Source organism: Sphingomonas sp. MA1305 (assembly GCF_016107325.1).
Classification (GTDB): domain Bacteria; phylum Pseudomonadota; class Alphaproteobacteria; order Sphingomonadales; family Sphingomonadaceae; genus Sphingomonas.
In genome coordinates this window covers 1-57671 of sequence record NZ_RCVT01000006.1, presented here as the reverse complement: position 1 = coordinate 57671, position 57671 = coordinate 1, and the positions used below count along the sequence as shown (strand labels likewise).

Below are 57671 nucleotides of genomic sequence, written 5' to 3'. Positions count from 1 at the left end.
GGGCCCAATCAGCAACGGGGTCGCAAGGAAGGGCAGCGGCGGATAAGTCCACTCCATGGGCACTGCGACGAACGGATAAAGCGGTGCGGCGGCATTGATCGCATAGCGAACCGCAGGTCGCGCAAGGAGAGCGCGCAGCGCTGCAGTTCGCGCCGTCGCGCGCCCCATCCGCTCTTTGGCCTCGATCTGGGCAATAAGATGCGCCGTATCGTTGGGCTCGGCCTGTGTCCGGACAATTGACAGCGCGACCCCTAGATCATCGACATGCCCAAAATGCGCCTCCAAAAGGACGACACGGCCGATCCCCGCAACGGCCAACAGGACGAGCAGGATCGTGATCGGCATAGTGTGCCGCAGGGACCGAAAAGTGTCGCGCAAAACCGGAAAACTGCCGATGGGATCGAAGTGCGGGCTCTCTTTGCGGGATGATCCCATTGCGCGCAAGAGTGTGGACGCGGCGCGGCGACAGAGGATAGACGCACCTTTCGCTATCAGCAGTCCGGGAGCAATTGTGCGCGCAAATCATAGCGGCCATCGGCGATGGCGGCCTGTCGCCGCGATCTTTGCGATAACGGTCGGACTGTTCGGCATCGTCCAGGTGCTCGCGTTACCCTTTGTCGGGCTGACCGAGGGGTTCCAGACGATGATGATGTCGATGTCTTGGGACATGGCGATGCAGAACCGCGTCACCGCGGATCTCGCCTACCCATTCAATGCCGAATTTTATTATGTCAGCCGCTACGGCATGGTGACGCTGCTCGCACTTCTCCAGCCATGGCTCGCCGCATATCCGGCACTCGGCATCTCCATGGTGATGCTCACCTCGCTCGTGCTCTACGTTGTTGCGACTCTGGTGTTCGCGGGACACGTGTTTGGGACGCAACGTCGCTGGAGAACCGCGGCGGTCGTATTGGCGCCGGTCGTTGCGGCGTCGGCATATTCGCTCAATGACTCGCTGCCAAGTGGAGCGCTAGTCGCTGCAGCGCTCGCCCTCTGGACGACGCCGCGACGCCGGACGGCGATGGATCTTGCCGGCGGGGCCGTGACCGGACTGCTTCTGGGGCTAGCGATCAGCCTACGGTTCGATGCGGCCTTTATCCTGCCTGGCATGGCGGCGCTCGCCTGGTGGCGGGATGGTGTCCGTCCCGCGGTGATCCGGATCGCCTTGATGGGGCTGGTCGCGCTTCTTGCGGCGTCGGTGGTCTATGGAACCGGTGGACTGACGATCCTTGATCCGCCCCTGATCGGTCGGGTCGCGATCGGATTGTGGTCCGAACCGATATCGCTTGCCCATCCGCTCAAGGTAGCGGCCGTGTCGCTTAGCCTGCCGGCCTGGATCGCTCTTGTCATCGGACTCTGGATAATCGCCCGCCACGACCGGCGGCTCGCCGCCACCGTTGCGATTGCGATTGCGGGCTATCTCCTGCCCTATGCTACCTCGCTTTATCAGCCACGCTACCTGTTGCCGGCCCTTCCCTTCCTCATCGGCCCCATCGCGGTCGGGCTGGCGGGGGCGTTCACATCGGATACTGCCACCGGCAATATGTCGCGGATACTGTGCACGAGCACGCTGGCGTTCTTCCTGCCGGTGGTCGGTGGCCAGAGCGAGGGCCCGCGTGCGGTAATCGGCAACGTCTGGAATGCGATCGACTGGACAATATGGCTGGCCCGGCTGCGACACGACAATGCCGCCGCAGCGCAGGCTATCGCCGCGGCAGGAAACGACGGACAGCCGATCGTATCAACCGGCTGGTCGGAAGAACGGCTGGTCCACCTTGCGCTGGTCGATGCCGGGTTCCGCCCGCTGCCCCTCGACGGAACCGGACGATGCCGGCTTGCGAAGCAACGCTATCGCCGAGGGGGGCAGGTCGTCGACCATATCCGTCTCGACGTTCCGTTCACCGGTGCGTCTACCCAGCGGGTCCATGCGGTCCTCGTCGCCCCCTGTTGGCAGACCTGGGGGATTCTATCGGCCAGGACACCATCCGTGGTAACCTTCGTAACCGCCTCGCTCGATCGCCCCACCGGCGTGCTCGGCTGGCTTACGCAGGGATCGGGAGTCAATTGGCGGCCCCTCGTGGTGACGCTGCCTACTGATGAGATCGCCGCGCGAGTCGCGACAATGCCCCTCCCCCCGCCGCATCGCGACCGGCTCGACGCCGTCACCGCCCGCCCTCCGCTATTAGCTCCCCGTCCCCTGTTGCTCGGGGCACCTCGCTTCCTACCAGGGTTCTGATTATGGACCGGTAACTCTGGTCAGAACCGACCTAGCTCTCGCACTATTTTGTGCAGCACTCCGGCAAACGGCCTGCATGATCCGCCATCTCAAGATAGTCGGGCCGTTGGCTTCCTCACAGCCCGAGGCCAAACGGGACCTGCCGCAGAGATGCACGAAGCTTGAGCGCCAGATCAGTAGCCAGCCTTTCTGCGGCGCGGAGTGGCTAGTATAGCTGTAAACGTATCTGGGAAGATTAACTTCGTAGCAACAACGTCATCATTTGAAGACATGCTTATACTGCAATCAATGCAGCATTTCGGCCACTCGACCTATCATAGCGACAACTACGCCGTATAAGGGCGGCGTAATTTATCTAGAAACCGCTGGGGGTATATGGGCATGACCGACCGATTGGCATGGTCCGCGAATAGTCTCGTCCGCTGAAGCTATAAACGCAGATCGTGCTTTCGCCCTCCCGATCCTGTGAGGACAGGGTTGCGAAAGAGGGGATCGTCTCCTGCGCTTGTGGGAAAGAGGCCGCAGTTGCGGGGCATTTCTTCCATGAATCGATCCGCACCGCGATCGGCCGAGCACCTGTCCCCGCCGCAGCCGCCCGCTCGGTAGAGGCGGATGTCGTAGCGGGAGGCAAATGGTCCTGCTTGTAGACGCAGATGCGACGGTTACCCTCCACCCGTTCCGACAGGAGCTGCGCCGATCCGGCAGCCGGGGCGACCAGTGCGATCACAACGAAGGCTGTTTGGAAAATGGTCAAACCAGATCGTATCATATTTTTCTCTGACGGCCGATCATTGGCCCGATCCGATGGGAAACTGGCGACGAAACACCCACAGCCGCATGCCGAGGAAATTATAGACCGTCGACACCCCAACGGCAAAAACGAAGGCGATGGCAGTGGCATGGTGAACGAGCGCGGCGGGTGAAACGGATTTAAGGACCGTCATTGCTGCGCCGTTCGCCGCAACATTCAGGATCAATGCAGTCGCATAGAGGAGGCAGCAGCGTAGCACCACGTTGCGCCCGTCGGGCCCCGCATAACCAAAAGTCCAGCGATAGTTGCACGCTATTGAACAGGCGGTACCGACCAAATAGCCCGCCGCCTTCGCAACAGGTGTCACCACCGTCAGCAGCGCCAAATGATAGACGATACCGTCGAGCAGGGTAGAAAGGAGTCCTACCCCGACGAACCGGCCAAACTGATGGTGAACGGCGTCGCGGATCCGATCAGGCGCGGGGGCTAGCTCGGGAGTGGAACGCACTGTCATCCAAGCCATGCTCGCGCCGCGCGGAAGAGGTTGCCTGCAACGCTGCGCGGCGCGCCGCCATCTTCCTCTGCGACGGGGCGTGCCGTCACCCCGGTAGGCCGCGGCGGGGCCTGCCACGCATAGTCGGCCGCGAGCGCCGGAAGCGTCGCAGACGGGATCCTCCAATCCTTTTCTAACCGATAGGGGTGTCCGGTCCATTTGTGAAAGCACGACTGCCAATAGCGGAAGGTGTCGAGGTCGGTCGGGGTCCCCCAACCAAGATAATGGTCGACCTCGAAGATGCGCGCCGTAAGACCGGCGGCCAGCACGTCCTCAATCAGGCTGTCGATGTAAAACTCGCCATTGACCCTACCGTCACGGGCGATCAGCGCTTCAACCGCGGCGCGGAACTGGTCGGTACGCCGGAAGGTGAACGTGCCGATGATCATCGGGGCAGTTGCCGGATCATTGGGAGCCTGCTTCACGCGCACTCCGGTGACCCGCCCCTCGGCGTCCGCCTCAATCCAGCCGAACATCTGGGGTCGGCGCCGCCCATCGGGGTGGCCGCGCACCGCCCAGACGAGCACATCGGTATCATCGGCGGCCAGAGCCCGTGACAGTCCTGCACTGTCGTAGAGGATGCCGTTGTCACACGCCCCGATCGTCAGTGCGCCCGCTGGATCGAGCCCCTCAGTTCCGATCAGCGCGGTGATCGCCTGTCCCTCTGTCACCTTCTCCAGTACCTCGAACTGGGCACAGATGAACGTCTGACGCAGCTTGCGCTCGATAGCCTCGGCGCCGGGCAAATCGCGGCGCAGCACAAATTTCTGGATCGGAGCGACTGGCAGATCCCGCATCGCTTGGACGATCATCGGCCGGCCAGATACCGGGATCAGCGGTTTGGGCAGGTCGTAGCCGGCATCCGAGAACCGCTTGCCCAGTCCTGCCATCGGCAAAAGAATGGCCCCATCGTGCCGCGCCGCACGCTCCTCAGCCTGCGTGAAGCGGCGGAATGCGGCTGACCAGCCGCGGTATTCCTCAAGATCATCAGGGGTGCCCCATTGCATGAAATGCTGGAGCTCGTAGATCGCAATCCGCCCGCCCCGCGCGGCAAGTACCTTGTAGGCAAGGCTGACATAGAATTCTCCGTTAACGTCAAGCCCTTGCGCCATCTGGTCACGCAGGAGATCGAGGCATAGCGCCCCCGAGCGGAAGTAATAGGTGCCACTAGAGGCGTATTCATCAAACGGATTAGTGGTAAAGGGCTGTTTTTCCTGTATATCCAGCATCCAGCCGCCCTTTTCACGCATGTAGGCGTAGAAGGTCGATCCCAGACTGTGCGGATGGAAACCGCGATAGGCGGGAACGCATCCATCGCAATCGGTCTCCGCAACGAAGCGTTCAAAGTCGTCGAACTGCCAGTAGCAACTGAAATCACAATAATTAACGATCGTCGGCTTCTCAGGATCGATTGCGCTCGCCGCTTGGAGCACTGCGTTGACCGGGCCCAGCTTGTGAGCCGGGATCGGCACGATCGTGCCGTTCGGCGCAAGCCGACGCAACGTCTCGGCCATCCGGTATTGCGGCTCGGCGAGATGGTCCTCATTGCAAATGAAGATGAAGTCGTGGTCGCCGGGGAATAGCGCGACGACATGGGCTATGATCGGTTTTCCGTCGACCTCGATCAGCGGCTTAGGCAGCTGATAGCCGGCACGTCGGAAACGCTCGCCAAAGCCCGACATCGGTATGACGATCTGCACGGCGGTTCCTTACACTTGCTGCGAGAGTTGCTGTCGGTATTTCTCGGCGTCCCAATCAACCAGTTCGCGTTCCTCGTCGGCGGTGAGGACGTTGAGAGGGGCCCCGACAGGGACTCGCGCCAGCGTCTCGGCGATGCAGGCGGCCATGTCATGGGCGTCAGACGGCAGGCCCGGGGGTAGAAGGCATCCAAGTCCGGGGATGATGGAAAGCTTCCCGGGCGGCCGTCCGGGAGGCGTCGCGGCAGTGCCGAGCCGCGCGGCATGGCCCAGAAAGACAACATGGTCGGGGTAGAAGGACCCCGATGCAGCGAGGTGCGCCAGCCGATCGTCGAAGGCAAGTCGATGCGCCGCGGGATCGTTGACCGGGACTCCGCCCAACGCTGAGGCACAGGTGGCGAGACGCGAGTCAGGCGCGGGCGGAGGGGGGATCGATTCCTCGACCCGCTCCATCACCGCGGTAACGAGCGTTTCGGCTTCGAGGATTGTGTCAGCCGCTACAACCAATCCGTGGTTGGCAAGAACCAGCACTGAAAGCGGACCGCGCGCGTCGAGCAGCGCCTGAACCGCCTGGGCGAGGTCGACGCCAGGCTTATGGTAGCCGACCATCCCCCAGCGCAGTCCGGCGAGCCTGTCGGCGAGCACCGCCTCGGCATCCATGCGGATCGCAATCGCAATAAGGGGAATCATGTGAAGGTGAACGACGACTCGCTGCGGCAGGATCGCGTGAAGGCTCGTCTCGATCGAGGCGCGCCGCCCGTCGCTACCGCCCGTCGGGGTTGCTCCCCCCATCGCCATCCTCAGTCCGTCGGCGCGTGCCACCTCTACAAATATATCTCGGCGTGCGGCGTCCTTCAGTCGATACCCTGATGCCTTGACCAGTAACCGATCGTCATATTTGATTGAAGTGTTGCCACCTGCCCCCTGGGCTAGGAGGAAGTTTTCACCCCAGCGCAGCGTCGCGCGGCGCAGTTCTTCGCAAAGCGTCGGGGGATCGACACCAGTCATCATTGCGTTCGCGTCAGCACGACGTCATCAATCCACGGTCGTCCGGTATCCCCGCCATCACCGGCGCTGTCCTCAGCGGAGACAGCGCGGATCGCGATCATCTGTCCACCGCAGTGCGAGGGCGGGACAATAAAATCGAGGGCGACCCGGCCGCCATGTGCTGGCAGCGGCGCTGTCGAGAGTACTTGGCCGCCAGCTCCGTGGCAACGCGCAATAACCGCCGATCCATCTGGGAACGCCCCCGCTGTGCGTAGCGCCAGCGCATAGCGGCCAGCGGGCAAGACTACGAGCTGGCTGGCGACTTCGCCGCTACGGCCATTAGAAGCGGACGGAAATAGCGCGTAGCCTGATGCCGTGGTCCCACCGGGCTGTATGACCCCGGACAGGTCGATCTCGTCGAGGAGCTGCCACCCGAACGGTGGGGCGGCGGGAGGGGCTTCGAACTGGCCGTTGCGTAACAGGTCGCCACCCCCTCCTGACAGCGCCCATGCCTGGCGATAGGCACCAAGCGCGACCAGCCGCACCAGACCTTGGCTGGCAAGCGCGCGCGTATTGGGATCGGACGCCTGCGGATCGATGCGCAGCGCCCGCCACGTTGCAACAATCGTTGTCGGATCGCCCCCGGCTGTGAAAGTCCGCCGCGCAAACTCCGGCCACCACAGCGGCCGGGTGGTAAGCATCTTCATCAGCGGAGTGCGAATTTGCGGGTCAGACGCTGCGTCGACTAGAACGGGTAGGAGCAGAGGCTCGGCCCGGTCCGAGGTCAGCAGCGCCGCATCATAACCGCGCAGAGCGGCCGCGATGTCGCCCCGCGCGACCGCGTCCTCGATCGCCCATAAGGTAGTCGGCAGGTCACGACGCGAGATATACAGGGCATAACGCTGCAACCGAGCGGCGGTCGCCGTATCATTCCGTAGCGCCGCAAGCAGCCCGAGGCTGCGCACCGCGATGATGTTGGTGGGGTCCAGTGCGAGAGCATGGATGGCGTACGCCCGCGCATTCTCGATTTCAGGCGCGTCCATCCCAGGCCTGATCGCAACTGCCGCCTTCGCCGCCATCGCCGTTGCGCTGAAGGGATATGCACGGAGCGCCACGTCAGGCGCGCTGGTGTCGAAGACGCTCGACAGCGTTACACCAACGGTCAGCCAGATCGCGGTAAGTGCGAGACCGGCTGTGGCAACCACCCGTCTCCACCCAGGGCGCTGTCCCGCCATCGCTACCATTAGGCGGTCTTGCTCGGGGCACTCCTGCCCGAAGCTGCTTCGTCCGCTCCATAGCCATAGCCATAGCTATAACCATAATCGAACCGGGCGCGCCGTGCATCGAACTTGGTCAGCACCGCGCCAAGGATCGGGACGTTAGCGGTTCTTAGCCGTTCGAGCGCAACACGCGCGAGCCCCTTCTGGGTTGCCTCAGATTCGATAACAAACACCAACCCGTCAACCTGACTGCCAATAAGGGGAGCATCGGCGAGCCCCATCACGGGCGGCGCGTCGAGCACAACATGGTCGAACCGGGTCAGCAATTCGCGTAGGAACGCGCCGAAACGATCGCTGCCCAGGAGTTCAGGCGCGCTAGGCGGATGATGACCCGCCGGGATCGCGACGAGATTATTCTGGCCCACCGCCACAATGATCTCATCCATCGCTGCCGAACCAGTGAGATATGAGCTGAGGCCGACGTCATTAGCGATATTTAGGCGATGGTGGATCGAAGGCGAACGCATATCGGCATCGACCAGCACGGTACGGCGACCCGACCGTGCGAAGGAATAGGCGAGTGCGGTCGACGTCGTCGTCTTACCCTCGGCGGGGCGGCTACTGGTGATCGCGATCGTACGTGGCAGCCCGGCCGCCGTTGAGAAAGCCAGTGCTGTCTGAAGCGAGATGTACGCCTCAGCCAGCGCTGATTTGGGATCAAGGAGTGAGTTGATGCGGTCCTCGTCCGACACCCGGGGCACTGTCCCGAGCAACGGTACCTTGAGGTCGGCCTCAACGTCACTGGGATCGGTGATGCCCTGATCGATCTGCTCGAGTGCGAAAGCAAGACCAATGCCCACAACTAGACCGGCGAGCAATGCAATCGCTAGGTTGATCGAAAGGCGAGGGCTTGACGGCTTGAGCGGCAGATCCGCGGCATCGACTTGCGAGATGTTGTTGACCCCAACCCCGCCGGCGATACCAATTTCTTTGAACCGTTGGAGCAGTCCGTCGTAGAGTTGTCGGTTCGTATCAACGTCACGCTGGTAGATATTGTACTGAATGCTACGACGCCGCTCGTCGAGCACTCCGCTTTTCAGCTGGGTGACGCGTGCGCGCAGTCGCTGCTCGCGATCCACCGCCGCATCGTAACTATCCTTCACCGAGCCAGAGATGCGCGCCTTCTCCGCAGCAATTGCGCGGTCGAGCGATTGGACTTGCCGTTGGATAGCAGCCGCGGGAGGATAGCTGGGTTCGAACTGCACCATCAGCCGCGCATATTCAGCAGCCAATTCCTCGCGACGCTGCCGTAGGTTGCCAACCGTTTGACTGGCGAGGTCCGCGGCGCTGCTGGCATTTCGCAGCTGCGCCTCAACCCGAAGCCGGTCGGCGACGGCGCGCGACAGTTCGGCATTGGCGCTAGCGAGGTCATCAATTACCAGAGCACGCTCGGTTGTCGCACCGTTTTCGCCAGCGCCACTCGGCAGGTTGATGATCTGTTCTGCGCCGGCATAGCTAACCAGCCGCCGTTCGGACTCGTCGATCCGATCGCGCAATTGTGCAAGCCGCTGCTCAAGGAAACGTCGGGCATAGGCGGTTGCACCGTAACGCCGATTGAGCGTCATCTCGATAAAGGAAGAGACCCAGGTGTTAGCGATCCGCTGCGACAGCAGTGGGTCGGGGGTGGTCACGACGATGTCGATTAATCGTGAGAGACGCTGCGGCTGGACCGAGACATTTTCGAGGAGAATTGCACCAACCATGCGTAACCGCGCCTCGCGCGAGGGAGCTCCCGGCTTTAACCGCCTACCCTCGAACCAGTCTGCCGCATCTCTGACTCCAAACGTCTTGAAGAAGGCAGGGTCGTCCTGTAGTCCCAAGTTTCGCCCGACCAATTCAGCAAGTGTTTGGGCACGCAACAGACCATATTGGGTCTGGTAGAACTCTTGATCGACTGTCGACGTCTTGTTTTCCTCAGCGCCGCGGACCGCGGTGAAATTGCCAGTTTCACGCTGAATTTCGACTACCGACTTAGCTGAATATTCACGTGTCATCAGCAGCGTCACAACGAGTCCAGCCGCCAGAGCGACCGCGACCGCTGACAGGATGATCCATTTGCGGTGGCGAAGGACGTTGATGACGTTGATGATAACGCTGCTGGCAGAGCGCTCCCCCCGCCCCGCTAAGTCGAGATCCCTATCATTTGCCGTCAGGATCCCGGCGTCGCGATCATTCAAGATAATCTGGTTCACAAATCAAACTTTCGCGCGTCTATCGCAGGATCGCAATCAGCGGTGCGCTGAGCAGGGCTGACGAAGCAATAATGTCAGAGAACAGTCTGCGGCCACGCGATTCGCCAACATAGACCACATCGTTCGGGTAGATTTGCGGATCGGGATAAATGCCGTCGCGGATTGCGCGCAGATCATAAAGGGCAGCATACTGCGTCCCGTTTACCTGTCGATAGACTACTATGTAATTAAGGTCTGCATATTGCGTTGCCCCTTCCGCAGTGGCGACAACGCGCATCAGCGTCATCTGTCCACTAATCGGATAAAGACCCGGTTTAGCGACTTGACCATCAATCGTGACCATCTGATTCACGGTGTCAACGTTAACCGTAACCTGGGGGTCACGAACGTAGCGCTGCCGGAGGCTTGCCGCGATCAGCCCGGCAAGCTGTGCAGGAGTATTGCCAGCCGCCTCGATGTCACCGGCGAGCGGTAAGGATATCCGTCCATTGGTGTCGACCTGGACGGTGCGGCTGAGCTCGGGAACGCCGTAGACATCGATCGCGACGCGATCAGCGGGGCCAATCACATAGGGTCGCTGGAGTTGGACAAGGTCTGCACGGGTCGGCGCGGGCAACGTGCTGTTCTCCACCATCTGGAGGCCGGGCCGACCCTCGAACTTTTCTCTTGCGCATCCACCGATGACTAAGAGGGTGAGCATCGCAAAGTAAGGAAGAACCCTCATACGATTGAAGCGTGCCCTTGTGCGATGATGCGTACGATTGTGCGCAGGAATGGCGTCCCCATAGCTAACCACTATCGCCGCGTAAAGCACGCCGATCGGCAACTGCCGCGCTGCGGGGGGCAAAAGCCAGCCATCCGGTGCACAGCGCCGCGATCCCGGCGATCAGCGGTGTACGGACCGGATAATCGACGAGGCTAGCCGCGCAGAGCAGCACGAGCATTGCCGCCCCGGCACGTGCGATGATCGCGTCAGGATCTTGAGTAGCCCAAGGGCGCCATGCTGCGGCAGCTCGCGCGATCCCCCAAGTCGCCCAACCCAAGAGGATCAGCGCGCCGATCAGCCCACCGGTGATGACCACTTCCAAAAGGTCGTTGTGGGCGTGGTTATAATATGTGCGTTGGAGTGCGGCAAACGGTTCGTAGATTCGGAACACCCGGTCAAACGCGCCAAAACCAGTGCCAAATGGAAAGAAGTCCCGGGCGATCTGCCAGGTGGTGGCGGCATTGCTAAAACGCAGATCGCCTCCTCCCTCCTGCAGGATTCTCAGCCTGTCGAGGGTGAGCGCCCGCCCGAGCCATACAGTCAGCACCGCCAGGACAATCGGTAATGCGGCGAGCGCAGCGCCTACCGCCAAGGTCCGCCGCGCAGGGCGACGGCCAGCCTGCCACCACGGAGCGAGGAGCCCCGCAGCAAGGAAACCGAGCAGGGTTGCCGCAAGTCCCGCCCGTGACCCAGTCATCAAAATAAGCGGGATGAAGACCAGCGCCAAGATGCCGGCCACCGCGTGACGAAAACGTCGCACGCTGGCCGATGCCGCGGGTAGCAACGTCCAGGCGCGCAACAGCGGCAGTTGCATTGCCAGAAAGACACCTTGGTGGTTGCGGTTGGCGAAAAATCCGTCGGCCGACCCTAGTGCGCGACGGCGATAAAGATAAACCGGGCTGTCGAAGGGACCGCTAATCTGGATGATCGCCAGCGCAGCGCTTACCGCGCCAATTACAATGACGACAACGACCAGCCGTTGGCGTTGCACGTTGTCGAGCCGGGTAAGCCCGAGTAGCACTGCAGCGGGCACGAACACGTCAAAAAGACTTGTTAGTGCCAGTTCGGGGACAAGAGCGAGCGGTTTCCACCCCAGCGGCAAGCCGGCTTCAGCGGAAGCGGCCGCAACGGCGCGCTGGCCAGGCAGCATGCTCCACCAAGATGGGGGAAGTGGAACAAGTTGAACTAGCATTAGCGCGGCGGCCGCTGTCAGCAGCAGGATGGGAACTCGCAACGTTGCCGCGGCACCCGGCACAGCTGGCGGAATTAGTGTCAGGGCCGCGATCGCCACGATCGCAAGGGGACGGACGTACAGCAACGACAGGACATCAACCTGCGAGGCCCCCCCACCCAGCGTACACACCGCGAATAGCGCCACCACCACAAGGAAGCCGGCAGGGGGAAAACGCACGCCAGTGCGTCTTGCACGACGTCGTGATTTGGTGTTCGATCGATGCATTGCCCAGTGTGTCGCTTGTATCCGTTGCAAAGCCGGCTGTTAGCGGATTCACTGAATAAAACCTAGCAGACCCACCGTCATTCCGCCAACACCTACCAAATGAGTCTTAGGCTCTATGTTGCATCTGCAACAAGTTTAGCCAAATCACTACGCCTCCATGGCAAGTATACCTCATGAGGTCTTAAATTATTTTTGAATTTAAAAAAATAAACAAGAATGATATAAAATACATACCCTGACTTACATAGAAATTCACAATCAGAAAATCTAATAGATGCATTCTGTTTCAAAATTGCAATTTATCAAATAAATTGCGCGCATTCGTCAGAGATCAAGCCGTGCAGCCGGTCGACATGATAATCGACACAGTCGGTGACATGACCGGTGCTAGCTAACCCTGCGGGTAGTGGATCGGTTTGTGGCCACTGTTCTGTTGACTGGGTGGCGGATGAAAGCGGATTGGCAGGCCCTCCCACAACCGCAGGCAACCAGCGCAGGAGCTGCGTGCACTCTAGTCCTTTGCCGAATACTTCCAGCAGGTATCCTAACTCGTCGCGTTGTAGCCAGCCACGAACCCATGAGTTGTCCACGGCTCTGCATCTTGGGCAATATCTCCTTAACCAAACCGGGCTATGATAGTGCTATGCGCATTCTCGTTACCGGCGGGGCCGGGTTCATTGGATCGGCGCTCGTCCGCCACTTGATGCTCAACACGGGACATGACGTGCTCGTCTATGACGCGCTAACCTATGCGGGCACTCAAAGCGCGCTCGCACCAATCGCCAATAGATCATACTTCCGTCTCCATCGAGCCAACATCTGCGATAGTATGGCTGTCCGCGCCGCTCTGACGGATTACCGGCCCGATCTTATCACCCATTTGGCCGCGGAAAGTCACGTCGATCGGTCGATCGATGGCCCCGGCACTTTCGTCCAAACCAACATAGTTGGCACGTACACGTTGCTCGATGCCGCCCTGGCCTATTGGCGAGACCTCGATGCAGGGGCGAAGACGCGGTTCCGCTTCCATCACATCTCGACTGACGAGGTATTCGGCTCGCTCGGCGACACCGGTCTATTCACTGAGGATACGCCTTATGATCCGCGCTCGCCTTATTCGGCGTCCAAGGCCGGGGCCGATCACTTGGTCAGCGCCTGGGGTCACACCTATGGACTGCCTGTATTGATCACCAACTGCTCGAACAACTACGGGCCCTATCATTTTCCCGAGAAGATGATCCCGCTGATGATCGTCAAGGCCTTAGCCGGCGAGACGCTGCCGGTCTACGGCCGCGGCGAGAACATCCGCGACTGGCTGTACGTCGAAGACCATGTCCGCGCTCTCCAGGCGGTGTTCGAACGCGGAACGCCGGGTCGCCGCTACAACATCGGCGGGAATGCCGAGCGGCGTAACATCGATGTGGTCGAAACGCTCTGCGCAACGCTGGACCGGCTACGACCACGCTCCGACGGCCGCTCCTATGCCGAGCAGATCGGCTTTGTCGCCGACCGGCCCGGCCACGACCATCGTTATGCGATCGACGCGACGCGTATCCGCGAGGAACTGGGCTGGCGGCCGCTCGAAAGCTTCGAGACCGGCCTGGAGAAGACGGTGCGCTGGTATCTCGACAACGAGGATTGGTGGCGGCCCATCATCGCCGAACGGTCCGCCGACGTGCGCCGGGGACTGACGGCATGAAGGGCATCATCCTCGCTGGCGGATCGGGGACGCGGCTCCATCCCGCAACGCTGGTCGTCAACAAGCAATTGCTGCCCGTCTATGACAAGCCGATGATCTACTATCCGCTGTCGGTGCTGATGCTCGCCGGCATCCGCGAGGTGCTAATCATCTCGAGCCCCGACCATCTGCCCCATTACCGCCGGCTGTTCGGCGACGGATCGGCCTTTGGCCTCACCATCGCCTATGCCGAACAGCCGCGCCCCGAGGGGCTGCCGCAGGCATTCACCATCGGTCGCGACTGGATCGCCGGCGAGCCGGTCGCGCTGGTGCTCGGCGACAACATCTTCTTCGGCAACGGCCTGTCGGGGGTGTTGCGCCGCGCGGCCGCGATCACCCAGGGCGCGACGATCTTCTCCTACCGGGTCGAGGATCCGGAACGCTACGGCGTGATCGCCTTCGACGCGGCGGGTCATGCCGTGTCGATTGAGGAGAAGCCGGCCCAGCCCCGCTCGAACCACGCGATCACCGGGCTGTACTTCTTCGACGGGCGGGTGAGCGATCTGGCCGCCACGCTGCGGCCGTCGGCACGTGGCGAGCTGGAGATCACGGATCTTGCCCGGCTTTACATGGATGAGGGAGCCCTGACCGTCGAACCGATGGGCCGCGGTTATGCCTGGCTCGACACGGGCACCCACGACAGCCTGCTCGAAGCGTCGGAATTCGTTCGGACCATCCAGCATCGCCAGGGCATTCAGATCGCCTGCCTGGAAGAAATCGCCTTCCTCAACGGCTGGATCGACCGCGAAACGGCTCTAGAACGTGGACGGACATTCGCCAAAACCGCTTATGGCCGTGCGATCCTGACCGCCGTCGAGGAGGCGCCCCTCCCCCTCGCCTTCCCAGATCGTCGCAAGATGGACAGGCGGCGGGGCTGATCCCCCCCCCTCAATCTCCGATCGGGCTTTCGCCGTGCTTGCGCAGCACGTCGTTGAACGCTTCCGCCATCAGCGCCTGCAGGCTGCGGCCCTGGCGGCGGGCGAGCATGTGCATGGCGAAGGACATTTCGGGGCTGAAGAAGCCGGCGATCTGTTTGCGGCCCTGACGGCTCGCCGGGCCGGTCGAGGCGGGCGCCCCCTCCCCTGCATCGGCGGCCTTGACCGGCGCCGGTGTCGGAGCGGGCGCGACGGTGCGCAGATTGGCGAAACTCGGCTTGCGGCTCATGCGGCGGTCCTCTTGCGGGTCGTCTTTCTTGGCACGGGCAGTCCGACCTGTCGACATGTCCACTCGTAGATGGCGCGGATATCGTCGGCCGCGCGGCCGTCGGGTTCATATTCCATCACTGTCCGCCCCTCGCCGCTGGCGTGGCGATAGGCGGCGCGGTCGGGAATCTGCACCGGACAGGGCGGCGTGCCGAAGCCCTCGACCAGCTCGCCCGCCTCCTGATAGACGCGCGGCGCATTGGGATTGCCGGCGGTGAACACGACGAACGCCGGCTTCTTGAGCAATTGCACCAGCTTCGCCGTGGTCTGGATCGCCGACAGGTCGAAGGCGCTCGGCCGGCACGGGATCAGCACCAGGTCGGCGACCTCGACCGCGGCGCGCGCCGCGCTGTCGGCATGGGGCGGCGTATCGATGACGATCACGTCGGCACCCTGGGCCTGCGCCGCCTCGACCTTGGCGGCGAGCCGCGGAGGCGGGCTGTCGATCACCTCGGGCGGCGCGTCGGCACGCCAGGCGGCCCATTGGCTGGCGGTCGCCTGCGGATCGGTATCGATGACCAGGGCGACGCGCCCGGCATCCTGCGCGGCCGCGGCGAGATGGATGGCGAGCGTGGTCTTTCCCGCGCCCCCCTTCTGGCTGATGATGGCTATCGTCGGCATGTCGGTGACGATACATGTCGACACCCCAACGTGGCAAGAGCTCGACAGCCAGGATCGTCGACATCAGCGCTGCGGCTATGACGAAAGGCGACCGACGCCGATCGAAGCGGCGGGCCCGTCCGACCCAATCGCGGTGATCGTCCCGGCGCCCGCCTCCCGTCGGTCGAAATAGCGCGCTCCCTCCCCACCCGACGGACAAGTCATGCGCTCCGGTGCCGGTTTTCCGACGGAAAAGAGGCTGTCCCGCCGGTTCCGCTTGATCCCGCTAGGGAGCATGGCGCCGGCGAAGCCGGTGCCGTCTGGGAGGGTTGGTTCCCGATATCGGTGATCTTGTCGGTTACGGTTAGGCGTGTCGCCGTCAGGCGTGGTTTCTTGGCCGTCTAGGTCAAGGCTGTTTGCCTTGAACAATAGACTTGGAAAGCGGTTGAGGATCATCGTGAGACTCGCACCCGGCGCCGTCGAGGGCCGCGCCGAGCCGCGCCAGCATCGCCCCCAGCGCACCGCCCACCGTCAGCTGCGCCAGTTCGCGACAGCTCAGGCCGGCCTGCATCGCCGCCTGCTCTTCGTCGCGATCAGCCTCGCGCTGGATCTGGTCGTCGGGCAGCGGCGCCGGTCGCCAGCTGCGCGGCAGCAGGGCGAGCAGGCGCGCGGGCAGCATGGCGCGATAGACGTTGGAGGTCTGCGCATAGCGTGTCGCCCCCTCCCCCGGGACGCGCTTGAAGCGGCGCTGCGTCACCAGCAGCCCCGCCGCCTCGAGCGCCCGCAGCCCGCGCGCGACGGTGGCGCGGCCGAGCCCCGTCGCCTCGGCGAGATGGTCGTAGCTCGGGAAGACGCGGCCGCGGTTGAGCCGCGCGAGCGTCAGCAATTCCTCGAAGACGCGCACCGCACCGGCGGTCAGCGTCGCGATCGCCGTCTCGGCCGCATCCAGCGTCCGCGTCCCGGCCCGCGCCTCGCGGCGCAGGCGGCGGCCGATGTCGAGCGCACGGCGCGCGGCGCGCAGCAGCCGGTCGGTCTCGCCCTGCGCGGGAATCGCGAAGAACTGTTCTTCGAACGTCCCCGCCTCGATACTGTCACGGCGCACGGGGGCACCGGTAATGTGCAGCCCTCCCGATCGCGCCGGTCGCCACGGCGTCAGGCCGCCGCGTCCCACGCGGTTCCGCCCATGCGCCCCCATCGCCAGCGCACTCGCCTGGCCCAAGCTGCAAACCGTCATCGTCCGTCCCCTCAAGGAGCCGGGAATCGGGACAAAGAAAGGGTGTGGCGCGAAACGCGCATCCTTGAACCGTTACGGTTTCCGGGGTAAGGAGAATGCGTTCGAAGCATGGACGACGTTTGGCGACGTCGCTCCCAACCCTGGGATGCCCGGCCTTCGTGCCGGGCTTTCCTTTATCCGGTCATGGTGATTCCCTTTGGCAACGACCGCGCGGCGACATGCCGGCGGCCACGCGATCCGTTCGACCATCGCCGGCGCCACGCGCACGGCGACGCCCCCTGACGGATCGCGCGCCGCCACCATCGCGAGGAAGTCGGCCAGAACCAAGCGTCCTGATTCGTGGTTTCGCCCGGAAAACTGCGGAAAATACTCGTGCTATCACCCGGAAAACCGCCGTCGCGGACGCGCTATTCCGACCTGATCGGCGCGCCGCGCGCTCCATTCGGTTGATCTGGCGCAAGAACCGGCACGGATATCGCGGCTCCCGCCGCTATCGTGGTTTCGTGGGGAAAACCGGCAACGCGGCCCCGGTCCTAAGAAGAGCGGCCTGCTAACAAAGGTTTAGCCGGTCGTCGGGGTATCGGAGGGCGGCGTCCCCTCCCCTTCGCCGGCCTCGACCATCAGCGGGCGCAGGTGGAAACCGACCATCGTGCGCAGCCGCGGCCGCCCACCGCCCGGCGAGGGCAGCTTCTCCTCGCGCAGCGTGACCTCATATTCGGGCAGCGATTGCTGGTCGGCGACGTCGCGCAGCTGCTTCTTGAAATATTCGAGGCCGCGACGGTCGGTCGCGCAGCCGACGCGCGCCGCCAGTGCCTCCATGTCGACATCGAAGCCGACCTCGTCGACGCAGTTGAACTTGGCGAGCTCGTACAGGCGCCGCTCGATCGGCCCGAGCTTGAAGAAATCGAGGTGATAGGCGGCGATCCGCCGGTCGGTCAGGATCGCGCGGTACAGCCAGTCGCAGACCATCACCTCGACCCGCTTCACCCGGCGCTCGCCATTGGGAAGCTTGGTATATTTGATGTCGGCCTTGAGCAGCCAGGAAAAGGCGCTGTCCGACCCCTCGCCGCCCGTTTCGATGTTGGTGATGATCTGCGTGCCCTGCAGCCGGTTGAGCGACGCCTTCAGCGACGTGTAGGAGCGCGCCGAGACGTTCGTGCTGGTCACCCGGAACAGGTCGTTGGCGGTGAAGCTCATCACCCGGTCGACGGTCTCGCCCCGCTCGATCCGGCCGGCCATCAGGCTGGCGATATAGAGCAGGATTTCCTTGTCGTAGATGGTGGCGACGCCGGTCTTGCTGGGGTTGATCTCAATCCGCGCATCGCCGCTCTCAAAGATCATCGGCGTCATCTGCGCGCGCTTCGTCAGCGCGAAGAAGGGGAATTCCGCGACCGTCCGCTCGCCCTGGACATCGCCGTAGAGCGGGCTGTCCAGCGGAAACAGATCGCCTTGATTGAGTGACTTGTTCATGCCCGATGTCCTTCGGGGGGGAACCATGGATGCGATCCCCGCCGCTTGTCCATCGGCTGCGATGCGCCGGAGGGGGTTTTCCGTGTGATAGCACGAACATTTGTCGCCCGACCTGGTCGCCCAAGGTGGAGGATTGCACCGTTGCCGCCCTGCATTCGTGCTTTCACTCGGAAAACCTGTGGCTGGGTTGCGAGCATGATGTTGAGCGACAGGGCATCTAAGCGCAAGCCGACCACACCAGCGCTAAGGCCTGCAGGCGGTGCGCTAATCGGGAGGCGACGTTCTGCTGGGGGCTTCAATCCAGCCTTATCCCACCTCATGGGCCTGACCCCAATCAGTTCCGTCAGGCGAGAGCGGCATCATCGGCGAAGTCATCACGGCTACGGGCGACTGACGGAAAGATGAATTTATCTGTCGGGCCGCCCAAAGTTGCCTAACTTCGCAGCTGATCGATCAGCATCGATAGCGTGAAAAGAAGCAATACGGCCGATGCGAGCCCGGCGGCACAGACCCCTGCCGCAAGCACTGCGTATCTTATCACCGCCATCGTCCATGCTCCTCGGCAGGAAGCCGGCGACGCGCCGCTGGCGCGTCGTCGCTTCGGAACCGGGTGCTAGAAAACCTGAGGTCAGTCAGGCGCGAACGCCTTTGGCCGAGTGGCTTGGACATACGCGTCCGCCACCCGGTCGTATCGAACCGGCTCTGACCTCATGGAGTTTTCTAGGCTCCCGCCCCGTCTCCGGGGCGGGCTCTGCTTACCAACGCGGGCCACCGATCGACAAGCCGGATCGATCGCACCGCGACCGGATCATTCCGGCTGGACCCCTACCTCGATCGTGCAGCGCATCGTCTTTTTCACCTTGGCCGCCTGTTTCCGGCACGCCTCCAGCGTCTCGCGGTTGGCGGTTGCCAGCCGATTATCCGCCCGCACGCCGGCAAACGCCAGGGGATCGCCGGCTTTCATCAGCCGCTGCCCGCCCTCCCACATCGGCATCCTGAGCGTTCGCGCCGCCATTCGTTCGGGCAGCAGCCAGTTCGTCGGCAGGGAGCGCGCGATCGGACCGGCGAGGGCCGCCCACAGCACCGCGCCCGCTACAATCCCGCTGAGCCCGACCCGCCACAACCGGCGCCGCTGCTCATCCGCCATGACATGGGATTCCAGTCGGCGGCCGAGCTTCGTTGCGACCTCCTCTATCGTCTGCCGTGCGGCGGAGATGACGCGGCGATCCTCGGCCCGCCCCGCCGAACCGGCCGCGGCGATCTGCCGGTTCATCTCCTCGGGCGTCAGCGACAGCGCCGGGCTCTTCACCAGTGCATTGGCGGCTCTCGCGGTCGCGGTGATATTGTTGGCGATGACGCCCAGCGTCTCGGAATAGTCAGGTGCGTGGCTGTCATCGGCGCGCTCGGCCGCCAACCGCTCGATGGCCCGGCGAAGCAACGCCAGTTCACCGCGCACGCCCTCGAACGCTCGTGCCGCTTCATCCTCGCCGTCGCCGTCCGCCATGGTCCCCTATCGATCCATCCCGCGATCTCGCTGCCGCTCGATCGTGTGCTGCATCTCGATCTGGCGTTCCATTATCTTCTCGGGCGTCTCCTGGCCGCGATCCAGCCCGAGTTCGGGAGCGCGCCGGTTCAGCTCGGCCCGCAACGCCGGGTCATGGCGCAGGTCGTCAATCATGCCGGCCCGGACGGCACGGTCGTTGCTGCCCCCGCCCTCGGCCTCAAGCGCCCGCCAGCGCTCCAAGAACCGCTCGGCGCGGAGCGACGGGTCGGCGCGCACCCCCGCCTCCTCGGCCATGCCGCGAACCGCGCCGCGCACGTCACCGCTCGCCGCATAGCGCGCGAGCTGCGGATTACGCTCGATCGCCGCGGTAAGGTCGCGCGCGCCGTGCGGGCGCACCCGGTCCAGCGCCTCCCCGGCGCGGGCCAGCGCCGTCCGCTGGTGTGGCAGCACCGGCAGCCCCTTCTTCTCCATGCCGGCGATGTCAACCGTAGCACGCGCATAGCGCCGGATCGCAACGTCCTGGTCGGGACGGCTCGTGCTTTCACGCGGAAACGCCGGCTTGGCCTCCGGCGCCTTCGGCCGGAACCCCGCGAACATGCCCCGCGCCTTCGTCTCGACCGTCCGCACGATCTCGCACACGCGCTCGGGCAGCCTGATCTCCCTTCTGTCCGCGAAAGTACGAGCCTCGGCGTCCGGCCCGGCCGGCTCGGCCGCATAGTCGGCCGCCATGTCCTTCGCACGGTCGCGCGACAATGTGCGGGCGAGCTTGCCCTCGTCGGCGAAGTCGTCCCGGCCGTAGTGGAGCCGTACCCCGTCGCGGTGCCGTGATAGCGCGACATAGGCCGCATGCCGGTCCATGCCCGGCGTCGCCAGCACCTCCACCCGATCGACCGTCACGCCTTGGCTCTTGTGGATGGTAGCGGCGTAGCCGTGATCGACCGCGGCATAGTCCGTCACGTCGAAGGAGACCCGGCGCCCGCCGTCGAGCCGCACGCCCATCCGATTGGCCGACACCTGCTCGACAATGCCCAGCGTGCCGTTCTTCACCCCCATCGAGCGCTCGTTGCGCAGGAACATGATCCGATCGCCCGATGCGAACTGCCGCTCGCCCCGCTCCGCCTGCACGGCCACGTCCGCACCCAGATCCCCGTTTGCCCGCAGCCGCTCGCGCGCTTCCTCGTTGAGCGAGCGCACCTCGGCGTTGGTATAGGTGAGGATGATCCGCGTCTTGTCGGGCTCGGCCAGGCGCTGGCGATCCCAACCCGCCACCAGCTCCCCACGTGCCTGCTCGCGCGTGTCGGCCGGCTGCACCATGTCATGATCGCGATAGGCGCGGATCGCCTCGTCCGTGCGCCCCGTCGCCAGCCAGCGCGTCGCGTCGCGCTGCCAATCCGTGCGCTGCCGGCGTATCTCGGTGATCTCGGCCGCACCGTGCCGCTCGGAAAGCGCACGAAAGGCCGCCCCCGCCTCAATCGCCTGCAACTGCTCGGGGTCGCCGACCAGCACCACCTTGGCGCCGGCCTGGTCAGCGGCCGACAGCAGCCGCTCCATCTGCCGCGTGCCGATCATCCCCGCCTCGTCGACGACCAGCACGTCCTTCGGCCCGAGCTGCTCGCGGTCCTTGCCCCATGCATGTTCGAGGCTAGCGATCGTCCGCGACCGGATGCCGGAGCCCCCCTCAAGGTTCTCGGCCGCGATCCCCGACAGCGCCGCACCACGCACATTGTAGCCGGCGCTTTCCCACGCCTCTCGCGCCACCCCCAGCATCGCCGACTTGCCGGTGCCGGCATAGCCGATGACGGAGGCGAGGCCGTCACGCTCCGTGATCCGCCCCAGCGCGTCCCGCTGCTCCTCCGACAGGCTCAGCCCCCGTCCCTCCGCGGCTTCCAGTGCCTGCACGACGTGGGACGCACCGACGAAGTGGTGACGGCCCTCCGCGAGCCGATCGCCGGCCTGCTCCAGCCGCGCCTCGGTCGCGATCATCTCCCGGCTCGTGAACCGCTCGTCGCCGCGCCCGTCCCGGCCCAGCGCGACCAGATCGGGGGACGCTCTGGTCGCCGCCATCACCCGGTCATATTGATCCTTGCCGTCCGAATGCCGGAACGCGAACACGGCGAGGTCGCGGGTGGTGAAGGTCGCCTGGGTGCGCGTGATCGCGTCCAGCGCGACACGCGGATCGGCGATGATCTTCTTGCCGTTCTCACGCGCGATACGCGCGTGATCCTCGATCCGTTCGGCTTCCAGCCCCTGCCCCGGCCGCCTCGATGCCGCCGGCCCGATCTTATGCTGCGGCTCCAGCGCGATGCCCTGGTCGGCATAGGAGCGATGATCAATCCGTGCATCGATCCCCAACTCCGTCAACCGCTCGTTGACGTGAGCGCCCCATGTCTCGCGCCAATGCTGCAACAGGTCGGTGCCATTCCAATCGCGCTGCTTTCTGCCGAACCCGTCTGGGCCGACGTCGCGCATCGCCAGCATTACGTGCGCGTGCGGCTTCGGGCTGCCGTCCTCCGCCCGGTCCCAATGCACGTTGAGGTCCGCAACCATGCCGCGATTTACGAACTCACGTTGCACGAAGTCGCGCGCCAGCCGCACCCCCTCTCCGCGACTCATCTCGCGCGGGATCGAGAACTCGATCTCGCGAGCGAGCTGCGCGTCCTTGCGCTTCTCGCCTGCCTCCACCTCGTTCCACAGCGTCGTGCGATCCGTCAGCCGCTCCGGTGCACCCTCCGGCAACAGCACCTCGGAATGGATGACATTGGCTTTGTTGGAGAAATCGTGATGCCGCCCCAGCCGCTCGTCGAACAGCTCGCTCGCAGAGCGATAGGCAGCAGACGCAACGGCACTGGAGCCGTTGGCGCGGCTGATAACCTTGGCACTGAAATGGTAGATCGCCATTGCGCTTCTGTTTCTGCCTTACTTAGCGCACGTCGGCAACGACGTATAAGCGCGCACTCACGATCCGCTTTGCTCCTCCTGATTGACTTCAATGCCTAAGCGGTATGCCCTTGCGCCCCGCATTTACCGCGCTAGCCTGACACAGGTTGCACACCGGAAGGAAGCACTATGCGCAAGGTGCGGGACTACGACGCGGAACTGAAAGCGTTGGAGGACAAGGCGCGTGGCCTGAAGGCGCGGCGCGTCGAACAGCTCGGGACACTCGTCACGTCTACCGGTGCCGATGCGCTCGATATCGAAACGCTTGCCGGCGTGCTGCTTGATGCCGTCGCTTCTACAGACGCGAATGCAAGGGAGGCATGGCGTGCGAAGGGCGCCGCATTCTTTCAGCGACGCGGGCGCAAAGGTGGCCGAAAGGCTGGCGGCAACGATGACGGCGGAGCGCCGCAACCGGGCGCTGATCCTGCGTCTGGAAGCGGCGCGGCGTCGCACTGATACGCGGGGCTGGGTCGTGGATCGTCGGACACGAACCCGTCACCTGATCGAACTGGGAGGTCTCGTCCAGAAAGCCGGCCTCGTCGACCTCGCTGACGACGATCGCGCGACAATATACGGCGCACTGCTGGAACTGGTCGGGAAGGCGCGGAGCGACGAAGCAGGCGACATGCTCACGCTCTGGAAGCGGCGCGGCAAACGGGCTTTCGAGGCAGAAGCAGAAACCGGAAAGGCGAACGCGTGACCCTGACCACCTACCGTGTCGCCCGACGCACCGAACCGGAGTTCTCCGGATCATAGGGGTTGTGGTCCGATGAACGTCAGCGCTGGCTGGATGTCAGCTACCCGACCGAACGCGAAGCTGCCGACATGCTCACATATCTGGTCGCCGGCGAACGACGGCACGGGCCAGCGCAACCCGGGAGACGCTGGTGAGCAGCAAGGCTTATGCCGCCTGGATGACCGCAGGCTTCGACCTCTGGATGCTGGGCGCCGAAGCCGGCTCGGTGATGATGCTGCGCACCGCACGCATCGCAGCCGGCGGATCGGCGGGCGCTGCGGAAGCCGAACTGATGGTGACGGAAAAGATCCGCGCCGCCATCGAGCTACAGACGCGGCTGATGAGCGGGACGCTCGGCGTCACCGCGCTCGGTGCGACGCAAGGCACCCTGAAACACTATCGGCGCAAGGTAGCCGCTAATAACAGGCGATTGAGCCGGCCTGTAGACGATCGACGCACCTGAGAAACGCAAGTACATCCGGTGATACTATCCATCACGCCCCGTCCGGAGACAATATGAACGACGACATCGACACGGTGACCCTTACGACCGAACTGACCATCGCCTGGCTCGGCAACCCCAATACCCGTACCACCGCCGATGACGTGCCGGCGTTCCTCGCCTCGATGCACGCCGCGGTGTCCAATCTTGCCGGCACCGGTGAAATGTCTGCACAGGAAGCAACGGCGCAAGAGTACACACCCGCCGTCTCCGTCCGTAAGTCGTTAGCATCGAAGGACCACATCATCTCGATGATTGACGGCAAGGCGTACAGGACGCTGCGCCGCCACCTGTCGGGGCATGGACTGACGCCGGACGACTATCGCGCGCGCTACAACCTCAAGGCCGATTATCCGATGGTCGCGGAAGGCTATTCGGAAGCACGCCGTGCCATGGCGAAGAAGATCGGCCTCGGCCGCAAACCCGGCGAAAAGGTCGCAAAAGCGGTCGAAGGGGCCGTGAAGACCGTGCGCAAGCGCGGCAAGGCCGCGCTGGCCTCCGCCCGTGAAGCGCTCACACCGGAGAGCTGACCCGGACCGCATACGATCGATACGAGGGGGCGACGGCATGGCGATCGATGTCGAGGCTGTACGGATAGAGGTCCGCGCACTCGATTACGTGCGCGGCACCCCGGCCGAAGCGGCGATGTGGCGCGAAGACGACGCGGACGCCCGCGCCAATCTCGCGATCGAGGGAATGGCGCTCAGCGTCGATGACGATGCCCTGTTGGATATGCTGCGTGACGAGGCGGTGCCCCTCCCCTCGCCACGGCGATCGTCCTCAAGCTGTTCGGCCATCCCGACGCCGATCCGGCGCTGGCGATTACGCTCATATTCGCCAAACCGGATCACGCCCGGTGACATCGCCGGCCGGATATGCCCGTATCATCGCATTCTGGCCTGCCTGGACGCAAAACCTCGACGCCATGGCCCGGAAACTTGCTTGGGCACGATCGCGCTGTAGGCAGTGCCATATCCTGCTACACGTCGACCCGGCTGTAATGCGCACGATCGACCCCGTAGGCCTGCCGTTCCGGTCGCGGTGGCACGGCATGGTGCCGATAGACCCGCTGCCCGCCCCGATCGGCATGGACGAAAGGATCCCGGAATGATCGAGTGGTTCCGCCAGCTCGGGCAGGCATCTCGCAACCTCGGCCGGATCGCCCGGCAAAACCCCGTCTGGGCGGTCCAGTCGCTGATTTTCGCCCCCTTCCGCTTTGCCAGGCACCTGTTCGGCGTCCTGATGCTGACGATCGCCGTCGCGGTCGTTCTCATCCTCGGCTCGGACGCGCTGGTCTGGTATTTCGGCCTCTACCGCTATCCGATGCTCCACGGGGTCATATCGGCGCTGGTCCTGCTCGCGATCCTGCTCGTGCCGCTGCGCGCGCTCTTCCAGCCCCTGATCCTGCATTACGGAGGCCAAGGCGCCAGCGACACCCACGGCTCGGCCCGCTTCGCCACCGATGCCGAAGCGCGCGACCTGACGGGCAGCGCCGGCCTGCTGATCGGCCGCGACCGCAAATCCGGCAAGCTGCTGCGCTATCCCGGTCCCGCGCACCTGCTGACGATCGCCCCCACCCGCAGCGGCAAGGGCGTCGGCACCATCATCCCCAACCTGCTCGATTATCCCTTCGCCAGCGTTTGCATCGATCCCAAGGGCGAGAACGCCCGCATCGCGGCGCGCCAGCGAGGACGCTTCGGCCCGGTCCACGTCCTCGATCCGTTCGGGATCACCGGCCTCGCGCCCGCGGCATACAATCCGCTCGACCGCATCGACCCGACCGGCCTCGACGTCGCCGACGACTGCATGACGCTCGCCGACGCGCTGGTCCACGACGCCGACGGCCAGCAGAGCGAGGCGCACTGGAACGAGGAGGCCAAGGCGCTGATCGCCGGGCTGCTCATGCACATCGTCGCGCACGAACCCGCCGCCACCCGCACGCTCGCCACACTGCGCGATCACCTGACGCTGGCGCCGGCCGCGTTCTCGTCGCTCCTCGAGCGGATGCAGGCCGCCGGCGGCCTGGTCGCGCGCGCCGCCAACCGCCAGCTCGGCAAATCCGACCGCGAGGCCGCCGGCGTGCTGTCCTCGGCACAGCGCCACACCCACTTCCTCGACAGCCCGCGTATGACCGCGACGCTGGGAGCTTCCGATTTCCGCTTCGCCAATCTGAAGGAACGCCCCGCCAGCATCTTCCTCGTGCTGCCGCCCGACCGGCTCGACACCTATGCCCGCTGGCTGCGGCTGATGGTGGCGCAAGCGCTGACCGAGCTGGCGCGCGCGCCGGGCCGGCCGCCCTGGCCGGTGCTGTTCCTGCTCGACGAGTTCGCAGCGCTCGGTCACCTCGAACCCGTCGAGCGCGCGATGGGGCTGATGGCCGGCTACGGCATCCAGCTCTGGCCGATCGTGCAGGACATCCATCAGCTCCACGCGCTCTACGGCCAGCGCGCCGGCACCTTCCTGTCCAACGCCGGCGTGCTGCAGGTGTTCGGCGTAAACGACCGGGAGAGCGCGCAGCTCGTCTCCGACCTGCTCGGCCAGGAGACGGTGGTATTCGAGACGATGAGCCGCGCGCTCGATGCGCAAGGCAGCGGGATCACGTTCGGGCAGCAGCATGTCGGCCGTCCGCTGCTCACCCCTGACGAGGTCCGCACGCTCCCGCCCGATCGCCAGCTCCTGTTCCTCGCCGGGCAGCGGCCGGTGATCGCGACCAAGTTGCGCTACTATGTCGATCGGGAGTTCGCCGGACGCTTCGACACCGCGTGAGAGGAATGCCGCAGCTTCAAATGAGAGTTCGGGCATTCATCCCGCCCACCTTCCAGCGCCTGCCAGGGAGCCTTTTGAACTTGCCTTTGCTCTACTCAGATCATCGGAACGTTTTCATGTCGACATGTCTGCACTGCGACGTAGTGGGCTGTCTTGACCTGACCACCATCAAGGCAGATACCGCCCACGTCGACATGGGAGAGACCGGGCTAGCCCCGGCGCCGAAGGAGCAACCGCCCCGGAAACTCTCAGGCACCAGGAACCGGTCGACGCACGGACATCTGGAGAGTGGCGACGTAGGGCCCTGTGCCCTTCCCGCCCGCCGACGGGATAGCGATCTCAGGCGCAAGGGACAGATGGGGCATCGACTTGCCTGCCGGTATTGCCGGCGAGGGACTTTGACGCCGGTCCTGCCGGCAAAGGACGCCCGCATGACCGTCACTGCCTCTGCCCCCGCCGCCACGCCGCTCGATCGCGGCCTGCATCGGCCGATCAGCGTCGCCGAGCTGTTCACGATCGGCATCGGCCCGTCGAGCTCGCACACCGTCGGCCCGATGCGCGCCGCGCTCGACTTCGCACAACGCGTCGCGGGATCGGAGGGGCCGCAGCGCGTCACCTGCGATCTCTACGGCAGCCTGGCGCTGACCGGGCGCGGCCATGCCACCGATATGGCGACGATCCTCGGCCTCGCCGGCTGGGCGCCGGAGACGCTCGATCCCGATGCGGCGCCGGCGATCCTCGTCGATATCGCCGCGCACGGCCGGCTGTCGCTCGCGGGCACGCAGCCGATCACCTTTGCGACCGACGACGTCCGCTTCCACCCGCGCGCCTTCCTGCCCGAACATCCCAACGGCATGACCTTCACGGCCAGCTGGGCGGACGGGCGGACGCAGGCGGAAACCTATTTCTCGATCGGGGGCGGTGCGATCATGCGCCAGGGCGCGCCGGTGATCGCCGGCAACGTCCAGGTCCCGCATCCCTTTTCCTCAGGCGCCGAGCTGCTGCTGATTGGCACGGCGACAGGGCTCGGCATCGCCGACATCGTTCGCGCCAACGAGGCGGCCTGGCGCGATCCGGCGGAGACCGATGCCTTTCTCGACGCGGTGCGCGCGGCGATGCACGCCTGTATCGACCACGGCATCGCCCAGGAGGGGGTGCTGCCCGGCGGGCTCAAGGTGCGCCGGCGCGCGCATGCCATCGCGCAGGGGCTGACCGGCTGCGTGCCGGGCAGCAATCCCGCTGAGGTGTTCGAATGGGTCAGCCTGTGGGCGCTGGCGGTCAATGAGGAGAATGCCGCCGGCGGTCGCGTCGTCACCGCGCCGACCAACGGCGCGGCGGGGGTGCTGCCGGCGGTGCTGCGCTTCTACGAGACGCTGGTGGCGCGCGACTTCGATCCGGCGGAGCGCGGGGAGGGGGCCCGCACCTTCCTGCTCACCGCCGCGGCGATCGGCATGCTCTACAAGAAGCGCGCGTCGATCTCGGCCGCCGAGATGGGCTGCCAGGGCGAGGTCGGCGTCGCCTGCTCGATGGCGGCGGGGGCGCTGGCGGCGGTGCTCGGCGGCAGCAACGCGCAGATCGAGAATGCGGCGGAGATCGGCATGGAGCATAACCTTGGCCTGACCTGCGATCCGATCGGCGGACTGGTCCAGATCCCGTGCATCGAGCGCAATACGATGGGCGCGGTCAAGGCGATCAATGCAGCCTACCTAGCCCTACGCGGCGACGGCAGCCATGTCGTCAGCCTCGATGCGGTGATCGAGACGATGCGCCAGACCGGCGAGGACATGCGCTCCCAGTATAAGGAGACCAGCCTGGGCGGTCTTGCCGTCAACGTGGTGGAATGTTGACGTTACGACGCGTCTTCATGTCGACATGAATGCAACCGGACAGGGCCACAGCACTGAGCGCTGTATGGTCCCGCCGCCCGCTGACGCGGACTGAGTCTAAGCCACAGCGCCAGCGGTGATCCGCTTGATTCTCTCGTCGAACTTGGCGTCCGAGACGCGCTTGGCGCGCCGCAGGGCAAGGCCGACAGCGCCCATGCCGACGATCATCATCGCCCAGGTGGCGAGTTCCGGAACGCCGCTGATTTGCGCGGTGATCGCATTGCCGATCAGCTGATGCGCGGTGGCGGTGGGGTGGATGGAATCGAAATACAGATAGCCGGCACAGGTCGGATTGGCGAGCTGGCCCGTCGTCTGGTTGAGGCAAGGACTGGTGGTGTTGGTGAAGCCGTTGCCGGCGGCATCGGCGAGCAGATCGTGCTCGAAGCCAAGGAGATCGAAGAACTGGATGTTGAGCTGCGTCGAGGCCGCCGCAGCCTGTGTCCCTGTGCGGAAACTCTCGTTGAGCGTCTGCGAGAGCGAGGTGCCCAAGGCGTTGAGCCTTGGATCGCCCAACTGGGTGATGCGCGGGATCTGGCCCACATCCGCCTCGCCGGTGACGATGACGTTGCGGGCACCAGCCGCGACCAGCGCCTGGAGGCCGTTCTGCAGCGCCAGATTGGTCGCGCTGAAATCCGGGACATAGGATGGGTTGGCGACCTTCTTCAGCAACTCCTGCTGGATATCGTTGCCGCCGAAGGTGACCAGCACATAATCGTCGGCACCGATCGTCTTGCCCGATGCGGCGAACAGCGCGAGCTGGTCCTGGAAACTGGGGCTATGGCCCGATGTGCCATGGCCGTCGTCACGGGTCTGCGCACCGCCATAGCTGAAATTCGAGCCGCCGTAGAAATAGGTGTAGGGGGCAAAGGGATAGCCATAGGCCTTGGACGGCCCTTGCCCCAGGTTCATCGACACGACGTCGGCGAAATTATAGCCGTTGGAGAAACGGTTCTGGAAATAGCCGGATGATGCCGGCGTAGCCGTCGACTGCCCCTGCGCGCGCAATGCCGCATCGGCATTGCCGGTATCGACCAGGCTGTCGCCGAACACGAAGAGGGTCGCTGCCGCCGCAGGCGTCGCCATGACGCTCATCGCCCCCGCGAGAACCAAGCCCAGCATCCGCATCCGACTTCTCCCTGTTCTGTTCTGACAATATCGTTAACACGATATTCATCCAAACGTCGAGCAGCGGTTTTGTTCATTGCAAGATCGGAACCCTGCAACATGTCGTGACGTCGACACGCAGACACGTCGGAAGTGCCCGTCGCCGACATGCGACCGATCGATCCACCAACGTCATGCCGACACACCGTCATGTCGACACGACGACATGATGACGGCTCGACCGCGTATGATTCAGCCAGTGAATCACGAGGCTGCGATAGATTCAGGAAATCCGTCGGACAGCGAGCGCGCGTCGATCTAGCGTCCATCCATGGACGACCTTCCGTTCACCCCCATCGAACTCGTCGCGGTCGATGAGATCCGCAACATCCGCCGACGCTGGCGCATTGCCGCTCACCGTGACCTGTTCGGTGCCGTGATCATCGAGACGAATTGGGGCAGGATCGGCAGCCGTGGTCGACAGCTCGCCCGCAGCTTCGCCGACACCGAAGCGGCAAGCCGCTATGTCCGCGGCCTCCTGACACGCCGGCGGAGCGCACCACGGCGCTTCGGCGTCGCCTATGCAACGCCGACACGCCAACATGTCGACAGGCATGCCTGCCGACACATAGAGGCGCCGATCAGCTGATCCCGAACTCCGCCGCGGTGAAGCGCGGCGCCTGCATGCTCATCTCGCGCGTCGCGATCAGTCCGTCGCCCAGCGCCAGGAACGCCCAGCTGGAATGCGGCGCGGGGGGTGGGATCAGCGCAGCCGGATCGAGCACCGCGACCGTGATCCCGCCGGCATGACGCGCAGACGGCGCGCGCAGCGCCGCGATGCCGGCACGCCGCGCCGCGGCGGCCAGGGCCTGGGTCGGCGCATAATCGGTCGGGTGGGTCCAAAGGTCGGGCGGCGCGTCGAACGGTGGTTGCGTCAGGTCGAGCGCGCGCGCCGTCGTGACGCGCACCGCAAAGGCCGACATCGGCGTCGGCGTGCGCGGTCGCTGAAAGCCCGGCGACCGCGCAAAGGCGACGAGCCGCCAATAAGCGGTTTCCGCGACCGCCGTATCGATCGCCTCCGCCGCGTAGAGGATGCCGGGCAGCACGTCCGCCGCGCGGAATCGCGACGGCCGCCCCAATCCGTAGCGGAACGGCGCGGCGAGCAGCCAGGGCAGGGCACGCGCCGCCTCCGGCAAGGCCGGCTTGACCGCATCGGCGAGCGCTTCGAGCAAGGCCTGGTCGCCGGCATCGTCGGCAAGGCGATTGGTGGCGATGCGGTGCTGCGCCTCGACCATGCGGATCACACGGCCGTGATAGGCGCGGGCGTGGCGATCGAGCGCGTCAGACCCGGGCGCGGAGCGTGTCGACATAATCTCCGGTGGTCAGCAGGCCGCGGACGGTCGCGATCAGCTCGATCGGCGCGGCGCCGAGATCGAGGTTGGGCGTCTGCAGCCAGGAGCGCGCCGCGGCATCGTCCTGGCCGAGCCAGCTGTCGAGCGACCGGAACAGGCGCAGCAGATGCTGGGCGAGTTCGAACGGCTTGCTGCCCGGTTCCAGCCGATAGCGGCCGCTGCGCAGCCGCGACACCGTCGGCGCTGACAGGCCGAGGATCGTGCCGAGCCGCTGGTTGGGCAGCTGCCAGAAGCCGGCGATCCGCGCGATCGCTTCGCTCAGCACGCGGGGTGCGTCCTGATCCTGTACGACGGGGCTGAAGGCTGGGGGCATGCCGATCTCCTACAGAACGATATAGCAGCCAATCGTTCCCAGGAAAAGAACGCCTCGGTCGTCTTTACGGTGTCGACAGCGTCGACGGTTCTGATAGCCGACGTGTCGACATGCCGACGTGATGCGGTGTCTACCGCCAGGACGGGATCAGCAGTCCCAGCAATGTGGCTCCGCCGATCGGCGCCGCGACCAGCATCGCGATGTTGAACCAGACGATCGCATAGACGATGCGGCGCTGCCGCCGGGTGAGCGGCGGCCGGCGCGGCGGATGGCGCGGTTGCCAGGGCGGGGGTGGCGGCTGGTCGCGAAAGTCGACGAACATGACGGGCGTCCCTCAAGGCTCGCGGTGCGAACGCGACGGGCCGTCGCAGGTTCAACCGCCGCAACCGATCCGCCCGGACCGGACGGCGACGGCGCGAGCGTTCAGCGCTTGCCCGTATCGTCGCCCGGGCGTCGGTAATATTCCGCCCAGGCGCGTCGGCGTCGTCGCTTTTCAGCGCCGGCTTTCCGGATCGCGACTCCGAGCAAGACGATGAGCACCACGAGCACGATGATGAGTGGGTCCATCGGACGCGCTATAGCTCCTGGAGGTGAACCTGATGTTAGCATGGCCCGATCATGCGTGCCGTGCGGCCGATCCCGATAGGCGGCATGACATGGTCCGGTAAACGATCCTTAATGCGCCGAAATGGCACATCCCAAAATGGTTCCGTAAGGCCGGTATGTTTTTGCTGAACCACGAATTAATTCGGGCCAGCCCCGCCTTCCTGCGAGGCGCAAAGGGGAATGACCATGCGTTCGACCAAGCTTTTCGCGACCACCGTCTTTGCCGCCGCTGCCGTTGCAGCCAGCCCGGCGACCGCCGCGGTCAATGTCGGCGATACCGTGAGCTGCGCCGTCACGGGCGGCGGATCATTCACCTGCTCGCAGGCGTCGGCCACCATCGCCTCCGGTAACGAATTCACCGTTGGCAGTTCCGCGCAATATCTGGGCGTGAATTTCGACCAGAATTCACTTCAGATCACCGCTCTGCTCGGCGCCAGTCTCGGCGCCACGATCCTGAACTTCCGCGATCTGACCAATGCTTTCACCTCGGTCGCACTGACCACGAACAACGGCTTCAGCGGCTATTCGGCGGGCAATGCGACCGTGACCAACGGCAACCTGCAGATCGATCTCCGCGGCACGAGCTTCGCTTCGGGCGCGACGCTGCGCTACTCGGTTGCGGCGGTGCCCGAGCCCGCCACCTGGGCGCTGATGATCCTCGGCATGGGTGCGGTCGGTTTCGCAATGCGTCGCCGCAGCAAGGTGAACACCACGGTTCGTTTCGCCTGATCGCTCGTCTGGTCCAGAAAAGCCGTCGTCACCGCAAGTGACGGCGGCTTTTTCGTGCGAAATCGCGACAGGCGGCGATTCCGCATGCAGTTACGCCCCACCGAATTGGGGGTGTCAGCCGCTCGTCGCTTTTCCGAACCGGCTCTGGTCGCGGCACTTTGTCGATGTCCCATTCCAACACGATTGTTAACCGATTATTAGACTCTCCTCTCTTCCCCGACTCCATTAACAACACGTTCATCAAAAAGGGGAAAGTCGATGAAGAAGATGATGAAGGCGGCACTGGCTTCCGCGGCGTTGCTCGCCGCACCGAATGCTTTTGCCGCGACGACGGTCAGCGGCAGCCTGAATTCCTCGGGCGTGAAGGATTACTTCTTCTCGTTCACCGGCGGCACGTATTCGATCGCGGTCGACACCACGTTCATCAACGGCATTGGCGACCCCGAAGTTTACCTGTTCAAGGACAACGGTTCGCCGGCGACCGGTCTGACGGGTGACCTCGTCGCCCACAATGACGATCGCAGCTTCTTCAATTTCAACTCGCTGCTGAGCGGCAGTCTGGCCGCCGGCAATTACGTGCTGTCGATCGGTCAGTACAATTTCTCCCAGACGGAAGCACGCGCCGGCACGGCCAACTTCATCCGCGGCGCCACCAACTTCCAGACCACCTTCAGCAACGGCATCACGCTCAATGCCGGCCCGACCGGTGCCGTGCCCGAGCCCGCCACCTGGGCGATGATGATCCTCGGCATGGGCGCCGTCGGCTATGCGATGCGCCGCGCCAAGCGCAGCTCGGACGCCAAGTTCGACGCGAAGATCCAGCGGATCACCGCCGGCGCGCTCGCCTGAGCCTTGTGCAAATAGACGAAGCCGTCGTCCGGATGCCGGGCGGCGGCTTTGTCGTGCCCGGTCGCCGCGACAGGGTGTCCGGTCAGGCCGCGACGACGGACCAGCGCAGGCCCTCGCCCCTGATCCGCTCGATCGGGCAGGAATAGGGGGTGGCGGCGAAGATCCTGCGGATCTCGTAGAGCGCGACGTCGATCAGCCGCGACGGCACCGCGGTCATCGACCCCAGCCGCTCCGCCAGGACGTCGAAGGCGAGCGTCCGCCCGCGCGCCTGCATCACGCTGCCCAGCACTTCGCGCACCTGCGGGCGGCAGGCGATGCGTTGCCCGTTGATTAGGAAGGCGGGAACCGTCGGATCATAGGCGAAGGGTCCATCCTCGATGCGAGGTTCGGGTCGTATATTCAGGCCACAACCAGGGCATATGCAATCCATATGGCGCCCCAAGACGATCTGACCGCGTTGCGAAAGAGGACCTTCTCGCACGGAAAGCCGGTCCGCCCTGTTGCTGCGGCAAGGTGCACGCCACCCGCCCCGAGCCCGGCGGTTTTATACCAAGCCACTGACACACCATGCTTTCGCGCACTCTGGGCCGCTAGCCGAAAGCGCAGGATATGGTTAACAGGACCGACTCGGCGCGTTTGGCCGATGTGCCGGAGGTTCGATGCTGAGTGAAATGGCCGGAGGCCTGGTAGGATGGCGGCGCAACCCGGTGCCGGGCGGGACGGTCCTGACGCTGCAGGTCGCAACCTCTACCCAGGCATTCCACGACGACGATTATACGAGAGTGTATCTGGCGCTCAATGATCGCCAGCTGCGCTCGCTGGCACGCGACCTGTATCGCGCGACGGAAGCCAAGGGGATTCCCCTGTTCGCACCCCGTCGCTGGTGGCGATTTTGGTCACGACGGCTCACCGACTGATCTGACGGCGGCTCGCTGATCAGCGGGGGAGGGGCAATGCCGTGCGAAGCCAAGGTTCGGCGCAGCGCGTGTCCTTGGTGGGGACGAGGAACGTCCAGCGGCAGCGCAAGGCGGTTCCATTCCCGCCGACTTCCCCGTAGGCGCCATCGCCATGCCTGAGGAATGACAGACATTGCGGTATGGCAACGATACGGCATGCCGCTAGCGTATGCGGACATGTAGGAGCGCTGCCGGAATGACGCTGTCGCGACGCGGAGTTGACGAATGAAGATTGCGGTGTTCGGCCTGGGCTATGTCGGCCTGTCCAATGCGGTGCTGCTGGCGCAGCACAATGAGGTCGCGGCGGTCGATATCACGCCCGCGCGTGTCGACATGCTCAATGCGCGTCGTTCGCCGATCGTCGATGCCGAGCTGGAGGAGTTCCTCGCCAGCCGGCCGCTCAATCTCACCGCGACGCTCGACCCGGCGGAGGCGCTGGCCGGCGCCGATTACGTCATCGTCGCCACGCCGACCAATTACGACGTCGACAGCAACAAGTTCGACACCTCGTCGGTCGAGGCGGTGATCCGCACCGCGACCGCCACCAACCCGCAGGCGACGATCGTCATCAAATCGACCATCCCGGTCGGCTTCGTCGAGGACGTCCGCCAGCGGCTCGGCACCGATCAGGTGATCTTCAGTCCCGAATTCCTGCGCGAGGGGCAGGCGCTGCGCGACAATCTCTATCCGTCGCGGATCATCGTCGGCGAACAGTCGGAACGCGCGCGGGTCTTCGCCCAGCTGCTGCTCGAGGGCGCGGTCAAGAAGGACGTCGAGATCCTGTTCACCGACCCCAGCGAGGCCGAGGCGATCAAGCTGTTCGCCAACACCTATCTCGCGATGCGCGTCGCCTTCTTCAACGAACTCGACAGCTATGCGATCAGCCACGGCATGGACTCGCGCCAGATCATCAGCGGCGTCGGCCTCGATCCGCGCATCGGCTCGCACTACAACAATCCGAGCTTCGGCTATGGCGGCTATTGCCTGCCCAAGGACACCAAGCAGCTGCTCGCCAATTATTCGACGGTGCCGCAGAATCTGATCCGCGCGATCGTCGACGCCAATCGCACCCGCAAGGATTTCCTCGCCGACCAGATCCTGGCGCGCCGCCCGCGCAAGGTCGGCGTGTTCCGGCTGGTGATGAAGGCGGGCTCGGACAATTTCCGCCAATCGTCGATCCAGGGGATCATGAAGCGGATCAAGGCCAAGGGCATCGAGGTCGTGATCTACGAGCCGGCGATGATCGAGGAGACGTTCTTCGGCTCGCGCCTGATCCGCGACCTCGCCGCGTTCAAGGCGGAGTCCGACGTCATCATCGCCAACCGCATGACCGACGATCTCGCCGACGTGACCGACAAGGTGTTCACCCGCGATCTGTTCGGTTCGGATTGAGGTCATCACCCTTCGAAAACGCGTTCCGTCTTGAGCCCATATGGCGGAGCCAAGCATCGCGATAGGGAAGCCACCAAGCTTGTTCTTGCCATTGCTATTGAACGATCAAGAGATTTGTCGACAGCTTCATCGGCGCAGCTAATGTCCGTTATATTACGAATGGGGATGTGTATGCACGACGAGATGCTTCGCGTATGACGAACCGAATTCCCCCTCTCCAGCGATGGCAATATATTCTTCCGCTTTTGGCTATAGCGTTGCTTTGGCCAGCAATAGTGAACGGCGGAGCATTCTACTTTCCTGATACGTCCGCTTATATTCGTGGCGTTGATGCTGCTTTCAATCGTGCATTTGGTTGGCACACAGTGTGGACGCAAACCATGGCTCCGAATTCCGGTGGCACGGGTTCGGCGCCTTCGCTCCCCATCGCAGTGAAACCCGTTCTATTGGGCCGATCGCCCTTCTACGGAATCATTCCGTATATCAGTGTGCTACTTACGGCTTCGGATTGGCCGACCCTGATCGTGCAAGCCTTGCTTGCCGGTGTCGCCGTGATCGGCCTGACACGCCACTTCGTCGACCCGCGACAGCGGGGCTTTGGCTGGACGTATGCGGCATGCATCCTGATGCTTGCCGCGACATCCCTGCCGTTCTTTGTATCGATGCTGATGCCTGACTTCATGGCCGGTATAGCTATTATCGCGGCCGCTGCACTGATCATTGGATGGCGTAGAGAACATTGGGCCTGGAATATCGTCTGGTTTGCCCTGACCGTGGCGGCGGCCTTGATGCACAGCGCCAATATTCTCATAATATTTTCCATCTCTTTTCCCGTACTGATCATAGCAGCGGCAAGACGTGCCGGCGGATTAGCATGCGGCGCAGCCTTCACCATATCTGCGGCTCTGCTGGGGCTCGTGGGCGAGGCCGCCTTTGCGCACACTGTGACGAAGTTGACCGGTACCGCCCCGATCAGACCGCCGTTCATTTCGGCGCGTCTGATCGAAGATGGTCCTGGGCTTAATTATCTCGACAGCACTTGCCCGAAGTCGAATTTCACCCTCTGCCGGTTTAGAGGCCGGATGCCATATGGCAGCGACACCTTTCTTTGGAGCGCAAATCCGAAAAATGGCGTATTCTCTGCGGCGTCGCCCGCCGATCAACGCGCGCTTTCCGACGAGCAGGCACGCTTCGTCCGATCGGTTCTGATCGCTTACCCACGACAAACTACCATCGCGATGCTGCGCGCCGCTGGCCGTCAGTTGAGCCTGCTCAGCCTGGTCGAATTCAATTATCCGCAATTATCCGATCTGGACCGCATCCCGCAGCACCTCATGAAGGATATCGTAACAACACGGGCGTACAAGCACAGCATGCCCGTTGTTCCCGAATGGATGCTGTGGTCACTGGTGTTGGTGTCGCTGACCGTCATCATCCTGGCATTTCGCCGTCCAATCACGCGGCCAGCCACCGGATACGGCATGATCATATTACTTGGCTGGTGCGCCAATGATGCAATATGTGGCGCACTCTCAACACCCCACGATCGCTATCAAGCGCGCGTAATCTGGGTTCTTCCGCTCGTTGCTCTGTTGACCATGATACTGTCGCGCTCGGTCACCTCGACGGCAGAAAGCAACGATACGTCCAATCCACTGATCTTGGCAGGACAATGACGACCATGACAAAACCTACCATCGCCGTTCTGCTACCCTGCTACAATGAAGCAGCCGCGATCGCACAAACCGTAGCAGGTTTCCGTGCGGCACTGCCCGATGCCATGATCTATGTTTATGACAACAACTCCACCGACGCCACTGTTGCTGTCGCGCGCGAAGCAGGCGCGATCGTCCGCACGGAGCGCATACAAGGCAAGGGCAACGTCGTACGGCGGATGTTCGCCGATATCGATGCCGATGTCTATGTGATGGCCGATGGTGACGCGACTTATGATGCGGCGTCCGCGCCGATACTTGTTGCACGTCTCCTAAGCGAGCAATGCGACATGATCGTCGGCAGCCGGATCAGCCAAGTAGAGGAAAGTTATCGTCGCGGCCATCGCTTCGGCAATGCTCTTCTAACGGGTATGCTGGCGCGGTTGTTCGGTCGCAGCTTTACCGATATCCTTTCTGGCTACCGTGTGTTTTCGCGTCGTTTTGTTAAAAGTTTTCCGTCCTTATCTTCTGGTTTTGAAATTGAAACCGAGATCAGCGTCCACGCGCTCGAACTGAAAATGCCATGCGCCGAGGTGGAAACGCCTTATTACGCGCGACCCGAAGGGTCGACTTCTAAGCTCAGTACCTATAGCGATGGATTTCGTATTCTGAACACGATTATGACGCTATACAGAATTGAAAGACCCCTGCTTTTCTTTGGCGTGATAGGCGCTTTGTTTGCCGCTTTGGGCTTAGCGCTCAGCATACCTTTGGCGTTGACCTACATGCAAACGTCCTTGGTTCCACGATTCCCAACCGCAATTCTCATCATTGGTCTGATGATCATCGCCGCCCTTTGTTTCTTTGCTGGCCTGATCCTCGACACGGTAGTGCGCGGGCGACGGGAGGTACGGCGGCTGGCTTATTTGGGATTGCCTACACCGCAGATGCTGTAACCATCCGTCTCGCGGAACGATCGACAGTCTCCGATCCCTTAAGCGCCATGAAGCGTTCGTCCGGGCACGCAGCGGATGTCAGTAAAAGCGGGATCGCCCGGGGCATTAACCTGGGCGACGCCCGTATCTGGCCGCGGCGCTGATCGGCGTGTCGATCTTCTCCGCACCCGCTTGGCTCAGAAGCCTGCTCTGTCCGGCGGCCGCCCGCTATGTCGCGTCCATCTCCTTCGCGGTCTACGTCATCCACGGCATGCTGGCCGATACGTGGCTGGGTACCGGCGGAACGCTGCAGAAATATGCGAAGCGGCCGCTGCTGATCGCCGTGACCTGGCTATTGGCGCATCTTTCCACCTTCCGATTTGAAAATCCGATGATCCGCCTCGGCAAGCGCCTGTCCCACCGGTTCGAGCGGCCTGCCGCCATTCAGCAGGTCGCCGAACGGACGGGCAGCTAGCGCCATAACGGTGCCGGTACGCTCATTTCGGTAGCCGCCGCAGCGTCTCGGCCATGTCGGAGTCGATCACCGCTTTGGGGTTGCCGTCGCCGTAGCGCGTCCGGCTGCGATAGCGCAGCGCCGGATGATAGCGGCCGTCCGGGCCGAGCCGGTCGACGGTGATCCAATAGGCGAAGGGGGCGTCGGACGTCGGCTCCGCCGCGACGATCGCGCCGCGCAGGGGGCCGGTGGCGATATAGCGGACCTCCTGGTTGTTGTTGTGGCCGGTGCGCTTCGCATAGACCGGGACGAAGGCGTCGCGGGCGCGGTCGTAGCCGAGCGCGATCGTGGCGACGCGCTGGTCGCCATCGCCGCTGTGCAGGCTGGCGGCGCGGATCAGCAGCAGCGGCCGGTCGGGGCGGGGGCGGACGATCCGGGCGTCTTCGAGAAAATGCGGCTGGTCGAACAGGTCCGGCTCGCCGGGCAGCGCGAGCAAGGTGTCGAGGCGCGGCGCACAGGTCCGGCCGCCGTCGCGGCTGATGCAGAGGCGGACGATGCCGGATGCCCGATCACCGGCCTCGCCGAGCGGATAGGCCACCGCCGGCCCCTGCGTCGCGACGAAGCGCCAGCCGGGTTTCGCGGCGAAGGGCTGCGACAGGTCGAGCGATGCCAGCCTCGTGGCCGTGACGCCGGCCGGGAGCGGCGCCGCGGCCGTAGCGACGAGGAGGATGGGAGCGATCGCCAGCCCGCGTCCAAAGCCCTTGTCCCGCATCATCCGTCCATTCCCTGCTGCGAATGCCCGGTCGTCATGCTGATCCGGACGGGCTGAACCGCGGCTGTCCGCGATCGGCTGGCCCGCGACCTCCCGTTAACGCGGCTTAAGCATGTTCGGCATAGGAATGCAGGGCCTTGCCCTCCGGGGTATGTCCGTTCCGATCGATCGCTGCGGATCGTCGGTCCGTCTAGCCACTGCGATGAGGCTGTCCTGTCGATGTCCGACCTCCTGATCCACAGCATGTCCGAATTCTCGACCCTCATCCTGCAGGCCCTGCAGGTCGCGGGGGCGCGAAACATCGTCGAGATCGGCGCGGAATATGGCGGCATGTCGGTCGAGATCGCCGCCTATGTCGGCGCGCGCGATGGCACGCTGGTCAGCATCGATCCCGCGCCGAAACCCGAATTCCGGCACTGGGCGGCCGCCAATCCCCAGGTCCGGCATATCGCCGACACCAGCCTGTCGGCGCTGCCGGACCTGGCGGACGTCGACGCCTGGCTGATCGACGGCGATCACAATTGGTACACGGTGCATGCGGAACTGAACGCCATTGAGACGATCTGCCGGCGGGACGGACGGCCCTTGCTCGCCTTCTTGCACGATGTCGCCTGGCCGTCGGGACGACGCGACATGTATTATGCGCCGGAGACGATACCCGCCGAATTCCGCCATCCGTACAGTTTCGAAGGCGGTGCGCTGCCCGGCCATTCGCCCCTGGTGCACGGTGGCGGCTTCCGCGGCATGGGACAGTTCGCCTGGGCGACGCATGAGGGCGGCCCGCGCAACGGCGTGCTCACCGCGATCGACGATTTTCGCGCGCGGGCCCACGCCGACGGGCATGGCTATGCCTTTGCGGTCGTGCCCGCCGTATTCGGGCTGGGCGTCCTGTTCACGGCGGATGCGCCGTGGAGCGATGCGCTCGCCGACCTGCTCGCCCCCTATCACCAGAACCCCTTGCTGCGCCGGATGGAGGACAATCGCCTGGCCAATTACCTGAAGGTCTTGGAATGGCAGGATGCCGCCGGTCCCGCGTGAACGGGCGGAGGATGCCGACCGCGTCGGATGGTTAACGGATCAGTAGTGATATTCGCCCATAGCGGGGGCCGAAGGAGCATTCGCCGATGATCACGACCGTCCGCCCGTTCGAACTGGCCACGTTGCTGGACAGGGCGCCGGCAGGCATCCGGATCGTCTCGCTCGACTGTTTCGACACGTTGATCTGGCGTGCGACCCACCGGCCGCAGGATGTGTTCGCCGAACTCGCCATCGCCGGCGGTGGCATCGAACCGCGCACCGAGGCCGAAAAGATCGCGCGCGACCTGCAATGGGCCGATCAGGGCACGCGCGAGGTGTCGATCGAGCAGATCTACGCCCAATGGCCGGTCTTTCCGGGTGATGGCGTCGCGGCGGAGCTGGCCCTGGAAGCGCGTCACTGCTTCGCCTTCGCGCCGACGGTGGCGCTGATCCGCCGTGCCAAGGCGGCCGGATTGCAGGTCATCATCGTCAGCGACACCTATCTGTCCGAGCCGCAATTGCGCGGGTTGATCCGAGCCGCGGCGGGGGAGGATGTCGCCGCGATGATCGACCGGATCTTCTGCTCGTCCGAAATCGGCGCCAGCAAGGCCGACGGCATGTTCGGGCCGGTTCTTCGCGCGCTAAACGTCCCGCCGGCCGCGATCCTGCACGTCGGCGACAATCTGCGCGCGGACGGCATCGCCGCGGACCAGGCCGACCTCCATGCCGTCCACATCAAGCAGTTCGACGCCGAGACCGAGCATCGCCTTCGCCTGGAAGCGGCGGTCGCCGCCCTCTTCGATCCGGCCACGACCGTGTCGCGACCGACGCTGCAGCTGCATCGTCCGGCGATCGCGTCCCGCGCGCTGGAGGAGCCCAAGTCGGCGCTGGGCCATGACGTCTTCGGCCCCGTCCTGCACAGCTTCTCGCAATGGCTGCAGGCCGAGATCGCCGAACTGGCGGCCGCGTCCGGGCGGCCGGTGAAGCCGCTGTTCCTGCTGCGCGACGGCTTTCTGCCGCTCGCGATGTTCGAGGCCGCGGGTGGCCAGGGCGCGGCGATCTCGATCAGCCGGTTCACCGCCCGGCGCGGCTCGTTCGTGGACGGTGCGGCGATCCGCGCCTATCTGCAGGACGAGCCGACGGAGCGTACCGACGTCCTTGCGACGCAATTGGGCCTGACCAGCGAGGAAGCGGCGCGGATCGGCACCGACAACGACACGTTCCGGGCAGGGGTGCTCGCGCCCGATGTCGTGCGCCGGATCTGCAGCCGCAGCGCCGCCTTTGCCCGCCGCATGGTGCAGCATGTCCGCCGCGAGGGCCGGATCGCCGCAGGCGACATCATCATGCTCGTCGACCTGGGCTATAAGGGGACGGTGCAGGACCGGGTGACGCCGCTGCTCGAGGAGCAGCTCGACGTGCGGGTGACCGGCCGATATCTGCTGCTGACCGACCATCGCTGCGACCCGGCCAGCAAGCGCGGGCTGTTCGATGCGCGCCATTACGACCATCGCACGCTGAAGGCGCTCAGCATGCAGATCGCGGTCGTCGAGCAGGTCGCGACATCGGACAAGGGGTCGGCGATCGACTATGCCGACAACGGCCGCCCCAAGCACAAGTCCTGCCTGATCAGCGCCAGCCAGCGCGCCACCCGCCAGGCCATCCAGTCGGGGGCGATCGCCTTCGCACGTGACGCCTCGGCCGCCGTTCACCGACCGCCGGCATCCGCGGACGCCGATGGCGATCGCCAGACCGCCATGGCGATCCTGGCGCGCCTGCTCTTCCTGCCGCAGGCCGCCGAGATCGGCATCTTCGCCGAATTCCAGCATGACGTGAATCTGGGCACCGACGATCTGATCGCGATCGTCGATCCGTTGCGGGCCCAGCAGGAATTGCGCCGCTGGGGCCTGTCGTATCTGCGCAACGCCAACCGCATGTTCCTGGCCGGCGAATTGCAGCCGCAGGGCCTGCCCATGTCGCTGGCGCATCTGTCCGCCGCGCGTCTGGGGCTCGATCTGCGGATCAGCGACGTCACCCCCGTCACCCGCCCGGTCGAGGTGATCCTGACCCAGCAGGATCGGCAATTGGCGCAGCAATTCACCGCCTCCCTGACGCACGACGGCTATTTCAGCCTGATCGTCCCGGTCGGCGCGGCGCAATTCGGCGTCGCCATCCCGATGGGGGCGATCGGCCGCATCGTGCAGATCGACGATATCTCGTTCCACTATGTCGCCGATTTCGACGCGCGGCGGGGTGCGGCACGGCCGCCGATCGACGCCGAACCGATCCACGATGCCATGGAGGAACTGGCCGCGGGGCTATGGCGCTGCAATGCGAACAGCCTGATGTTCATCACGCCGCCTGCCGGCCGCTATGCCGAGCCGCTCGCCCTGTCCATCGTGTTCCGGCCGGTCGTCGCGGCGGACACGATGGCCGGCCCTGCCGTTACCGCCGAGTCCGTCGCCGAGGCCGCCTGACGCCGGCTGCAACATCTGCCGAGAGGTCGACCTGTCGACACGCCGACAGGGGAAAAATTTACCGCAACTGGCAGATGTCGCAGACCGCCATATCCTCGTAATCCTGGTTCTCGCCCGCCATCGCCCAGACGAAGGCGTAGTTGCGGGTGCCCGCGCCCATGTGCACCGACCAGGGCGGGCTGATCACCACCTCCTCGTTGCGCATCACGATCGTCCGCAGATCGTCGGGCCGGCCCATGAAGTGGAAGACGCGATCGTCCTCGCCCAGGTCGAAATAGAGGTAGATCTCGCTGCGCCGCTCGTGGACGTGGGGCGGCATCGTGTTCCACACCGACCCGGGCTTCAGCCGGGTGAGGCCGAGGCACAGCGAGGCGCTGGCGCAGCGGTGCGGCAGGATCAGCTGGTGGATCTCGCGATCGTTCGACGTCGCCAGGCTGCCGCGCCTCATCGGTTCGGCGTCGGTCAGCGTCACCTTGCGCAAGGGCAAAGCGGCATGGGCGGGGACGCTGAGCAGATAGAAGCGCGCGCCGTCGCCGGCGAAGCGCACGTCGGCCGATCCCATCGGCACGTAGAGCGCCTCGTAGCGGTCGAGCGCGATCGCCTCTCCGTCGACGGTGACGCGGCCGGGGGCACCGATATTGACCACGCCGAGCTCGCGCCGTTCGAGCAGGGGATGGCCGGCCGCGCTCGCCGGCGCGTCCTGCACCGGCAGCGCCAGCTCGTTGGCTTCCGCCGGCACCGCCGCGCCGATCACGAAGCGTTCGCCGTGCGAATAGGTCAGCACGATCTCGCCGGCGCGGAACAGATCGTCGACCAGATAGCGGTCGCGCAGATCGGCGTTGGACGCCCCCGCCATCATATCGGGATGGGTGGCGTAATAGGTCCGTTCGTACATGCGTGCGGGCCCGGTCAGCGCGCCGCGCGGTCGAGCGCCGCCATCTGCGTCGCCGCGAGCAGGAAGGCGCCGACCCCGTAATATTGGGTGTCGCCGGGCGCAACCGTCTCCGGCCGGTCGCTGACCTGCTGCACCCAGCCGAGCCGGCCGTCGGGCTGGATCGCGCGGGTGAGCGCCGCCCAGCCGCGCTGCGCGACGGGCGCATAGGTGGCGCGCGGCAACAGCCCGCTGTTGACGCCCCAGGCCATGCCATAGGTGTAGAAGGCGGTGCCGCTCGCTTCCGGCGGGCTGTCCTCGGGCGCGAGCAGCGACGGCGCCCAATAGCCGTCGGGCTTCTGCACCGCGGCGAGCTTGGTCGCCATCGTGCGGAACAGCCCTTCCATGCGGATGCGGTCGGCGCTGCCCCTGGGCAGCAGCGGGATGATCCGCGCCATGCCGGCGAACACCCAGCCGTTGCCGCGCGACCAGAATTGCTTGCGCTGCCTGGCGTCGCGGCGCTCGAAGAAGCGGCTGTCGCGGTAATAGAGATGCTCGACCGGATCGAACAGGAAGTCGGTGGTCGCCCAGAATTCCTTCAGCGCGAAATTGCGGTAGCGCGGGTCGCCGGTCTGCCGGCTGAGCTCGACCAGCGCCGGCGGGGCCATGAACAAAGCGTCGCACCAGCACCAGCGCGTCAGGCATTCGGTGTCGCCATAGCCGCTCGGCGGCACGTAGAAGGCGAGGGTGGTCACCGCCGGCCGGCCGACGACGCGATCGAAGGCGGCGCGGGTCGGCGCCAGTGCGGCCGGGCCGGCGCCGTGCGCCGCGGCCCAGAGATAGCTTTGCGTGATCGCATGATCGTCGGCGAAATAGGGCTTGGCGCCCGGCTGCCACTGGTTGGCGCGGCCCATCGCCAGGATCGCGTCGCGGATGCGCGGCGGGGCGCCGGCGTCGGCGAGCGCGGTCATGCCGACCCAGAACACCGCCTGTTCCCAGGCGCGCGGGTTGCGCGTCTCGCCCGTCGCGCGGCTGACGTGCGCGCTGTCGGCCATGCGCGCCAATTGCCAGTCGGCGAGCCGCACCGCCGCGGCGAGCGGCGCCTGCGTGGTGGCTTCGGCAGGAACGGGTTGCGGCGCAACGAGGAGCGGCGTCGCGGCCGCCAGAGCGAGAGCGGGGAGGATCATGCGACGGTCTCCGAACGGGGCAGGGTCGCGGGCGCGAGCCGCGGGCTGATGAGGTGGAGCGCGGCGAGCGCGAGCAGATAAGCGGAGGCGGCGACGGCGAAGATCGGCGTGTAGCTGCCCGACACGTCGAGCACGTAACCGACGAACTTGGCGATCAGCATGCCGCCGATCGCGCCCGCGGTGCCGCCGATGCCGACCACCGAGGCGACGCCGGCGCGCGGAAACAGGTCGGACGGCAGGGTCAGCAGATTGGCGGAAAAAGCCTGGTGCGCAGCGGTGGCGAGGCCGATCAGCAGCACCGCCAGCCACAATTGGTCGACATGCTGGACGGTGACGATCGGCAGCACCGCGATCGCACAGCCCAGCATCGTCGCCTTGCGCGCGGCATTGGCGCTCCAGCCGCGCTGGATCAGCCGCGACGACAGCCAGCCGCCGAGCACGCTGCCGCCGTCGGACAGCAGATAGATGACGACCAATGGCGGGCCGAAGCTCTTGAGGTCGAGGCCGTAGCGCTTGCCGAGGAAGTCCGGCAGCCAGAACAGGAACATCCACCAGATCGGATCGGTCAGAAACTTCGGGATCGCATAGGCCCAGGTCTCGCGCACCGCGAACAGCCGCAGCCAGGGCAGGCGGCCGGCGGGTGTGACGGGATCGCTGCGGATCAGCGCCAGTTCGGCGGTGGAGAGGCGCGGCTGTTCCTCGGGCCGGCGATACAGGCTGATCCAGGCGATCAGCCAGACGATGCTGAGCGCGCCGGTCGCGATGAACGCCATCCGCCAGCCATAAGCGAGGGTGATCGCCGGCACGATCAGCGGCGTCGCGATCGCGCCGACATTGGCGCCGGCGTTGAACAATCCGACCGCGAGCGCGCGCTCGCGCTGCGGAAACCAGTCCGTCACCGCCTTGAGGCCGGAGGGGAAATTGCCGGACTCGCCGAGGCCGAGCGCGAAGCGCGCCGCGGCGAATTGCGTCACCGATCCGACCAGGCCGTGCGCGACATGCGCCAGCGTCCACAGGGTGAAGGCGACCGCATAGCCGATCCGTGCACCGACCGCGTCGACCAGCCGTCCTGCGGCGAGGAAGCCGATCGCATAGGCCGCCTGGAACCAGAAGACGACGTCGGCATATTGCCCCTCGCTCCAGCCGAGGTCCTTCTGCAGCACCGGCTTCAGCACGCCGATCATCTGGCGGTCGATATAGTTGATCGCCGTCGCGGCGAAGAGCAGCGCGCAGATCGTCCAGCGATAGCGGCCGATCTCTGGGGTCGGACCGGCCATGCGGGCGCCGGTCACCTGATCCGCTGACATCGCGCTCGTCCCCTCCCGTGCCGCCATTCGGCACCCCTGGCAAAAGTTATCATATGACCATGCCGAGGTGTCAAACCCCACCGCTCGGCGAGAAAGCGGGGCGTCCCGGCGGCCATCGCCCGGACGCCCCAGGTGGGGGACCTGTCAGAACTTGCCGCGGATCCCGATCGAGAGGGTGCGGCCGTTGAAATAGGAATTGTCCCGCCGCGACTGGCCGTTGCCTGCCGGCTGGCTCGGGTCTTCGTAGAAGAAATAGACGTTCTGGTTGGTGATGTTCAGCGCATCGATGCGGAACTCGATCAGGTCGCTGAACCGGTAGCTGATCGTCCCGTCGAGGAAGCCCTGCGCGTTGAGATAGGGCACCTGGTTGTTGCCGGTATTCTGCGGGCTCTGGCCGGTCTTGCCGCGGTAATTGTACGAGCCGCGGATCGACAGCGGACCCTTCTCGTAGAAGCCGGTGATGCTGTAGGCGTATTTCGGCACCCCCTGCAGCGAGATGCGGTCGCCGTTGGTCAGCACGAAGTCGCTGCCCTGCTGGTCGATCAGGGTCAGGCTGCTGGTCACGCCGAGACCGTCGAACGGCTTGGGCAGGAAGGTGAAATTCTGCTGATAGGCGAATTCCAGCCCCTTCAGCTTGAGCTCCGACTGGTTGATCGTGATCGTCCGGTCGAACAGGAAATTGGGGTCGATCGTGCTGCCGCCGAGCGAGGCCGGGCAGGCACCGGCACCGAGCGACGGGCAGCTGAACAGATTGGACGGCAGGCCCAAGGTGCCGAACGGCACGCGGTCGGTGACCGACAGCGGCCGGTCGTAGAGCGTCTTCAGGAAGCCGCCGACGCTGAGCAGCCCGCCGCGGGTGAAATACCATTCGAGCGCGGCGTCATAGCCGGTCGCGCGCTGCGGCTTGAGGTCGGGATTGCCGACCGTGACCGCCGGGTTGAAGATATTGGGCACGCGCGTGCCGGCCGCGATCGTCGCCAGCGAGTTGCGCGTGATCGTCTCGCCGGTCGCACCGCGCAGCACCAGCATGGGGGTGATGTCGAAGGTGAGGCTCGCCGAGGGCAGGAAGTTCTGATAGCCGCCCTGCCGCTCGGCCGGGACGAAGGTACCGCCGGTGCCAGCCTGGAAATTGTCGATCAGCGTCCGCGTGTCGGAGAAGCGCACGCCCCAGTTGATCCGCAACGGATGGCTGCCGATCGGGATCTTGAACGAGGTTTCGAAGAAGGCCGACTTGACCACTTCCTCCGCGGTGAAGGCCTGGTTGAGCGCCGGCGTTGCCCGGCGGTTGGCGGCATTGGCGTTGAGCGTGTTGAGCACGAAATCGCGCGAGAAGGTCGCGAATTGCGACGGATAGCCGCTGTTGCCGCCGTTGCTCAGCGCGCCGATCTGGACGAACGGATCCATGTTGGCGAACACGCCCGTCGGATTGCTGGCAAAGGTGCCACCCTGCGGCAGCACGGTCTGCGCGGCGATGCTGCTGCCGTCCTGGCGCTGCACGCGCTTGGTGCTGGAGGTGTAATTGGCGCCGAGCTTCAGCGCGAGCAGTTGCTCGCCATTGTCGATCGGCGTCCAGTCGACCACCGCGCGTGCGGTCTTCACCCGGTCGAGCTCGTCGTTGATCGCAAAGCCCAGCGACGGCGCGCGATAATTGGCCGGATTGGTGAAGCTGGTCGGCGAGCTGATCGTCGGATAGGTGACGTTGCCCGTCGGATCGAAGGTCGTGGTGATCCCGTAGATGTTCGAGACGATGCGGTTTTCCGAATAGACCGCCTTGCTCTGGCTGTAATTGGCCTGCGCCGACAGCTTGAGGTTGTCGGCGATCGACCACACGCCACGGCCGATGATGTAGCGGAATTTGGTGGTCGTATCGCGATAGAAGCTTTCGGTCAGGATGCTCGAATTGCCGAAGGTGCCGTAGAGGTTGTTGTACTGGTCGAGCTTGACGTCGAGCGGGATCAGGCCCGAATTGGTGCCGGTGCCCGGCGCGCTGGTGGTGCCGGCGACCGTGCGCGAATTGCGCACCGGCACGCCGAACGTATATTCGTCGGTCTGGTCCTTGAGCTCCGACGCGATGCCGTCGATGCTCGCCTCGAACCGGTCGCTCTTGTACTGGAGCGAGCCGACGAAGGCGAGGCGCTGGCGGTCGGTGTTCGACGCATAGATGCGGTAGAAGCGCGGCAGATTGCCGTTCGCCACCTGGGCGCGGGTCAGGCCGCCGAAATTGGCGAGCGGATTGTTGAGATCGAGCTCGAAGTTGAACGGCCCCGCCGTATTGGCTGGCACCGTGCCGTAATAGGGCAGGCGGGCGAGCGCCGAGGAATTGTAGCCGCTGGTGCCGCCACCGGTCGACTGGAAGCCCGAGCGTTCGTTGACGTTCTCCGAATAGGCGACGCCGAACAAGGCGCCGAAATTGCCTGCGGTGTCGCTGAGCAGCAGCGAGCCGCGCGGGCGCCATTCCTTCGACTGGGTGTTGTAATTGGCCTGCGCCGAATAACGGATGACGCGGCCGTTGGCGTCGAACGGGCGCGGGGTCTGCAGGTCGACGACGCCGGCGATGCCGCCCTCCTCGAGATTGGCGGCGGGCGACTTGTAGACGTCGACGCGGCCGAACAGTTCGGATGGGAAGACGTCGTAGTTGAAGTCGCGGGTCGAGCTGCCGACGTTGGTCGACGAGGTGGTGCGCACCGGCTCGCCGTCGATCGTCGTTACGGTGAATTCGGAGCCGAGGCCGCGGATGCTGATCCGCTGGCCCTCGTTGGAAAAGCCGTCGCGGGTCAGGATCACGCCGGGGATGCGCTGCAGCGAATCCGCCACGTTCGCCTCGGGGAACTTGCCGATATCCTCCGCGACGATCGAATCGCGAAAGCCGATCGCGTCGCGCTTGAGGTCGATCGCTTTGGTCAGGCTGTTGCGGAAGCCGGTGACGACGATGTCGTCGGGCGGCACCGCGGCGTCGGTCTGCGGCGCATCGGCGCCGTCGGTCGGCGGTGCGGAGGCGTCAGCGCCGGCCGACGGTACCGGCGTGGCGGGTGCAGTCTGCGCCGCGGCGGATGCAGCCGCCAGCATCGCGGCAACGACGATCGGCGACGCACCGACCAGGCCCCATGACTTCATCGATCCTCTCCCCTTGGCCGCTCTCCCACGGCCTTGGGCGAGTTATCATATGAATTTTACGAGGTGTCAATTGTCTGACAACGGTTCCGCCTGGCCGATCGTCTCGCTGAGCTCGGTATGGCGGCTGAGGCTCTCCTGCATATGGTGGCGCGCCGCGTCGCGCGCGCCGGCGGGGTTCATCCGCACGATCGCCTCGACGATCGCCTCATGCTCGGCACGGACCTTCTCGACATAGGCCTGCTGCGCCTCGACCGGCATGTCGCGCAGATAGAGGCTGCGCGGCGGCACCAGCCGGACGCCGAGGAAGTCGACCAGCCGCACGTACATGTCGTTCTGCGAGGCGCGCGCGATCGCCATGTGGAAGCGCACGTCCGCCGCGGCCGATGCCTCGGGATCGTCGGCGACCTCCGCCATCTCGCGCAGCGCGGCGCGCAAGGCGGCGATGTCGGGCAAGGTCCGCCGCGCCGCGGCGAAGGCCGCCATCTCCGCCTCCACCGCCAGACGCACCTCGAGCAGGCGGATGACGTCGGCGAGCTCGCGCATCTCCTGCCGGGTGATCTGGAACGCCTGGTAGCGTGCGTCGTCGGAGACGAACACGCCCGATCCCTGGCGCGCGACCGTGATCCCCTGCGCCTCCAGCCGTGCCATCGCCTCGCGTACCACGGTGCGGCTGACCTTCTCGTCCTCGGCGATCACCTTCTGGGTCGGCAGCCGCGTGCCGGGCGGCAGCTCGCCCGAACGGATGCGCGCCTCCAGCTTGGCGTGGAGCGTATCGGCCATCGACATGGTCTTCGTCATCGTGACTTCCTTCCCGCTGCCCGCAGCGTCCGGTCGTCGACGCGCAAAGCTTGGCAGACCCGGCAGATCCGGATAGGTTGTCCTATAAATAGGGGAGATCAAGCGTGCCACCATCTTCTACGCGGTCGGTCAGCCTCGGCCTGCTGCTCGCCTTGCTCGCCGCGCCCGTGCTGGCACAGAGCGACGCGCCGCGGATGCCGCCGCTCGGCACGCCCTTACCCGCGCCGACCGATCGCACCCAGCGCGCCGTCGCGCTGCGCGCCGACTATCGCTACGGCGATCTGCTCTGGGAAAACGACCGCACCGCGCACCGCATCTACGGCCAGCCGCTGGAGGCGGCGGAACCACCGTCGGGATCGGGGATCGACAGCTGGGGCAAGAACGTCGTCTGGCCGTTCGCCGACCGCCAGCTGCGCACCGGCGACCAGCATGCCTATCATGGCGAAGGCCTCGACTTCTACAATGTCGGCACCGCGCGCGGGGCAGGGGGCCTCGGCATCTGGCAGGACAATAAATTGTGGACGTCGCGCAACTACGTGCGCTGGCGCATCCTGAAGAGCGGCGGGGACAGCGCCGACTTCACCGTCGACTACGATCCCTGGCCGGTCGGCGTGACGCGCAAGGTGTGGGAGACGCGGCGCTTCACGCTGCCGCTCGGCACGCAGTTCACGCGGCTCGTCTCGACCCTGTCCTCCGACCGGCCCGATCCGCTGATCGTCGGCATCGGCATCGGCATCGGCCGCCAGACGATGGGCAGCGGCGGCAAGGGCGAACTGACCGTCGACCGCGCACGCGGGCTGATCAGCTGGTGGGGGCCGGAGGACGGCGAACACGGCCGGATGGGAATCGCGGTGCGCGTCGAGCCGGCGATGATCGCCGACATCCGCGACGATGCCGAGAACCACCTCGTCCTGCTGCGCGTCACGCCGGGCAAGCCGTTCGTCTATTATTCGGGCTCCGCCTGGGACAAGGGCGAGGGGGGCTTCCGCACCCGCGCGCAATGGGACGCCTATGCGCGCGACGCCAGGCTCGACTTCACCGTGCCGGGGGCGGGGCGATGAGCGGCGGCCTAGACCGCCGCGACCTGCTCGCCGGCCTCGCGGGCGGAGCCGGATTGCTCGCCGCGGCCGCGCCCGCCGCGGCTGCGGCGCAGGGGCAGGGGCAGGGCGCCTTGCCCGACGGCGCGGCCGACCGCGCCTATGCGCTCGAGCTGCTGCGCCGCATGGCCGAGCCGGTGCTCGGCCGCATGGCGCGCGGCCGGCTGCAGGCGGAATGGCAGCCGGAGCTCAGCCCGACCTGGGACGGCCGCGACCGCCGCGTCGCCTATCTCGAGGCGTTCGGCCGGCTGGTCGACGGCCTCGCCCCCTGGCTGGCGCTGCCCGACGATACCAGCGCGGAGGGGCGGCTGCGCGCCCGGCTGCGCGAGCAGGCGGTGCAGAGCTACGTCCATGCCGTCGATCCGAAGAGCCCGGACTATCTGCTGTGGCGCGGCCCGGGCCAGGCGCTGGTCGATTCCGCCTATTTCACCAGCGCGCTGCTGCGCGCGCCCGATGCCCTGTGGACACCGCTCGACGCCGCGACCAAGGCGCGCATCGTCACCGAGATCAAGGGCCTGCGCCACGTCTCGCCGCCCTATCAGAACTGGATCCTGTTCGCCGCGATGAACGAGGCGTTCCTGTTTTCGATCGGCGAGCAATGGGACCCGATGCGCGTCGACCTCGCCATCCGCAAGTTCCTGGAATGGTATGTCGGCGACGGCTGGTACGGCGACGGCGCCGACTTCCACTATGATTATTACAACAGCTACGTCATCCATCCGATGCTGGTGCAGATCCTCGCCGTGCTGGCGGCGGGCAAGCCCGACTTCAACAGCCTCAAACCCGCCGAGGAACATGCCCGCGCGCTCAAGCGGATGCAGCGCTATGCCGAGCATCTGGAGCGGATGGTCGGCCCCGACGGCGCCTATGCCGCGATCGGCCGCTCGCTGACCTATCGCACCGCGGTGCACCAGCCGCTCGGCTTCCTGGCGTGGCACCGGCAATTGCCCGACACGCTGCCGGCCGGTCAGGTGCGCGCGGTGACCAGCGCGACGCAGCGGCGGATCTTCGCCGATCCGAGCAATTTCAACGCCGACGGCTTCCTGACCATCGGCTTCGCGCGCGCCCAGCCGACGCTGGGCGACATCTATTCCAACGCCGGCAGCATGTATATCGCCTCGGAAGGGCTGCTCGCGCTCGGCCTGCCCGCCGACGATCCCTATTGGACCGCCGCGCCGCAGCCCTGGACGATGCGCCGCGCCTATGCCGGCGAGGATTTCCGCAAGGATTATTACGTCACTTACTGAGCCGGCCCCAGCTGGTTCGTCATACTTCTCGACCTTCACGCAGAGATGCGGTACCGCGAAGTGACGGCATATCCTCTCTGAATATGGAGACAGTTTCCATCTATCGAGACTCCCGTTGCCTTCCGTAGAATTTGTGATACAAATTTTTCGGAAGGACCGGCGCGGTGCGATCGGTCGCATGGACAAGGGGAGGGGACGATGAAGGCCAAGGCCTGTGCCGTGATGCTGGCAGGGGTAGCGATGGGGGCGGTGCTGTCACCCGCCGCTTATGCACAGACGCAGACCGCCATCGCGGCCGCGACCGGCGCGGCGCCCGTCGAGGCTCAGACGGACGCGGCGCAAGCCGACGCGACGCAGGCCGACGGCAGCGACATCGTCATCACCGGCTTCCGCAAATCCTACATCGACGCGCTGCGCATGAAGCGCGACGACCAGGGCATTTCCGACAGCATCTCCGCCGACGGCCTCGGCCGCTTTCCCGACCTCAACGTCGGCGAGGCGCTGCAGCGCGTGCCCGGCGTGCAGATCAACCGCGAGGCGGGATCGCGCGATGCGACGATCAACCTGCGCGGCCTGCCCGGCACCTATGCGCGCTACACGATCAACGGCCAGACCTTCGCCGATCCGATCCTCGACAGCTCGACGCCGTTGGGCGCGTTCAACGCCGACGTCTTCTCGGCGATCGCGGTCAAGAAGACGATCGGCGCCGGCGACCAGGCGGGCGGCCTGTCGGGCATTATCGACCTGCAGATCGCGCCGGCGCTCGGCCGCAAGCAGGGCGGCTTCATCAAGATCGCCGACGAGTACGACACGCTCGGCAAATATACGAGCCCGGCACTGACCGCGGGCTATAACGCGCACGTCACCGACACTCTCGCGGTGTTCGGCGTCGTCGCCTACAAGAAGGAACGCTTCCGCCGCGATTCCATCTTCTTCAACGCCTACAGCCCGCTGTCCGCCGCCAATGCGCCGGGCTTCGCGCAATATCTCGATTATTATTCGCCGCTCAACGCCAACGGCAGCTGCCCGTCGGGCAAGGTCTGCGCGGCGGGCGGCACGGGGACCAAGGGCACGACCGGCGTGCTCTTCGCCTCCGACCAGCGCCAGGCGGTCAAGTTCAACGAGGGCGACCTGTTCACCGCCGCGGCTGGCGCGGAATGGAAGCCGACCGACACGTTGCGGGTCGGCGTCACCGGCTTCTTCACCCGCCGCAACCTCAAGAACAACCTGACCAATCTGATCGAAGTCGACATGCGGTCGAACATCGCGCAGATCACGCCGACGACGTCGCCGGTCGTCCAGGCGGACAGCAACGCCTATGTCCAGGGCGTCACTTACGCCAATGCGCAGCTCAACGATTCCATCCGCTCCGAACCGTTGCTCGAGCAGATGTGGGACGGCATCGCCAATGTCGAATGGAAGAACGACGGCTGGCGGGCGATGGCGGCACTGACCAGTTCGGAAGGCAAGAACAACGCCGTCCAGACGCAGATCGACATCCGCAACCTGCCGCGCGCCGGCGGCAACGGCGTCAACGGCAGCTTCAATTCGGGCGGCGCGTCGATCGACGACTATCAGCTGACGCTGAACCGCAATCCGGCGCTGATCGTGCCCGCGGGTCCCTACACCTGGAGCGCGAGCAACCAGCCGACGCAGATCGCCGCCAACGGCGACCAGCTGATCGTCGCGGGCAGTTCGGGCTATGGCCTCAACCGCGTCCGCGCCGCGCAGGGCGAGGTCGAGCGCGACATCGGATCGGTGCTGAAGTCGATCCTGGTCGGCGGCCGCTACGAGCGCGCGACCTATACGTCGCAGGGCTATCGGACCAGCGCCAAGGGCGTGCAGGCGCAGAACCTCAATAGCGGCGTGCTGAGCGACAATCCTTACGCCAATTCCTTCTTCGGCGGCAGCGTGCCGGGCTATCTCGCCAACTGGCCGCAGCTCAGCTTCGACCAGCTCGTTGCGCGCCTACAGCCGGTAACGGTGCAGCCCGGCGACGTCGTGACCCCGACGGGGTGGATCAACGATCCGACCAACGCCTCCTATGCGCTCTACAATTTCTCGGTCCGCAACACTATCGCGGCGGGCTACGGCCAGGCGAACCTCGCCTTCACGGTCGCTGGCATCGCGTTCAGCGGCTATGCCGGCGTGCGCTACGAACATACCGACCAATTGATCAACGCGCTGTCGCGCCAGGTCGGCACCAATGGCGGCATCGTCTACGTGCCGCAGCAGTTCCGCCAGAAGTACGGCAACTGGCTGCCGTCCGCCTATCTGTCGGCCGACCTCACCGACAGGCTCGTCCTGCGCGGCGCTTACTACAAGGCGTTCGTCCGGCCGCAGCCGCGCAACCTGACCCCGGCGACGACGGTCAGCACCAATTCGACCGGCTATGCGATCCAATACGGCGGCTACGACCTGAAGCCCTATTCGGCGGACAGCGAGGATCTGTCGCTCGAATGGTACAATCGCCCCGGCGGCCTGTTCGCGATCGCCGGCTATCGCAAGGTGATCCGCAATCTGATCTCGCCGGAGACGCGCCTGTCGCGGCTGTGCCCGGCGGATGCGACGCAATTCGGCCTGGGCCAGCTGACCACGATCGGCACCACCTGCTACAGCAACCAGTTGGTCAACGGCCAGCCGGCGATCGTCACCGCCAGCGGCAATTTCAACCAGCCCAATCCGATCACCGTCACCGGCCTGGAGGTGACCGCGCAGCAGAATTTCGACTTCCTGCCCGGCATCCTCCGCAACCTCGGCGGCCAGGTGAACTATTCCTACACCAACGTCTCGGGCACCAACGCCGACGGCAGCAAGGCGGCGCTGCCCGGCGTGTCGAAGAACAACGTCAACGTGATCGGCTATTACGAAAGCCCGGTGTTCGGCCTGCGCGTCATCTACACCTGGCGCGACCAATATACGCTGACCGGCGGCAACACCTTCACCGGCGGGGCGAGCTTCGTCGCGCCGCGCGGCCAGCTCGATTCCTCGGTGTCGCTGAAATTCTCCGAACGCTATTCGCTGTCGCTCGACGCGTTCAACCTGCTCGACGCCAAACGCATCCAGTATCAGGTGACCCCCGCCATCCCGCGCCAGGCGGATTACGACGGCCGCACCTTCACGCTGGCGTTCCACGGCACGTTCTAACCGGCCCGCGGGCCACGAAAGGATCGATCGTCATGCGCAAGGGGATGGGACTGGCGGCCGCATTGCTGCTGGCGGGTGCGGCGCCCGCGCAGCAGGCCGCCGTGCCGGCCCCGGCAAGCGCGCCGACGGTGCAGCTGTCGGCGATCGACCGCGTCTGGGCGGGACATAGCGCGCGCTTCGCGCTGGCGGTGACCGAGGCAAAGATCTTCGTCGCTTATTACGACGCCAATCGCCAGCTCACCGTCGCCTCGCGCGACCGCCACGGCAGCTATTGGATCTATCACAAGCTCGACTGCTGGGTCGGCTGGGACAGCCACAATTACATCGCCATGGCGGTCGACGCGGCCGGCCAGCTGCATGTCGCCGCCAACATGCACCGCGATCCGTTGGTCTATTACCGCACCCGCATCGCCGGTGACGTGCGCAGCTTCGTGCACGAACCGGTGATGGTCGACGCCAGACTGGAACGCAGCATGACCTATCCGATCTTCCTGCACGATGCGGCGGGGCGGCTGGTCTACAAATATCGCGACGGCGGCAGCGGCAACGGCAACGAGATCTACAACGTCTACGACCCCGCGACGCGACAATGGTCGCATCTGCTGTCGACGCCGCTGACCGACGGGCAGGGCCAGCGCAACGCCTATTTCGTCGGACCGGTGCTCGGCCCCGACGGCTATTTCCACATCGCCTGGGTGTGGCGCGAGACGCCGATGGCGGAGACCAACCACGATCTGTCCTACGCCAAAAGCCGCGACCTGGTGCATTGGCAGAAGGCGGACGGTACGCCGCTGACGCTGCCGATCACGCTGAAAAGCGGCGAGATCGTCGATCCCGTGCCGGTCGAGGGCGGGATGATCAACAACAACACCCTCGTCGGCTTCGACCCCGCCGGCCGCGCGATGATCACCTATCACAAGTTCGACAAGGCGGGGAACACGCAGATCTACGTCGCCCGCCGCGAGGGGGCTCGCTGGCATATCGTCCAGGTCAGCGACTGGCAGGGCTTCCGCTGGGATTTCCGCGGCGGTGGCTCGCTCGACAGCCGCCTGTTCGTCAGCGGCGCGGTGCCGGTCGGCAAGGACCGGGTGCGCGTGTCGGTGATCCGCGACGGCAAGCCGATCGACTTCCTGCTCGACGCCGCGACGCTGCGCCGGATCAGCGAGACGCCCGGCCGCTCGCTGGCGCAGGCGCTAGCCGGGGGGAGCATCGCGGTGCCGGCGGGGATGATGCTCAACACCGTCGAGGACAATGGCGTGAGCGGCGTCGCGCTCGCCTGGCCGACGCTGCCGCCCCACCGCGACGTGGCGAGCGCCGACATTCCAGAGCCGACCGTGCTGCGGCTGGTGGAGGGGGCGGGGCGGTGATGGACATGCCGCGATGACACGGCCGCGCAAGCACGCGGTGAGGGCCAGGCCCGCCAGGCGCCTGAAACCCGCTACGACAATCCACTCCACTCAACAGGAGCGGCGGAGAGTATAGCGCTCGTCAAGCATCGGGCCGAACGCATGCCCGCTTAGACCACGTGCTTACTTGGTGGATCACGGCGCTTTCGACGTCGCTGTTGGACGATCCGATGATCCGTCGCAGCAAGCATCTATGAAACCGACTCGGGCGTATCGAACGAACACCACACCACCCTGACATCCGCGCATCTACCACCCGACGCTGTGACCCATCGGCTTTTGGTGTTACTGTCCCCCATGCGGGAGCAGCCTCCGGAGGACCGGCGCAGGTGC

50 protein-coding genes, 1 pseudogene and 1 riboswitch (1 of these 52 running past the window's edge) are annotated in these 57671 nt (G+C 65.2%); of the genes and pseudogenes, 24 read left to right on the top strand and 27 right to left on the bottom strand.

The annotated features are described in order from the left end of the window. A protein-coding gene (locus D9601_RS17925) for a hypothetical protein (protein ID WP_198355457.1) crosses the window boundary here: on the bottom strand, positions 1-345 show its start. The gene continues 1452 nt to the left of window position 1, outside the view; only the first 345 of its 1797 coding nucleotides appear in the window; the start codon lies at positions 343-345; the stop codon falls past the left edge of the window. Positions 346-367: 22 nt separating this feature from the next. On the opposite strand from D9601_RS17925, the gene D9601_RS17920 reads away from it, so the two are divergent. After that, positions 368-2236, top strand: a complete 1869-nt coding sequence (locus D9601_RS17920) for a hypothetical protein (protein WP_198355456.1) — start codon at positions 368-370, stop codon at positions 2234-2236. A gap of 788 nt (positions 2237-3024) precedes the next feature. Here the strand turns inward: D9601_RS17920 and D9601_RS17915 are convergent. From D9601_RS17915 to D9601_RS17880, 8 genes are all read right to left on the bottom strand, one after another. After that, entirely contained in the window at positions 3025-3501 is a 477-nt protein-coding gene (locus D9601_RS17915; protein ID WP_198355455.1) for a GtrA family protein, read from the bottom strand. Further along, complete coding sequence (locus tag D9601_RS17910; RefSeq protein ID WP_198355454.1) at positions 3498-5240, bottom strand: NTP transferase domain-containing protein; 1743 nt, start codon at positions 5238-5240, stop codon at positions 3498-3500. The genes D9601_RS17915 and D9601_RS17910 overlap by 4 nt, the downstream gene beginning before the upstream one ends. A 9-nt stretch (positions 5241-5249) precedes the next feature. Continuing rightward, positions 5250-6248, bottom strand: coding sequence for a class II aldolase/adducin family protein (locus tag D9601_RS17905; RefSeq protein WP_198355453.1), 999 nt, complete (start codon positions 6246-6248; stop codon positions 5250-5252). Beyond that, positions 6245-7429, bottom strand: coding sequence for a hypothetical protein (locus tag D9601_RS17900; RefSeq protein ID WP_198355452.1), 1185 nt, complete (start codon positions 7427-7429; stop codon positions 6245-6247). Before D9601_RS17900 ends, D9601_RS17905 begins: the two co-directional genes overlap by 4 nt. Before the next feature lie 38 nt (positions 7430-7467). After that, positions 7468-9696: a GumC family protein gene (locus D9601_RS17895; RefSeq protein ID WP_198355451.1), complete on the bottom strand. Its 2229-nt coding sequence runs from the start codon at positions 9694-9696 to the stop codon at positions 7468-7470. 19 nt (positions 9697-9715) lie between these two features. Beyond that, positions 9716-10420, bottom strand: a complete 705-nt coding sequence (locus D9601_RS17890; RefSeq protein ID WP_198355450.1) for a polysaccharide biosynthesis/export family protein — start codon at positions 10418-10420, stop codon at positions 9716-9718. Between the two features lie 64 nt (positions 10421-10484). Further along, positions 10485-11612 carry an O-antigen ligase family protein gene (locus tag D9601_RS17885; RefSeq protein ID WP_198355449.1) on the bottom strand — a complete coding sequence of 376 codons (1128 nt, stop codon included), beginning with the start codon at positions 11610-11612 and terminating at the stop codon, positions 10485-10487. Positions 11613-12223: 611 nt separating this feature from the next. Next, the gene (locus D9601_RS17880) at positions 12224-12511 is read right to left on the bottom strand and encodes a hypothetical protein (protein WP_198355448.1); all 288 of its coding nucleotides are present in this window, start codon (positions 12509-12511) and stop codon (positions 12224-12226) included. A 53-nt stretch (positions 12512-12564) separates the two neighbouring features. Here D9601_RS17880 and rfbB point away from each other — a divergent pair, with 53 nt between their 5' ends. Continuing rightward, the gene (gene rfbB / locus D9601_RS17875) at positions 12565-13620 is read left to right on the top strand and encodes a dTDP-glucose 4,6-dehydratase (protein WP_198355447.1); all 1056 of its coding nucleotides are present in this window, start codon (positions 12565-12567) and stop codon (positions 13618-13620) included. Then, positions 13617-14537 (top strand): glucose-1-phosphate thymidylyltransferase RfbA, encoded by a 921-nt coding sequence (gene rfbA / locus D9601_RS17870; protein ID WP_198355446.1) that lies wholly within the window; start codon positions 13617-13619, stop codon positions 14535-14537. Before rfbB ends, rfbA begins: the two co-directional genes overlap by 4 nt. A 10-nt stretch (positions 14538-14547) precedes the next feature. Here the strand turns inward: rfbA and D9601_RS17865 are convergent, their stop codons facing one another. The 6 genes from D9601_RS17865 to traA form a co-directional block, all read right to left on the bottom strand. Beyond that, positions 14548-14823 (bottom strand): ribbon-helix-helix domain-containing protein, encoded by a 276-nt coding sequence (locus tag D9601_RS17865; protein WP_198355445.1) that lies wholly within the window; start codon positions 14821-14823, stop codon positions 14548-14550. After that, a complete protein-coding gene (gene parA, locus D9601_RS17860; protein WP_198355444.1) occupies positions 14820-15482 on the bottom strand; it encodes a ParA family partition ATPase in 663 nt (220 codons plus the stop codon). The genes D9601_RS17865 and parA overlap by 4 nt, the downstream gene beginning before the upstream one ends. Positions 15483-15867: 385 nt before the next feature. Continuing rightward, a complete protein-coding gene (locus D9601_RS17855) occupies positions 15868-16695 on the bottom strand; it encodes a helix-turn-helix domain-containing protein (RefSeq protein WP_232474385.1) in 828 nt (275 codons plus the stop codon). A 561-nt stretch (positions 16696-17256) separates the two neighbouring features. Further along, positions 17257-18165 carry a replication initiator protein A gene (locus tag D9601_RS17850; protein ID WP_198355443.1) on the bottom strand — a complete coding sequence of 303 codons (909 nt, stop codon included), beginning with the start codon at positions 18163-18165 and terminating at the stop codon, positions 17257-17259. 808 nt (positions 18166-18973) lie between these two features. Further along, entirely contained in the window at positions 18974-19669 is a 696-nt protein-coding gene (locus D9601_RS17845; RefSeq protein WP_198355442.1) for a DUF6118 family protein, read from the bottom strand. A gap of 6 nt (positions 19670-19675) precedes the next feature. Then, a complete protein-coding gene (gene traA / locus D9601_RS17840) occupies positions 19676-22567 on the bottom strand; it encodes a Ti-type conjugative transfer relaxase TraA (protein WP_198355441.1) in 2892 nt (963 codons plus the stop codon). 168 nt (positions 22568-22735) lie between these two features. Here traA and D9601_RS17835 point away from each other — a divergent pair, with 168 nt between their 5' ends. The 7 genes and pseudogenes from D9601_RS17835 to D9601_RS17805 all read left to right on the top strand — a co-directional run bounded on the left by D9601_RS17835 (position 22736) and on the right by D9601_RS17805 (position 28457). Next, complete coding sequence (locus D9601_RS17835; RefSeq protein ID WP_198355440.1) at positions 22736-23062, top strand: conjugal transfer protein TraD; 327 nt, start codon at positions 22736-22738, stop codon at positions 23060-23062. A 16-nt stretch (positions 23063-23078) separates the two neighbouring features. Further along, positions 23079-23306: a conjugal transfer protein TraD gene (locus D9601_RS17830; protein ID WP_198355523.1), complete on the top strand. Its 228-nt coding sequence runs from the start codon at positions 23079-23081 to the stop codon at positions 23304-23306. A gap of 214 nt (positions 23307-23520) precedes the next feature. Continuing rightward, a complete protein-coding gene (locus tag D9601_RS17825) occupies positions 23521-23805 on the top strand; it encodes a hypothetical protein (RefSeq protein WP_232474384.1) in 285 nt (94 codons plus the stop codon). Positions 23806-23858: 53 nt separating this feature from the next. Beyond that, entirely contained in the window at positions 23859-24374 is a 516-nt protein-coding gene (locus D9601_RS17820) for a MucR family transcriptional regulator (RefSeq protein WP_198355438.1), read from the top strand. A gap of 37 nt (positions 24375-24411) precedes the next feature. Beyond that, positions 24412-24704, top strand: a pseudogene (locus D9601_RS17815) (hypothetical protein). 247 nt (positions 24705-24951) lie between these two features. After that, positions 24952-26610: a type IV secretory system conjugative DNA transfer family protein gene (locus D9601_RS17810; protein WP_232474383.1), complete on the top strand. Its 1659-nt coding sequence runs from the start codon at positions 24952-24954 to the stop codon at positions 26608-26610. 184 nt (positions 26611-26794) lie between these two features. Beyond that, positions 26795-26885, top strand: a riboswitch (glycine riboswitch). A 156-nt stretch (positions 26886-27041) separates the two neighbouring features. Then, entirely contained in the window at positions 27042-28457 is a 1416-nt protein-coding gene (locus D9601_RS17805) for an L-serine ammonia-lyase (RefSeq protein WP_198355437.1), read from the top strand. Between the two features lie 96 nt (positions 28458-28553). Here D9601_RS17805 and D9601_RS17800 read toward each other — a convergent pair whose 3' ends face one another. Next, the gene (locus D9601_RS17800; RefSeq protein ID WP_198355436.1) at positions 28554-29621 is read right to left on the bottom strand and encodes an SGNH/GDSL hydrolase family protein; all 1068 of its coding nucleotides are present in this window, start codon (positions 29619-29621) and stop codon (positions 28554-28556) included. Between the two features lie 310 nt (positions 29622-29931). Here D9601_RS17800 and D9601_RS17795 point away from each other — a divergent pair, with 310 nt between their 5' ends. Next, a complete protein-coding gene (locus D9601_RS17795; RefSeq protein ID WP_198355435.1) occupies positions 29932-30249 on the top strand; it encodes a WGR domain-containing protein in 318 nt (105 codons plus the stop codon). On the opposite strand, the gene D9601_RS17790 is transcribed toward D9601_RS17795, so the two are convergent. The 4 genes from D9601_RS17790 to D9601_RS17775 all read right to left on the bottom strand — a co-directional run bounded on the left by D9601_RS17790 (position 30242) and on the right by D9601_RS17775 (position 31892). Beyond that, complete coding sequence (locus tag D9601_RS17790) at positions 30242-30970, bottom strand: RES family NAD+ phosphorylase (protein WP_198355434.1); 729 nt, start codon at positions 30968-30970, stop codon at positions 30242-30244. The genes D9601_RS17795 and D9601_RS17790 overlap by 8 nt on opposite strands. Beyond that, positions 30942-31325 carry an antitoxin Xre-like helix-turn-helix domain-containing protein gene (locus D9601_RS17785; protein WP_198355433.1) on the bottom strand — a complete coding sequence of 128 codons (384 nt, stop codon included), beginning with the start codon at positions 31323-31325 and terminating at the stop codon, positions 30942-30944. Before D9601_RS17785 ends, D9601_RS17790 begins: the two co-directional genes overlap by 29 nt. A 130-nt stretch (positions 31326-31455) precedes the next feature. After that, entirely contained in the window at positions 31456-31647 is a 192-nt protein-coding gene (locus tag D9601_RS17780; RefSeq protein ID WP_198355432.1) for a hypothetical protein, read from the bottom strand. A gap of 101 nt (positions 31648-31748) precedes the next feature. Next, positions 31749-31892, bottom strand: coding sequence for a hypothetical protein (locus D9601_RS17775; protein ID WP_198355431.1), 144 nt, complete (start codon positions 31890-31892; stop codon positions 31749-31751). A 225-nt stretch (positions 31893-32117) separates the two neighbouring features. Here D9601_RS17775 and D9601_RS17770 point away from each other — a divergent pair, with 225 nt between their 5' ends. Beyond that, positions 32118-32660: an FxDxF family PEP-CTERM protein gene (locus D9601_RS17770; RefSeq protein WP_232474382.1), complete on the top strand. Its 543-nt coding sequence runs from the start codon at positions 32118-32120 to the stop codon at positions 32658-32660. A 258-nt stretch (positions 32661-32918) separates the two neighbouring features. After that, the gene (locus tag D9601_RS17765) at positions 32919-33509 is read left to right on the top strand and encodes a DVUA0089 family protein (protein ID WP_232474381.1); all 591 of its coding nucleotides are present in this window, start codon (positions 32919-32921) and stop codon (positions 33507-33509) included. Positions 33510-33591: 82 nt separating this feature from the next. Here the strand turns inward: D9601_RS17765 and D9601_RS17760 are convergent, their stop codons facing one another. After that, positions 33592-33807 carry a helix-turn-helix domain-containing protein gene (locus D9601_RS17760; protein ID WP_198355429.1) on the bottom strand — a complete coding sequence of 72 codons (216 nt, stop codon included), beginning with the start codon at positions 33805-33807 and terminating at the stop codon, positions 33592-33594. 361 nt (positions 33808-34168) lie between these two features. Here D9601_RS17760 and D9601_RS17755 point away from each other — a divergent pair, with 361 nt between their 5' ends. From D9601_RS17755 to D9601_RS17735, 5 genes are all read left to right on the top strand, one after another. Beyond that, on the top strand, positions 34169-34426 hold the full coding sequence (locus tag D9601_RS17755) for a hypothetical protein (RefSeq protein ID WP_198355428.1): 258 nt from the start codon (positions 34169-34171) through the stop codon (positions 34424-34426). A 264-nt stretch (positions 34427-34690) separates the two neighbouring features. Beyond that, positions 34691-35857: a nucleotide sugar dehydrogenase gene (locus tag D9601_RS17750; protein ID WP_198355427.1), complete on the top strand. Its 1167-nt coding sequence runs from the start codon at positions 34691-34693 to the stop codon at positions 35855-35857. Positions 35858-36051: 194 nt separating this feature from the next. Next, a complete protein-coding gene (locus D9601_RS17745) occupies positions 36052-37533 on the top strand; it encodes a hypothetical protein (RefSeq protein ID WP_198355426.1) in 1482 nt (493 codons plus the stop codon). After that, entirely contained in the window at positions 37530-38468 is a 939-nt protein-coding gene (locus tag D9601_RS17740; RefSeq protein ID WP_198355425.1) for a glycosyltransferase family 2 protein, read from the top strand. Before D9601_RS17745 ends, D9601_RS17740 begins: the two co-directional genes overlap by 4 nt. A gap of 148 nt (positions 38469-38616) precedes the next feature. Beyond that, positions 38617-38922 carry a hypothetical protein gene (locus D9601_RS17735; protein WP_198355424.1) on the top strand — a complete coding sequence of 102 codons (306 nt, stop codon included), beginning with the start codon at positions 38617-38619 and terminating at the stop codon, positions 38920-38922. A gap of 22 nt (positions 38923-38944) precedes the next feature. On the opposite strand, the gene D9601_RS17730 is transcribed toward D9601_RS17735, so the two are convergent. Continuing rightward, positions 38945-39676 carry a hypothetical protein gene (locus D9601_RS17730; protein ID WP_232474380.1) on the bottom strand — a complete coding sequence of 244 codons (732 nt, stop codon included), beginning with the start codon at positions 39674-39676 and terminating at the stop codon, positions 38945-38947. Between the two features lie 216 nt (positions 39677-39892). Between D9601_RS17730 and D9601_RS17725 the strand changes: the two genes are divergently transcribed. Continuing rightward, on the top strand, positions 39893-40711 hold the full coding sequence (locus tag D9601_RS17725; RefSeq protein ID WP_198355423.1) for a class I SAM-dependent methyltransferase: 819 nt from the start codon (positions 39893-39895) through the stop codon (positions 40709-40711). An 86-nt stretch (positions 40712-40797) separates the two neighbouring features. Continuing rightward, positions 40798-43164 carry an HAD family hydrolase gene (locus tag D9601_RS17720; RefSeq protein WP_198355422.1) on the top strand — a complete coding sequence of 789 codons (2367 nt, stop codon included), beginning with the start codon at positions 40798-40800 and terminating at the stop codon, positions 43162-43164. A 58-nt stretch (positions 43165-43222) separates the two neighbouring features. Here D9601_RS17720 and kduI read toward each other — a convergent pair whose 3' ends face one another. From kduI to D9601_RS17695, 5 genes are all read right to left on the bottom strand, one after another. Beyond that, positions 43223-44059: a 5-dehydro-4-deoxy-D-glucuronate isomerase gene (gene kduI, locus D9601_RS17715; protein WP_198355421.1), complete on the bottom strand. Its 837-nt coding sequence runs from the start codon at positions 44057-44059 to the stop codon at positions 43223-43225. A gap of 14 nt (positions 44060-44073) precedes the next feature. After that, a complete protein-coding gene (locus D9601_RS17710; protein WP_198355420.1) occupies positions 44074-45222 on the bottom strand; it encodes a glycoside hydrolase family 88/105 protein in 1149 nt (382 codons plus the stop codon). Then, positions 45219-46529 (bottom strand): MFS transporter, encoded by a 1311-nt coding sequence (locus D9601_RS17705; RefSeq protein ID WP_232474379.1) that lies wholly within the window; start codon positions 46527-46529, stop codon positions 45219-45221. Before D9601_RS17705 ends, D9601_RS17710 begins: the two co-directional genes overlap by 4 nt. 144 nt (positions 46530-46673) lie before the next feature. Then, entirely contained in the window at positions 46674-49643 is a 2970-nt protein-coding gene (locus tag D9601_RS17700; RefSeq protein ID WP_198355419.1) for a TonB-dependent receptor, read from the bottom strand. 66 nt (positions 49644-49709) lie between these two features. Next, on the bottom strand, positions 49710-50441 hold the full coding sequence (locus D9601_RS17695; protein WP_198355418.1) for a FadR/GntR family transcriptional regulator: 732 nt from the start codon (positions 50439-50441) through the stop codon (positions 49710-49712). Between the two features lie 104 nt (positions 50442-50545). On the opposite strand from D9601_RS17695, the gene D9601_RS17690 reads away from it, so the two are divergent. The 4 genes from D9601_RS17690 (at position 50546) to D9601_RS17675 (ending at position 57299) form a co-directional block, all read left to right on the top strand. Beyond that, positions 50546-51502 carry a DUF4861 family protein gene (locus D9601_RS17690; RefSeq protein ID WP_332838051.1) on the top strand — a complete coding sequence of 319 codons (957 nt, stop codon included), beginning with the start codon at positions 50546-50548 and terminating at the stop codon, positions 51500-51502. Next, entirely contained in the window at positions 51499-52785 is a 1287-nt protein-coding gene (locus tag D9601_RS17685; protein WP_198355417.1) for a DUF2264 domain-containing protein, read from the top strand. Before D9601_RS17690 ends, D9601_RS17685 begins: the two co-directional genes overlap by 4 nt. A gap of 198 nt (positions 52786-52983) precedes the next feature. Further along, positions 52984-55932, top strand: a complete 2949-nt coding sequence (locus tag D9601_RS17680) for a TonB-dependent receptor (protein WP_198355416.1) — start codon at positions 52984-52986, stop codon at positions 55930-55932. 32 nt (positions 55933-55964) lie between these two features. After that, positions 55965-57299 (top strand): BNR repeat-containing protein, encoded by a 1335-nt coding sequence (locus tag D9601_RS17675; protein WP_198355415.1) that lies wholly within the window; start codon positions 55965-55967, stop codon positions 57297-57299. Positions 57300-57671: the final 372 nt, after the last annotated feature.

Bases quoted from the DNA above. Each gene is read 5' to 3' on its own strand.
- D9601_RS17825 (WP_232474384.1), top strand. From the start codon at position 23,521: ATGACCGCAGGCTTCGACCTCTGGATGCTGGGCGCCGAAGCCGGCTCG.
- D9601_RS17675 (WP_198355415.1), top strand. From the start codon at position 55,965: ATGCGCAAGGGGATGGGACTGGCGGCCGCATTGCTGCTGGCGGGTGCG.
- D9601_RS17785 (WP_198355433.1), bottom strand. From the start codon at position 31,325: ATGCCCCCAGCCTTCAGCCCCGTCGTACAGGATCAGGACGCACCCCGC.
- rfbA (WP_198355446.1), top strand. From the start codon at position 13,617: ATGAAGGGCATCATCCTCGCTGGCGGATCGGGGACGCGGCTCCATCCC.
- D9601_RS17725 (WP_198355423.1), top strand. From the start codon at position 39,893: ATGTCCGACCTCCTGATCCACAGCATGTCCGAATTCTCGACCCTCATC.
- D9601_RS17755 (WP_198355428.1), top strand. From the start codon at position 34,169: ATGCTGAGTGAAATGGCCGGAGGCCTGGTAGGATGGCGGCGCAACCCG.
- D9601_RS17780 (WP_198355432.1), bottom strand. From the start codon at position 31,647: ATGTTCGTCGACTTTCGCGACCAGCCGCCACCCCCGCCCTGGCAACCG.
- D9601_RS17850 (WP_198355443.1), bottom strand. From the start codon at position 18,165: ATGAACAAGTCACTCAATCAAGGCGATCTGTTTCCGCTGGACAGCCCG.
- D9601_RS17750 (WP_198355427.1), top strand. From the start codon at position 34,691: ATGAAGATTGCGGTGTTCGGCCTGGGCTATGTCGGCCTGTCCAATGCG.
- D9601_RS17685 (WP_198355417.1), top strand. From the start codon at position 51,499: ATGAGCGGCGGCCTAGACCGCCGCGACCTGCTCGCCGGCCTCGCGGGC.
- D9601_RS17820 (WP_198355438.1), top strand. From the start codon at position 23,859: ATGAACGACGACATCGACACGGTGACCCTTACGACCGAACTGACCATC.
- D9601_RS17770 (WP_232474382.1), top strand. From the start codon at position 32,118: ATGCGTTCGACCAAGCTTTTCGCGACCACCGTCTTTGCCGCCGCTGCC.
- D9601_RS17810 (WP_232474383.1), top strand. From the start codon at position 24,952: ATGATCGAGTGGTTCCGCCAGCTCGGGCAGGCATCTCGCAACCTCGGC.
- D9601_RS17710 (WP_198355420.1), bottom strand. From the start codon at position 45,222: ATGATCCTCCCCGCTCTCGCTCTGGCGGCCGCGACGCCGCTCCTCGTT.
- D9601_RS17800 (WP_198355436.1), bottom strand. From the start codon at position 29,621: ATGCGGATGCTGGGCTTGGTTCTCGCGGGGGCGATGAGCGTCATGGCG.
- D9601_RS17745 (WP_198355426.1), top strand. From the start codon at position 36,052: ATGACGAACCGAATTCCCCCTCTCCAGCGATGGCAATATATTCTTCCG.
- D9601_RS17855 (WP_232474385.1), bottom strand. From the start codon at position 16,695: ATGACGGTTTGCAGCTTGGGCCAGGCGAGTGCGCTGGCGATGGGGGCG.
- D9601_RS17795 (WP_198355435.1), top strand. From the start codon at position 29,932: ATGGACGACCTTCCGTTCACCCCCATCGAACTCGTCGCGGTCGATGAG.
- D9601_RS17700 (WP_198355419.1), bottom strand. From the start codon at position 49,643: ATGAAGTCATGGGGCCTGGTCGGTGCGTCGCCGATCGTCGTTGCCGCG.
- D9601_RS17865 (WP_198355445.1), bottom strand. From the start codon at position 14,823: ATGAGCCGCAAGCCGAGTTTCGCCAATCTGCGCACCGTCGCGCCCGCT.
- D9601_RS17885 (WP_198355449.1), bottom strand. From the start codon at position 11,612: ATGCTGCCTGGCCAGCGCGCCGTTGCGGCCGCTTCCGCTGAAGCCGGC.
- D9601_RS17680 (WP_198355416.1), top strand. From the start codon at position 52,984: ATGAAGGCCAAGGCCTGTGCCGTGATGCTGGCAGGGGTAGCGATGGGG.
- kduI (WP_198355421.1), bottom strand. From the start codon at position 44,059: ATGTACGAACGGACCTATTACGCCACCCATCCCGATATGATGGCGGGG.
- D9601_RS17835 (WP_198355440.1), top strand. From the start codon at position 22,736: ATGCGCAAGGTGCGGGACTACGACGCGGAACTGAAAGCGTTGGAGGAC.
- D9601_RS17695 (WP_198355418.1), bottom strand. From the start codon at position 50,441: ATGACGAAGACCATGTCGATGGCCGATACGCTCCACGCCAAGCTGGAG.
- D9601_RS17765 (WP_232474381.1), top strand. From the start codon at position 32,919: ATGAAGAAGATGATGAAGGCGGCACTGGCTTCCGCGGCGTTGCTCGCC.
- traA (WP_198355441.1), bottom strand. From the start codon at position 22,567: ATGGCGATCTACCATTTCAGTGCCAAGGTTATCAGCCGCGCCAACGGC.
- D9601_RS17845 (WP_198355442.1), bottom strand. From the start codon at position 19,669: ATGGCGGACGGCGACGGCGAGGATGAAGCGGCACGAGCGTTCGAGGGC.
- D9601_RS17720 (WP_198355422.1), top strand. From the start codon at position 40,798: ATGATCACGACCGTCCGCCCGTTCGAACTGGCCACGTTGCTGGACAGG.
- D9601_RS17890 (WP_198355450.1), bottom strand. From the start codon at position 10,420: ATGAGGGTTCTTCCTTACTTTGCGATGCTCACCCTCTTAGTCATCGGT.
- D9601_RS17740 (WP_198355425.1), top strand. From the start codon at position 37,530: ATGACGACCATGACAAAACCTACCATCGCCGTTCTGCTACCCTGCTAC.
- D9601_RS17805 (WP_198355437.1), top strand. From the start codon at position 27,042: ATGACCGTCACTGCCTCTGCCCCCGCCGCCACGCCGCTCGATCGCGGC.
- D9601_RS17915 (WP_198355455.1), bottom strand. From the start codon at position 3,501: ATGACAGTGCGTTCCACTCCCGAGCTAGCCCCCGCGCCTGATCGGATC.
- parA (WP_198355444.1), bottom strand. From the start codon at position 15,482: ATGCCGACGATAGCCATCATCAGCCAGAAGGGGGGCGCGGGAAAGACC.
- D9601_RS17775 (WP_198355431.1), bottom strand. From the start codon at position 31,892: ATGGACCCACTCATCATCGTGCTCGTGGTGCTCATCGTCTTGCTCGGA.
- D9601_RS17790 (WP_198355434.1), bottom strand. From the start codon at position 30,970: ATGTCGACACGCTCCGCGCCCGGGTCTGACGCGCTCGATCGCCACGCC.
- rfbB (WP_198355447.1), top strand. From the start codon at position 12,565: ATGCGCATTCTCGTTACCGGCGGGGCCGGGTTCATTGGATCGGCGCTC.
- D9601_RS17705 (WP_232474379.1), bottom strand. From the start codon at position 46,529: ATGTCAGCGGATCAGGTGACCGGCGCCCGCATGGCCGGTCCGACCCCA.
- D9601_RS17905 (WP_198355453.1), bottom strand. From the start codon at position 6,248: ATGATGACTGGTGTCGATCCCCCGACGCTTTGCGAAGAACTGCGCCGC.
- D9601_RS17730 (WP_232474380.1), bottom strand. From the start codon at position 39,676: ATGATGCGGGACAAGGGCTTTGGACGCGGGCTGGCGATCGCTCCCATC.